This is a genomic window from Mesonia maritima (assembly GCF_042433895.1).
Classification (GTDB): Bacteria; Bacteroidota; Bacteroidia; order Flavobacteriales; family Flavobacteriaceae; genus Mesonia; species Mesonia maritima.
On the sequence record NZ_JBHLUA010000007.1, the window covers coordinates 57,672 to 115,342 of the forward strand.

Annotated in this window: 55 protein-coding genes, 1 tRNA gene and 1 pseudogene (2 of these 57 cut by a window edge); 32 read left to right on the forward strand and 25 right to left on the reverse strand. The window is 32.9% G+C overall.

From position 1 onward, the window contains the following. Positions 1 to 76: the 3' portion of a PhnA domain-containing protein gene (locus ACFFGL_RS05770; RefSeq protein WP_309727468.1), read on the forward strand. The gene continues 503 nt to the left of window position 1, outside the view; the window shows 76 of its 579 coding nt (coding positions 504–579); the start codon falls outside the window, past its left edge; its stop codon occupies positions 74 to 76. 233 nt (positions 77 to 309) lie between these two features. On the opposite strand, the gene ACFFGL_RS05775 is transcribed toward ACFFGL_RS05770, so the two are convergent. Then, a complete protein-coding gene (locus ACFFGL_RS05775) occupies positions 310 to 1,704 on the reverse strand; it encodes a dipeptidase (protein WP_309727467.1) in 1,395 nt (464 codons plus the stop codon). Between the two features lie 144 nt (positions 1,705 to 1,848). Here ACFFGL_RS05775 and ACFFGL_RS05780 point away from each other — a divergent pair. Next, a tRNA-Leu gene (locus ACFFGL_RS05780) sits at positions 1,849 to 1,930 on the forward strand. A 150-nt stretch (positions 1,931 to 2,080) separates the two neighbouring features. Here the strand turns inward: ACFFGL_RS05780 and ACFFGL_RS05785 are convergent. The 7 genes from ACFFGL_RS05785 to ACFFGL_RS05815 all read right to left on the reverse strand — a co-directional run bounded on the left by ACFFGL_RS05785 (position 2,081) and on the right by ACFFGL_RS05815 (position 12,302). Then, entirely contained in the window at positions 2,081 to 2,986 is a 906-nt protein-coding gene (locus tag ACFFGL_RS05785; RefSeq protein ID WP_309727466.1) for a leucine-rich repeat domain-containing protein, read from the reverse strand. A 66-nt stretch (positions 2,987 to 3,052) separates the two neighbouring features. Further along, positions 3,053 to 6,055: an alkaline phosphatase PhoX gene (locus ACFFGL_RS05790; protein WP_309727465.1), complete on the reverse strand. Its 3,003-nt coding sequence runs from the start codon at positions 6,053 to 6,055 to the stop codon at positions 3,053 to 3,055. Between the two features lie 186 nt (positions 6,056 to 6,241). Next, entirely contained in the window at positions 6,242 to 8,101 is a 1,860-nt protein-coding gene (locus ACFFGL_RS05795; RefSeq protein ID WP_309727464.1) for a cytochrome-c peroxidase, read from the reverse strand. 425 nt (positions 8,102 to 8,526) lie between these two features. Continuing rightward, on the reverse strand, positions 8,527 to 9,609 hold the full coding sequence (locus tag ACFFGL_RS05800) for a T9SS type A sorting domain-containing protein (protein WP_309727463.1): 1,083 nt from the start codon (positions 9,607 to 9,609) through the stop codon (positions 8,527 to 8,529). A 19-nt stretch (positions 9,610 to 9,628) separates the two neighbouring features. Further along, positions 9,629 to 10,354, reverse strand: a complete 726-nt coding sequence (locus ACFFGL_RS05805; RefSeq protein WP_309727462.1) for a lipocalin family protein — start codon at positions 10,352 to 10,354, stop codon at positions 9,629 to 9,631. 150 nt (positions 10,355 to 10,504) lie between these two features. Further along, on the reverse strand, positions 10,505 to 11,713 hold the full coding sequence (locus ACFFGL_RS05810; protein ID WP_309727461.1) for a hypothetical protein: 1,209 nt from the start codon (positions 11,711 to 11,713) through the stop codon (positions 10,505 to 10,507). Between the two features lie 61 nt (positions 11,714 to 11,774). Beyond that, positions 11,775 to 12,302, reverse strand: coding sequence for an outer membrane beta-barrel protein (locus ACFFGL_RS05815; RefSeq protein ID WP_309727460.1), 528 nt, complete (start codon positions 12,300 to 12,302; stop codon positions 11,775 to 11,777). An 839-nt stretch (positions 12,303 to 13,141) separates the two neighbouring features. Between ACFFGL_RS05815 and ACFFGL_RS05820 the strand changes: the two genes are divergently transcribed. The 5 genes and pseudogenes from ACFFGL_RS05820 (at position 13,142) to ACFFGL_RS05840 (ending at position 18,952) form a co-directional block, all read left to right on the forward strand. Next, on the forward strand, positions 13,142 to 13,864 hold the full coding sequence (locus ACFFGL_RS05820; RefSeq protein WP_309727459.1) for a LytR/AlgR family response regulator transcription factor: 723 nt from the start codon (positions 13,142 to 13,144) through the stop codon (positions 13,862 to 13,864). Between the two features lie 2 nt (positions 13,865 to 13,866). Next, a pseudogene (locus ACFFGL_RS05825) lies at positions 13,867 to 14,505 on the forward strand (7TM diverse intracellular signaling domain-containing protein); the annotation flags it as partial. Positions 14,506 to 14,541: 36 nt separating this feature from the next. After that, complete coding sequence (locus tag ACFFGL_RS05830) at positions 14,542 to 15,336, forward strand: sensor histidine kinase (RefSeq protein WP_378928119.1); 795 nt, start codon at positions 14,542 to 14,544, stop codon at positions 15,334 to 15,336. After that, a complete protein-coding gene (locus tag ACFFGL_RS05835) occupies positions 15,278 to 17,407 on the forward strand; it encodes a tetratricopeptide repeat-containing sensor histidine kinase (protein ID WP_309727457.1) in 2,130 nt (709 codons plus the stop codon). Before ACFFGL_RS05830 ends, ACFFGL_RS05835 begins: the two co-directional genes overlap by 59 nt. Before the next feature lie 330 nt (positions 17,408 to 17,737). After that, complete coding sequence (locus ACFFGL_RS05840; protein ID WP_309727456.1) at positions 17,738 to 18,952, forward strand: BaiN/RdsA family NAD(P)/FAD-dependent oxidoreductase; 1,215 nt, start codon at positions 17,738 to 17,740, stop codon at positions 18,950 to 18,952. A 23-nt stretch (positions 18,953 to 18,975) separates the two neighbouring features. On the opposite strand, the gene ACFFGL_RS05845 is transcribed toward ACFFGL_RS05840, so the two are convergent. Further along, complete coding sequence (locus tag ACFFGL_RS05845) at positions 18,976 to 19,497, reverse strand: DUF421 domain-containing protein (RefSeq protein ID WP_309727455.1); 522 nt, start codon at positions 19,495 to 19,497, stop codon at positions 18,976 to 18,978. 55 nt (positions 19,498 to 19,552) lie between these two features. Then, a complete protein-coding gene (locus tag ACFFGL_RS05850) occupies positions 19,553 to 20,032 on the reverse strand; it encodes a TspO/MBR family protein (RefSeq protein WP_309727454.1) in 480 nt (159 codons plus the stop codon). Positions 20,033 to 20,128: 96 nt separating this feature from the next. Between ACFFGL_RS05850 and ACFFGL_RS05855 the strand changes: the two genes are divergently transcribed. From ACFFGL_RS05855 to ACFFGL_RS05885, 7 genes are all read left to right on the forward strand, one after another. Next, the gene (locus tag ACFFGL_RS05855; RefSeq protein ID WP_309727453.1) at positions 20,129 to 21,217 is read left to right on the forward strand and encodes a diphosphomevalonate/mevalonate 3,5-bisphosphate decarboxylase family protein; all 1,089 of its coding nucleotides are present in this window, start codon (positions 20,129 to 20,131) and stop codon (positions 21,215 to 21,217) included. Positions 21,218 to 21,227: 10 nt separating this feature from the next. Beyond that, positions 21,228 to 22,166 carry a mevalonate kinase family protein gene (locus tag ACFFGL_RS05860; RefSeq protein WP_309727452.1) on the forward strand — a complete coding sequence of 313 codons (939 nt, stop codon included), beginning with the start codon at positions 21,228 to 21,230 and terminating at the stop codon, positions 22,164 to 22,166. Positions 22,167 to 22,190: 24 nt separating this feature from the next. Beyond that, complete coding sequence (locus ACFFGL_RS05865) at positions 22,191 to 23,099, forward strand: geranylgeranylglycerol-phosphate geranylgeranyltransferase (protein ID WP_309727451.1); 909 nt, start codon at positions 22,191 to 22,193, stop codon at positions 23,097 to 23,099. A gap of 78 nt (positions 23,100 to 23,177) precedes the next feature. Then, positions 23,178 to 24,008, forward strand: coding sequence for a pseudouridine synthase (locus tag ACFFGL_RS05870; RefSeq protein ID WP_309727450.1), 831 nt, complete (start codon positions 23,178 to 23,180; stop codon positions 24,006 to 24,008). A 453-nt stretch (positions 24,009 to 24,461) separates the two neighbouring features. Further along, positions 24,462 to 25,862 (forward strand): arginine decarboxylase, encoded by a 1,401-nt coding sequence (locus ACFFGL_RS05875; protein WP_309727449.1) that lies wholly within the window; start codon positions 24,462 to 24,464, stop codon positions 25,860 to 25,862. Further along, a complete protein-coding gene (gene speB, locus ACFFGL_RS05880; protein ID WP_309727448.1) occupies positions 25,852 to 26,730 on the forward strand; it encodes an agmatinase in 879 nt (292 codons plus the stop codon). The genes ACFFGL_RS05875 and speB overlap by 11 nt, the downstream gene beginning before the upstream one ends. A 43-nt stretch (positions 26,731 to 26,773) precedes the next feature. Then, positions 26,774 to 27,745, forward strand: a complete 972-nt coding sequence (locus ACFFGL_RS05885) for a deoxyhypusine synthase family protein (protein ID WP_309727447.1) — start codon at positions 26,774 to 26,776, stop codon at positions 27,743 to 27,745. Between the two features lie 74 nt (positions 27,746 to 27,819). Here the strand turns inward: ACFFGL_RS05885 and ACFFGL_RS05890 are convergent, their stop codons facing one another. Then, positions 27,820 to 29,202 (reverse strand): Ig-like domain-containing protein, encoded by a 1,383-nt coding sequence (locus ACFFGL_RS05890; RefSeq protein WP_378928101.1) that lies wholly within the window; start codon positions 29,200 to 29,202, stop codon positions 27,820 to 27,822. 189 nt (positions 29,203 to 29,391) lie between these two features. On the opposite strand from ACFFGL_RS05890, the gene ACFFGL_RS05895 reads away from it, so the two are divergent. Beyond that, entirely contained in the window at positions 29,392 to 30,921 is a 1,530-nt protein-coding gene (locus ACFFGL_RS05895) for a carbon-nitrogen hydrolase family protein (protein WP_309727445.1), read from the forward strand. Between the two features lie 65 nt (positions 30,922 to 30,986). Next, complete coding sequence (locus ACFFGL_RS05900; RefSeq protein ID WP_309727444.1) at positions 30,987 to 31,622, forward strand: lipid-A-disaccharide synthase N-terminal domain-containing protein; 636 nt, start codon at positions 30,987 to 30,989, stop codon at positions 31,620 to 31,622. 99 nt (positions 31,623 to 31,721) lie between these two features. On the opposite strand, the gene mptB is transcribed toward ACFFGL_RS05900, so the two are convergent. Then, positions 31,722 to 32,888 carry a polyprenol phosphomannose-dependent alpha 1,6 mannosyltransferase MptB gene (gene mptB / locus ACFFGL_RS05905; RefSeq protein ID WP_309727443.1) on the reverse strand — a complete coding sequence of 389 codons (1,167 nt, stop codon included), beginning with the start codon at positions 32,886 to 32,888 and terminating at the stop codon, positions 31,722 to 31,724. A gap of 264 nt (positions 32,889 to 33,152) precedes the next feature. Between mptB and ACFFGL_RS05910 the strand changes: the two genes are divergently transcribed. Then, positions 33,153 to 34,163 (forward strand): GLPGLI family protein, encoded by a 1,011-nt coding sequence (locus ACFFGL_RS05910; RefSeq protein WP_309727442.1) that lies wholly within the window; start codon positions 33,153 to 33,155, stop codon positions 34,161 to 34,163. A gap of 1 nt (position 34,164) precedes the next feature. Here the strand turns inward: ACFFGL_RS05910 and ACFFGL_RS05915 are convergent, their stop codons facing one another. The 7 genes from ACFFGL_RS05915 to ACFFGL_RS05945 are packed head-to-tail and all read right to left on the reverse strand — an operon-like array spanning position 34,165 to position 39,166. Further along, positions 34,165 to 35,940, reverse strand: a complete 1,776-nt coding sequence (locus ACFFGL_RS05915) for a MutS-related protein (protein WP_309727441.1) — start codon at positions 35,938 to 35,940, stop codon at positions 34,165 to 34,167. 30 nt (positions 35,941 to 35,970) lie between these two features. Next, entirely contained in the window at positions 35,971 to 36,342 is a 372-nt protein-coding gene (locus tag ACFFGL_RS05920; RefSeq protein ID WP_309727440.1) for an MmcQ/YjbR family DNA-binding protein, read from the reverse strand. A 4-nt stretch (positions 36,343 to 36,346) separates the two neighbouring features. Continuing rightward, entirely contained in the window at positions 36,347 to 37,216 is an 870-nt protein-coding gene (locus tag ACFFGL_RS05925; RefSeq protein ID WP_309727439.1) for a pirin family protein, read from the reverse strand. Further along, complete coding sequence (locus ACFFGL_RS05930; protein WP_309727438.1) at positions 37,203 to 37,841, reverse strand: DUF4230 domain-containing protein; 639 nt, start codon at positions 37,839 to 37,841, stop codon at positions 37,203 to 37,205. Before ACFFGL_RS05930 ends, ACFFGL_RS05925 begins: the two co-directional genes overlap by 14 nt. A 2-nt stretch (positions 37,842 to 37,843) precedes the next feature. Then, positions 37,844 to 38,194, reverse strand: coding sequence for a DUF4260 domain-containing protein (locus ACFFGL_RS05935; protein ID WP_309727437.1), 351 nt, complete (start codon positions 38,192 to 38,194; stop codon positions 37,844 to 37,846). 1 nt (position 38,195) lies between these two features. Next, positions 38,196 to 38,942 carry a cyclase family protein gene (locus tag ACFFGL_RS05940; RefSeq protein WP_309727436.1) on the reverse strand — a complete coding sequence of 249 codons (747 nt, stop codon included), beginning with the start codon at positions 38,940 to 38,942 and terminating at the stop codon, positions 38,196 to 38,198. Positions 38,943 to 38,980: 38 nt separating this feature from the next. Next, positions 38,981 to 39,166, reverse strand: a complete 186-nt coding sequence (locus ACFFGL_RS05945) for a hypothetical protein (protein WP_309727435.1) — start codon at positions 39,164 to 39,166, stop codon at positions 38,981 to 38,983. Positions 39,167 to 39,201: 35 nt separating this feature from the next. Here ACFFGL_RS05945 and ACFFGL_RS05950 point away from each other — a divergent pair, with 35 nt between their 5' ends. Then, positions 39,202 to 39,588 carry a nucleoside triphosphate pyrophosphohydrolase family protein gene (locus ACFFGL_RS05950; protein WP_309727434.1) on the forward strand — a complete coding sequence of 129 codons (387 nt, stop codon included), beginning with the start codon at positions 39,202 to 39,204 and terminating at the stop codon, positions 39,586 to 39,588. 54 nt (positions 39,589 to 39,642) lie between these two features. Here the strand turns inward: ACFFGL_RS05950 and ACFFGL_RS05955 are convergent, their stop codons facing one another. Then, a complete protein-coding gene (locus ACFFGL_RS05955) occupies positions 39,643 to 40,713 on the reverse strand; it encodes a branched-chain amino acid aminotransferase (protein ID WP_309727433.1) in 1,071 nt (356 codons plus the stop codon). Positions 40,714 to 40,817: 104 nt separating this feature from the next. Here ACFFGL_RS05955 and ACFFGL_RS05960 point away from each other — a divergent pair, with 104 nt between their 5' ends. The 4 genes from ACFFGL_RS05960 to ACFFGL_RS05975 all read left to right on the forward strand — a co-directional run bounded on the left by ACFFGL_RS05960 (position 40,818) and on the right by ACFFGL_RS05975 (position 43,431). After that, positions 40,818 to 41,351, forward strand: coding sequence for a DUF4920 domain-containing protein (locus ACFFGL_RS05960; protein ID WP_309727432.1), 534 nt, complete (start codon positions 40,818 to 40,820; stop codon positions 41,349 to 41,351). Continuing rightward, positions 41,344 to 41,775 carry a hypothetical protein gene (locus ACFFGL_RS05965; protein ID WP_309727431.1) on the forward strand — a complete coding sequence of 144 codons (432 nt, stop codon included), beginning with the start codon at positions 41,344 to 41,346 and terminating at the stop codon, positions 41,773 to 41,775. The genes ACFFGL_RS05960 and ACFFGL_RS05965 overlap by 8 nt, the downstream gene beginning before the upstream one ends. After that, positions 41,772 to 42,449 carry a tRNA (5-methylaminomethyl-2-thiouridine)(34)-methyltransferase MnmD gene (gene mnmD, locus ACFFGL_RS05970; RefSeq protein ID WP_309727430.1) on the forward strand — a complete coding sequence of 226 codons (678 nt, stop codon included), beginning with the start codon at positions 41,772 to 41,774 and terminating at the stop codon, positions 42,447 to 42,449. The genes ACFFGL_RS05965 and mnmD overlap by 4 nt, the downstream gene beginning before the upstream one ends. A 79-nt stretch (positions 42,450 to 42,528) precedes the next feature. Then, a complete protein-coding gene (locus ACFFGL_RS05975) occupies positions 42,529 to 43,431 on the forward strand; it encodes a TIGR01777 family oxidoreductase (RefSeq protein WP_309727429.1) in 903 nt (300 codons plus the stop codon). 54 nt (positions 43,432 to 43,485) lie between these two features. Here the strand turns inward: ACFFGL_RS05975 and ACFFGL_RS05980 are convergent, their stop codons facing one another. Further along, positions 43,486 to 44,169, reverse strand: a complete 684-nt coding sequence (locus ACFFGL_RS05980; RefSeq protein ID WP_309727428.1) for a YceI family protein — start codon at positions 44,167 to 44,169, stop codon at positions 43,486 to 43,488. Between the two features lie 151 nt (positions 44,170 to 44,320). Between ACFFGL_RS05980 and ACFFGL_RS05985 the strand changes: the two genes are divergently transcribed. The 6 genes from ACFFGL_RS05985 to ACFFGL_RS06010 all read left to right on the forward strand — a co-directional run bounded on the left by ACFFGL_RS05985 (position 44,321) and on the right by ACFFGL_RS06010 (position 50,687). Continuing rightward, the gene (locus tag ACFFGL_RS05985; RefSeq protein WP_309727427.1) at positions 44,321 to 44,917 is read left to right on the forward strand and encodes a nucleotide exchange factor GrpE; all 597 of its coding nucleotides are present in this window, start codon (positions 44,321 to 44,323) and stop codon (positions 44,915 to 44,917) included. 38 nt (positions 44,918 to 44,955) lie between these two features. Next, positions 44,956 to 46,077, forward strand: a complete 1,122-nt coding sequence (dnaJ, locus tag ACFFGL_RS05990; protein ID WP_309727426.1) for a molecular chaperone DnaJ — start codon at positions 44,956 to 44,958, stop codon at positions 46,075 to 46,077. A gap of 184 nt (positions 46,078 to 46,261) precedes the next feature. Continuing rightward, the gene (locus ACFFGL_RS05995; RefSeq protein WP_309727425.1) at positions 46,262 to 47,191 is read left to right on the forward strand and encodes an ABC transporter ATP-binding protein; all 930 of its coding nucleotides are present in this window, start codon (positions 46,262 to 46,264) and stop codon (positions 47,189 to 47,191) included. Continuing rightward, on the forward strand, positions 47,184 to 48,479 hold the full coding sequence (locus ACFFGL_RS06000) for an ABC transporter permease (protein ID WP_309727424.1): 1,296 nt from the start codon (positions 47,184 to 47,186) through the stop codon (positions 48,477 to 48,479). The genes ACFFGL_RS05995 and ACFFGL_RS06000 overlap by 8 nt, the downstream gene beginning before the upstream one ends. 136 nt (positions 48,480 to 48,615) lie before the next feature. Beyond that, on the forward strand, positions 48,616 to 49,521 hold the full coding sequence (locus ACFFGL_RS06005) for a DUF6268 family outer membrane beta-barrel protein (RefSeq protein WP_309727423.1): 906 nt from the start codon (positions 48,616 to 48,618) through the stop codon (positions 49,519 to 49,521). A gap of 2 nt (positions 49,522 to 49,523) precedes the next feature. Beyond that, entirely contained in the window at positions 49,524 to 50,687 is a 1,164-nt protein-coding gene (locus tag ACFFGL_RS06010) for a sigma-54-dependent transcriptional regulator (RefSeq protein ID WP_309727422.1), read from the forward strand. A 4-nt stretch (positions 50,688 to 50,691) separates the two neighbouring features. Here ACFFGL_RS06010 and ACFFGL_RS06015 read toward each other — a convergent pair whose 3' ends face one another. After that, on the reverse strand, positions 50,692 to 51,150 hold the full coding sequence (locus tag ACFFGL_RS06015) for a DUF1648 domain-containing protein (RefSeq protein ID WP_309727421.1): 459 nt from the start codon (positions 51,148 to 51,150) through the stop codon (positions 50,692 to 50,694). A gap of 27 nt (positions 51,151 to 51,177) precedes the next feature. After that, on the reverse strand, positions 51,178 to 51,774 hold the full coding sequence (locus ACFFGL_RS06020; RefSeq protein WP_309727420.1) for a hypothetical protein: 597 nt from the start codon (positions 51,772 to 51,774) through the stop codon (positions 51,178 to 51,180). 177 nt (positions 51,775 to 51,951) lie between these two features. Between ACFFGL_RS06020 and ACFFGL_RS06025 the strand changes: the two genes are divergently transcribed. Further along, a complete protein-coding gene (locus tag ACFFGL_RS06025; RefSeq protein ID WP_309727604.1) occupies positions 51,952 to 53,490 on the forward strand; it encodes a GH3 family domain-containing protein in 1,539 nt (512 codons plus the stop codon). On the opposite strand, the gene ACFFGL_RS06030 is transcribed toward ACFFGL_RS06025, so the two are convergent. Next, positions 53,484 to 54,113: a hypothetical protein gene (locus tag ACFFGL_RS06030; RefSeq protein ID WP_309727419.1), complete on the reverse strand. Its 630-nt coding sequence runs from the start codon at positions 54,111 to 54,113 to the stop codon at positions 53,484 to 53,486. The genes ACFFGL_RS06025 and ACFFGL_RS06030 overlap by 7 nt on opposite strands. 140 nt (positions 54,114 to 54,253) lie before the next feature. Here ACFFGL_RS06030 and ACFFGL_RS06035 point away from each other — a divergent pair, with 140 nt between their 5' ends. From ACFFGL_RS06035 to ACFFGL_RS06045, 3 genes are read left to right on the forward strand one after another with little or no spacing between them, the layout of a single operon-like run. After that, positions 54,254 to 55,612 carry an MATE family efflux transporter gene (locus tag ACFFGL_RS06035; protein ID WP_309727418.1) on the forward strand — a complete coding sequence of 453 codons (1,359 nt, stop codon included), beginning with the start codon at positions 54,254 to 54,256 and terminating at the stop codon, positions 55,610 to 55,612. A 10-nt stretch (positions 55,613 to 55,622) separates the two neighbouring features. After that, positions 55,623 to 55,850: a hypothetical protein gene (locus ACFFGL_RS06040; protein ID WP_309727417.1), complete on the forward strand. Its 228-nt coding sequence runs from the start codon at positions 55,623 to 55,625 to the stop codon at positions 55,848 to 55,850. Between the two features lie 2 nt (positions 55,851 to 55,852). Then, positions 55,853 to 56,413 carry a phosphatase PAP2 family protein gene (locus tag ACFFGL_RS06045; RefSeq protein ID WP_309727416.1) on the forward strand — a complete coding sequence of 187 codons (561 nt, stop codon included), beginning with the start codon at positions 55,853 to 55,855 and terminating at the stop codon, positions 56,411 to 56,413. On the opposite strand, the gene ACFFGL_RS06050 is transcribed toward ACFFGL_RS06045, so the two are convergent. Beyond that, positions 56,410 to 57,671, reverse strand: the 3' portion of a protein-coding gene (locus ACFFGL_RS06050; protein WP_309727415.1) for an ArnT family glycosyltransferase. 367 nt of this gene lie beyond the right edge of the window; 1,262 of the gene's 1,629 nt are visible here — the last part of the coding sequence; the start codon falls outside the window, past its right edge; the stop codon is at positions 56,410 to 56,412. The two genes, ACFFGL_RS06045 and ACFFGL_RS06050, sit on opposite strands and share 4 nt — an antisense overlap.

Consider the following 57,671-nt stretch of genomic DNA (forward strand, 5'->3'; position numbering starts at 1 on the left):
TAATGAAGAACAAATTGAAGGAAAAGTTGAAGGCCAACAAATTGTAATTCTCACCAAATTTGTAAAGAAAACCTGATTTTTTTTGCGTTAGGGATTGCAGCGGAAATCCTTTTTTACTCAATTATCAAGCTTTTTTCTAGTTTGAAGTTTATTTCTAAAGAGAGATTTTTCTTACTAAAATAGGAATTGTTTAAGTAAAAAAGATTGAAACGGAAAGCCCGACCTAAATCCTTTTTTCAGGATTTAGGTAACGCCCTCATTATTTCATTCGATAATCGAGATTTAATTTCTGAATTTTTTCGAAGTAATTTACTTGTTTGTTTTTAAACGCGTAAAATGTTTGTAGAAAAACGGAATGGTCTCGATTCCTTTTAAGTAATTCCAAATTCCGAAATGTTCGTTGGGAGAATGGATTGCATCGGTATCTAGACCAAAGCCCATGAGAATGGTTTTACTTTTTAATTCTTCTTCAAAAAGTGAAACAATCGGGATACTTCCACCGCTTCGTTGTGGAATAGGTTCTTTTCCGAAAACTTCTTTGTAAGCTTCACTTGCCGCTTGGTATTCAATTCCGTCAATTGGAGTTACATAACCTTGTCCGCCGTGATGAGGTTTCACTTTTACCGTTACGCCACTAGGTGCAATACTTTCAAAATGTTTTTTAAATAATTCGGTGATTTCTTTCCAATCTTGATTAGGTACTAAACGCATGGAGATTTTAGCAAAAGCTTTACTGGCAATTACGGTTTTAGCGCCTTCGCCAATGTATCCGCCCCAAATTCCATTTACATCTAGCGTTGGCCGAATTGAATTTCGCTCGTTTGTCGTATAACCTTCTTCGCCGTAAACATCATTTATAGCTAATTTTTCTTTGTATTCTTCTAAATCGAATGGCGCTTCTCCCATTTTAGCACGCTCTTCTTTGGTAAGTTCTTCAACTTTATCGTAAAAACCAGGAATGGTAATGTGTTTATTTTCGTCATGAAGCGACGCGATCATTTTGGTAAGCACATTTATTGGATTTGCCACCGCGCCGCCATAAAGTCCGGAATGTAAATCACGATTTGGTCCGGTAACTTCAACTTCAACGTAACTTAAACCGCGTAAACCGGTTGTAATAGAAGGAACATCTTTAGCGATCATTCCCGTATCGGAAATTAAGATGACATCATTTTTGAGTTTTTCATGATTTCGCTCAATAAACCAACCTAAATTTTCACTGCCGACTTCTTCTTCGCCTTCAATCATAAATTTTACGTTACATGGTAAATCGTCATTTTCTACCATATACTCTAAGGCTTTTACGTGCATATACATTTGTCCCTTATCATCGCACGCACCACGAGCAAAAATAGCGCCTTCAGGATGAATTTCGGTTTTTTTGATGACCGGTTCAAATGGCGGACTGTCCCAAAGATTAATGGGGTCTGGCGGTTGTACATCGTAATGGCCGTAAATTAAAATAGTAGGAAGATTTTCATCGATTATTCGTTCGCCATAAACAACAGGATAACCCGGCGTTTCGCAAATTTCAGTATGCGTACAACCTGCGTGGTCGAGACTGTTTTTAACTGCTTCTGCTGTTTTTATAACATCATTTTTAAATGCCGGATCTGCACTTACTGAAGGAATTTTTAATAATTCTATAAGTTCTTGAATAAACCGATCTTGATGTTCTTTTACGTAATATTTACTGGATTTCATAGGCTTGTTTTTCTGTGGATAAGCAATATAGCGACAAGATTTTGAAAACTGAAATTTTTTTGAGAGTTGTTTGTTTGAAAATTGAATACTTTGTTTATATTTGCATCCGCTTAACAGATAGTCCTAAGTTCTGTTAAGTTTTATGCGGGCGTGGTGGAATTGGTAGACACGCTAGACTTAGGATCTAGTGCCGCGAGGTGTGAGAGTTCGAGTCTCTCCGCCCGCACAAAAAAAGCCTTCTCATTTTTGAGAAGGCTTTTTTATTGGTACCGCCAAAAGTTTTATTTTCCAAGGCTTGCCTTCAAATTAAAAATTTGTTTTTAGCGAACACCTTGTGGGCTTGTCCCGAGTTAGTTTATTGCATTTATTTCTTCTTTTAAAAGTAAACAGCGCAGTTACTAAAATCTTCTTTAATACTTACTTGGTCTTTTTTACTGAAATTATTACCGATTAAAATTAAGGTTTTTAATGATTTCATTTTTTTAATTTCCGGTGGTAAGTTTTGTAGTTTATTATGGGAGAGAATTAATAGTTCTAAATTATCAAGATGTTGTATGGAAGATGGGAGGAAAGTCAATTTGTTGTTATTTAAAATTAAGGTTTTTAAACTTTTTAATTCTCCAATGGAATTGGGTAAACTAGATAATTGATTATACGATAGGTTTAAAATTTCTAGCGATTTTATTTTTAACCAGCTATAATCGAATTCATTAAATTGGTTATGCGCTAATTGAAGTGTTTTTATTTTTTTAAGTTCTGTTATAGAAATTGGTAAATAAGTAAGTTGGTTATTATCGAGTTCTAAAACTTCTAATTGCTTGCAATCGCCAATATTTTCAGGAAGATGCGTAAGAATGTTCGATGATAAATAAAGAAATTTAAGGTGATTTAATTCGCCTATTTCTTCTGAAATTACGGTTATATTATTGGTTGCTAAATCTAGCGAAATTAGTTTGTCTAAAGCTGAAATTTTATTAGGAATATAACCGAGCGAATTCTGCTTTAAATTAAGACTTTCTAAGTTTTTTAAGCTGAAAATCACTTCGTCCCAGTTACTTAAATGATTCCGCATTAAGTTCAAAAAAGTCAGGTTTTTAAATTGTTTTAATTCTGTGGGGACGTGAAATAAATTTTGATCACGTAAATTTATTTGAATTACTTCGCTAGGTTTTTCTAGCCCTTCAGCAACTTTGTAATATACTTTTTCTGAAAGTGGGTTTGCATTCTGACTAAAGCAATAAATACCAAAACTGAAGAAAAAAAGAAAAAAAATATTTTTCATAAAAATGATTAATTAAAAAAAGGACCGGCAACTTAATACCGATCCTTTTTGAATTATAAGAACATTTTAGTTCGCTTTTAAAACTTTATAGCGTCCTAGTTGGTTTCCTACTTTTACTTGAACAATAAATAATTGTTCTCCTTGAGAAAATTCAGCAAGGTTTACATTTATTTGTTGTGCACTTCCGGTAGTTTGATTTTCAGAAATATGAGCAACTCTTCTTCCTAAAAGATCAAAGATTTCAACTTCAATTTCTTTTCCTGCAGTAGCATTTACTTGAATGGTTAAATTATCTTTAGTTGGGTTTGGATAAAGACTTACCATTTCAGCTAACGCATCTTTCACACCTAAGGTAGAAACGGTAATATATTCCGTTTTACTTTCAGTGCTATTTCCTGCAATGTTTGTGGTTTTTAAAGTTACTTCATACGTTCCTTCAGCATCATACGTTACTGTTGGAGATTGTGCAGTTGAAGTCGCCGGAGTTCCACCTTCAAAAGTCCATTCCCAAGAACTTGGGTTATTTGTACTTAAATCAGTAAAAGTTACAGTTTCTCCAATAGCCACGTTTATATTATCTGCTGTAAAATCGGTTTCAGGAGCTTGCATTCCTAAATTTTCGTCTAATGAGAATACTACTGTTGCCGATTGATCTAAAGTCACATTGTTAAATGTAGCGTCTACTTGAGATGCATTATTTCCGCTAGGATGTTGCACTGAGAAAAATCCGTATTTAAAATCTGGTGTAAAGGTTAATCCTGTTGGTTCAGAACCTGCTGGCATTGAAGCGAATAATTCAACATGCGGATTATTTTGTGTGTGATCTGGACGAACAACCCAAATGTAATTGTTACCGCCATCTTGTAAAACCCAAAGGTTTCCTTTATCGTCGAAAGTTAAATTGTCATTTCCACCGCCCCAAGGTTCGGTATAATTTCCTTGTGTAGATTGAATGTTATAACTCATTCCGCCAACAAAAGTTTCGAAATCAGAAACTGTAGTTCCATTATCTGTAAAACGATATGTTCTAGATTTTCCTTTTGCAGTAAAATAAATTTTACCATCAAGCGGACTGATCTCGCAATCTTCAACACCGTTAAAGTTAGTTCCGCCTAAAGCAGCTGCTGTATTTCTAATGTTGTTACGTTCTGCTTTGGTATCGTTAGGAACTTCAATCCATTCTGCTGAGCTAGAAGTAGGATCGTCTCCAGAAAGTGGTAAGTCTAATTTTAAAACATATACGGTTCCTGCTGAAAGATCTCCAGGCGTATCCATTACATATTTATAAACACAATCAGTTCCTCCATCTTCTCCGTAATAAGCTGTAGTTCCATCAGAAGAAATTACTACGTTTTCATGGTTCATTCTTCCCATTGCCCAAAGTTTTTCTTGTCCGTTTCCATAATCCATTACTTGTGCAGTTTCAGGATCAATTTCAACTAACCAACCTACATCTTCGTAACCATCGCCATTGTTATCACCTCCATTGGTAGATTCTTCAGCAGTTACGACAGTTCCCCAAGGAGTAATTCCACCAGAGCAGTTTCTTGTAGTAGTAACTAAAGCTTGATTGTATAAATCTACGGGTTGGCTAGCATCGATACTCCATAATTTTTGGGTTGTATCTAAATGTAAATCTACAATTGAAACTCCACCAGGTGTATTTTCATGATTTACAGATAAATGGCCTAATTCGCTACTTCCTGAAGTTGCAACGTAAGCTGTGAAATCATGATTTCCTGGCACTGTTCCACTACCATCAGTATATTGTTCACCTTGTTTAAATAATAATTGAAAACGGTGTTCTTGGGGGATAATTAAATGATCGGTTTGCGCTGTTGGAACAATTGAAGTGAAACACCCGATATGAGCATCATCACAATTAAAGTTTGAATTTACTACGTTATCGATATACATATCAAAACCAAGATCTGAACTTTGGCCGTCACGGTTATGAAGTTCTACAGCAATTCTATTCACACCTTGCTGAAAAGCAGTTTTTGGTACTTCGTGAATTTGATAGCTTGTTTCATCTGAACCACTAATAATAGTAGCCGAAGTAGTTAAATAATCTACAGGACCGCTAGGCATATTGTCTCTAAAAACTTCTACGCCATTTACATATACAATTGCTCCGTCATCTCTTTTGATTCCGAATTCAATCATATCTTCAAGATCAGCTAAATTTACATTGACATCTCTTGTAAAATAAGTAGTGATGAATTTATTTCCGCTATCCGGTCCGTAAGAAATTTCAGTATTTACAGGATCTCCGTAACCAAAACTTCCGTAATTTCTTGACCAAGAATCGTAGTTATAACCGCTTTGATTCCAATTAGTATTTCCTAAATCTGAACCATCATCTAAATAATTCCAAGCAGATTCTTTCTCTAAAGGAAAATCAGCAGGAGTTAAAGGCGCTAATTCAAAACTTAATTCCATATCAAAACGAAGGTCAGAACTCCCAGCGTCTCCTTGGTGAATTTCAACAGCAACTACATTCGTTCCGTTTTGTAAGGTATTCGCTGTTGGAATTTGGTGAAAAGTTTCTTCGCTAGATCCGCCAATTGCTGAAGAAGCGTAAGTATTGTAAGTTACCGCTCCAGAAGGCATATTTAAACGGGCAACTTCAGTTCCGTTTAAGTAAACAATTGCACCATCGTCTTTCATTACTTTAAAAAGTAAATCTCCTAAAGAAGAAGCATTCGTTACTTGAATTTCTTTTCTGAAATAATAAGTTGGGTATTTATTATTTCCATCGCTACCATAATCGAGGGTAGTAGTTTCAATTCCGTCGCCATAACCAAAAATAGCATTTCCAGTTGACCAAGACGCGTCGTTATAACTTACATCTTTCCAAGATGTTCCCAAATCTGTTCCGTTGTCATTGTATTTCCAAGAACTTCCGGTAGCAATTAAAATATTTTGCTGACTAAAAGTAAATGAACTACAATTAGTTTCGGTTTCACAATCATCTTCGATTGTGTAATCAGTATCATTAGCGTAACTGTTAAGTCCTAATGCAATACTGAAAAAAACTAACCATAAAGAGTAATAATTTTTTTTCATTTTTAAGATAATTAAGAGGTTTATTTTTGATGTCCCAAAAGTATCTTTAAAGCAAACTGAAACGAAAAATTTGGGTTTAAGCTTTTTTTATGAAAAGGTTACTCACGTTAGTAAATTCTAACGAGAATGTTAGGTTTGTAAAGAAGAGGTTAAGCGGTTTAAGGATAAGTTTTGAAAATTAAACACTTAGCTTTTTTTCTGAATTTTACTTGTATCGGTTAATGATTTTATAAAAGCAATTAAATCTTTTTTCTCTTCTGCTGAAAGATTTAATTCATCTGGAGCCAAGGTTTGGTTAGTTACTTTTAAACCTTGCCCCGCACCGCCGCCTTTGTTGTAAAACTCAATTACTTCTTCTAAGGTTTTATAAGCGCCATTATGAAAATAGGGAGCGGTAACTTCAGCATTTCTAACCGATGTAGTTTTAAACGATTTTTCATAAATCCACGCTTTTTCATTTTGTACAAGACTTTCAATTCTGCCTTGATCAGGATCCAATTTTACCTTTTCAGCATTCGGATCTTCCAACACCCCTAAAATTTCACTTTCAGAATCGCTATAAAAAGGCGGAACTAAACCGGCAAATGTAGGAGCGAAGTGGCAGGTTGCGCAAGCCGCTTTTCCCGTAAATAAATTGAAACCGCGTTTTATTGATGGATCAGGATTTTGAGATCTATCTCTAATATACTTATCAAATTTGCTATTCCAGGAAGTAAGCGAAGCAACATAAGAAGTAAGCGCTTTTGAAAATTGTTGACGCGAAATTTCTTCAGTATTAAAAATTTCTTTAAAACCGTTTTTGTAGGTTTTATCTTTTTCTAATTTTTTTAAAATTGAACTATAAGCTGTATTAAATTCATCTGAATTAAAAATCACATGTTCGGCTTGTTGTTCTAATGTAAAAGCTCGTAAATCGTAAAAATACCGATCTGCATAAACCGAATTCAGCAAACTTGGTGAATTACGTAAAACGGTTTTTCCTTGTACATTACTTTCAGATTTTGTTTTTCCGTCAGAAAAAGCCAAGTTAGGATTGTGGCATGACGCACAACTAATTTGCTTGTTATTACTTAAATTTTGATCGTAAAATAATTTTTCTCCTAATTTTTGAAGTTGTGGACTATCTTCATTTTCTTGTAAAGCGGTAAAGAAATAGGGATTTAAAAATTCTGAAGAAAACATGGAAGAACTTTCTGGATTCCACGCCGAAGAATAGGCTAAAAATTCAGGTGTGTTTTCAGCTTGAAAAATTTTCATCTCCTCATAAAGCGGCTCAATGTGTTGAATTAAAAACGTATAGCGATCAAAAGTATTAAAGTCATTATTTTCCTCTAAATAGTCAATCGCATTTTTTAAATCGATTAAGATTTTTTTATGTTCTTTCTGATGATGTTGAGGTGAGAACTCTGTAAAAAAATCTTTGATACTTTCAAGTGAAACACTAGCTTCTTCTAGCGCGTTTAACGATCCAGGCGTGTCAAAACCGCTCATACCAAGAGTAAAAATTCTAATGAGTTGCATTCGCATCGCCACAATTTCCTCTTCCGGGTTTATGTTTTTTTGTTGAATTCCGTTTTCTAATAATTTATAATGATTCAGAAGCTTTTTCGCAACTGAAGCCACCAAGGTTTTTTCTTCAGCTAAATTATCCGTGTAAACCAATTCATCTAAAACTTGTAAACCTTCTGGTGGAATAACATCTGGCAAAGCTCCGGATTTTTCAATATGCAAAAGAGGCGCGCCGTTTATATGCGAATTCACAAATTCGTGATAATGAAAATCGAGGTAAAATTCTATTTTTTTATAATCTAAACGAGTTGCTTTTACTGCTTTTTGAAGCGAATCGCTAGAGATTTTATCCAATTTAAATGCTTCCGCTGTTTGATCTAAATTCTCAAGAGAAGTTTTGAATTCTTTCGCATATTTCGCAAATAAAGTAGATGTTTTTTGATAAGAATCTTTTACTGTGGTAAATGAAAAAATACAAGAAAAAAAAGTAATGATGATGCTTATGATAAAAAAGCGAAAGCGGTATAGATGACGCATAAAATTAGGTTTTATTGAACTTCCAAACCTAAATCTTACTGAAAAAAAAAAGGTTAATAAATAATTATATTAGCGTTAAATTGCCCATAGCGCAAATTTGAAAGAGAGAGAAGAAACAAGATCGCTTCGCTTTTAGAAACAAGAACTAAGGTTCGAATTTATATAGGAGTACATATAGCAATAATACATGTTTATTTCAACCAAAAGATCAATCAATACCTGAAACAGACTCCCAAAATATTGTGCATAAGAAAGAAGTTAACTTTTCATATAGCCCGACACTTTCGTAACCTCGATCCCCTTTCAAACGGAGTGCCAATAGAAACGGTTTCAAATTTTTTAGGCCTAAAAAGTTTCTACTATTCTAATTTAAAAACCTGCGTCAACTCCATACGTTGTTGACACAGGCTAAAAATTACACCAAATTATTGTTTGATTAGTTTTATAGATTTAACTGCTTTTCCAGCTTGAATTTTTGCAATATAGTTGCCTGCTGAAAGTTCAGATATATCTATAGTTAGGCTGTTGCTGTTGTTTCCTGCGATTTGTTTTACTTCTTGCCCCAATAAATTATAAATATTGATATTAGAGATTAACTCTTTTGAAGTTAAGGTAACTTCTCCCGTTGTTGGGTTTGGGTATGACGTTATTTCAGCTATGCTTTCGTTTTCAATACCTAAAGTTTCATCGGAAACATAGATATTAAACATGACACCTTCTGGCATTGCCGACATGTCTTCAGTGTATATATTCCAATTACTACCATCGTACCATACTCCAAGAGTTTTATCCAGTTCAATATTTGAGGCATCACCGCCCGACCCCCAATTGTGGGTAATAACGGGATAGGCTTCCGGCTTTCCGTTTAGGCTTGGATGGTCTATTACGGTATAGTTGGAAGATATGTTCCCAGCTGTAGCTGTATGTTTAAAAGCCGTGGCCCCTCCAGTGCCTTCACCAATTAATACATCGAAAGCAGCTTGAGCAGGAATATCTTCTTGGGTGTCTTCATTAAATACATACCAATACTCGTCGCCAGTATCGTAATACACCCCGCAATTATTATCGTTGCGTATTCCAAAAGTATTGTAATAGTTGGCATATAGAATTATGGCATCTGGGTTACCATTAATGCTCGGGTTATTCACTCTAACTCTATAGTCAGTTCCAGATGCCACTACGCCGTCACTTTCACCACCATCAATGATATAAATATTATAAGAGGAGCCTTCTACCATAGGGTCAGTGTTTTGATTGTAAACCATCCATCTAGATGTACCGGTGTGATAAAAGGTACCCGTTACATTGTTGTTGTACTGTACTCCACCATAGTTTAGGTTATGAGTAACCATAATCATAGCACTGGGATTGCTGTTGAGGTCGGGATGGTCCAATTCGGTGCCGTCAAGACTAATATTGCCTGTTGTTGCCGTGTGCACAAAAACTTTGTCCTGTGCCATTGCTACTGTAAAGAGTAGCATACTTAAAAATGTAAATATTGTTTTCATAATAAATAACCTTTGTAATTTATGCTTTTTTAAAGGTATAAATGGTTCCGTTATTATCGAAAACAAGTATGTTATTCGTAATAGTTATGATTTGATAAGTCTCATTTTGACCGTTTGAAGAAGTATCTATTTGATTGGGGGTATTCATTTCATACGTTCCAGTACGGGTACTAGATACAACGCAGTTACCATTATTATCTTCATGGTATCCTTTAGATAGGATAGCTCCATTTTCTAAAAACTGAAAAAATCCTTTTTTTGTACATGCTGTTAATGGGGCTTCGCCACCTATACTATCAATGAACCATTTCCCGATTAAGAGCTCTTCGTTGGTTTGTTTATGTGTTTTAAAAGATGCTATATTACTTTCTGTGCTATTGCTCTGATTGTCCTTGGCGGTGACCTTCCAATAATATAGGGTGTTAAAATCTAAACTATCTTCAATGATATAATACTTGGTCGTTAACCCTGAAGCCATTTTGGTCGTTGGAGGATTTTCTGTGCCAATATAAAAATCATAACTAACTGGGTCTCCATCTGGGTCTGTTGCTTCTTCCCAAGTTAGTCGCGGTTGCGGATCTACATTGCTTGCGCCATCTCCTACTTCTAACAGATTAAAGCTGTTGGGAGCTTGGTTTTCAGGTGTAGGTATGTCACTATTATCATCACTACTGCAACTGTTAAAAACACAGCCCATCAGAAGTAAGATTAATAGAGTTTTGAATTTAATTTGTAAAGTTTTCATCTGAATTGATTTTAATATTAAGCTTAAGTAGAAAGGATAATTTGATGTGTTTTAATTAAAAAAAATCGGTCTTTTACGCCTAAGTCTTTCTTGAAAAAGTTGATAAAAGACCGAATATGGATTGGTTATTTTTTTAAAATAATAGTTGTTTTACTCGCCACATAAGTAACCACCGCTTACATTTTCCAGCGTATTATCACCTTCAGTAAGGTTTGGATTTTCTGGGTCATATTTGTTAAATAATGCACAAGCATCAATATCTTTAAAAGTGGTATTCGTAACCGTTAAAACAGGGTCTACCCACATTTCAATAGCACCACCAGCTCCTGCACCGCCAGCATACTCAATTAAAACGTTATCTATTTTATTTTGAACAGAGGTAGTGCGGCGAACCGAAATTGTGCTCCAAGCACCAGCTACTTTTGTTACTCCGGTAAAAGTTATCGGTTTTGCTTCTGTTCCAACGGCAATAATGGCACTTCCTTCATCAAACAGTTTATCAATTTCGATACCTTTTGTATCTTCAAATTCAATAATAACCCCTGGTTCGATGGTGAATTTTGCGCCATCTATAATTACTAGATCGCTTGCCATTCTATAGGGTACTCCTAAATTATTCCAGGTTTGAGATTCGTTAATAGATGTTACACCATTACTAGTTAATCTTATGACATCAGTATTATTCCCTGTAAAATCGCCTCCGGAAATATTGCTGGCTACAAGAGGAATGGTATAAATTGGTATATCTGTATTTGTGATCGTACAATTATTAATTTCGACATTATAATTATAAGCTGTGGCCGCTATTCCGTAATTCAAGCTGTTTTTAATGCTTACATTATTCAACCTAAAATAAGAATCAGAACTTATTATTAAACTTGCAGGTTCGCTATTGCTAGTTAATCCATCGTCTCCAGCATATTCTATAGTTACGTAATCGAAGCGGTTTTTAATTTTCTCACTATCGGTAATAATCCCTTTCCAAGCTCCTTTTGTTTCCGATGCAGAAGTAAAAGTAATAGGTTTGCTTTGGGTTCCCACAGCATTTAACGACCCTTGCTCTTTAACTTTCATTCCTGCTCCATTTGTAAATTGAACAACAACTCCCGGTTCAATAACTAAATCGACTTCGACGGAAACCACACAATCTATTAGATAATCTACCCCTTCGCCTATATCTTCTAGTACGAATAAAGCGTCCGAATTATTGCTTTGGAAAGAATCGCAATCCAAAAGCACTGTTTCTGCAGGCGCTGGTGGTTCTACACTAGTGTCATCATCACTGCTACAACTAGCAATGGTAGCACCTACAAAAAGTAATAATAATAAAATTTTGAATTTGTTCTGAATTGTTTTCATTTTTGATTTTTTAGAGTTTTACTTTTATAAATTGTATTTTCTTAATTTTTTTAGAAATTTATTATATTTTAAATTTCACACCAGCTGCCAACACTAGCTGACCTCCATCAATAATTACATATTTGAGTTCTGCAAAAGGGGTAATGTTACCATCTAATTTGAGGTTGGCACCACCTCCAATATTGAGACCTATTCTACCATCGCTACCGCTGACGCTACTACCAAATCCACCCAAAATATCATTGTCATATTTTACGTTGACGTTGGTATAGTTAAGACCTCCAATTCCATAGAAATCAAAGTCTTCATCTTGAATAAAATAATAATTAGCATTAGTATTGAACTCAAACCATGTTATCTTAATAGGTCCATTTTCTTTGGGCAGGTAATAGATGAAACTCGGGGTAATGCTGAGTTTGTCGATAATACCAAATTCGACATTGGCACCAATTCCAATATTTTCTATTTCAGTACCGTACGCCAACATGCCGCCAATGCGCGTATCTATTTTCTGGGCGTTTGCCGTTAAGGAAACAAAACAAAAGACAAAAAAGCTTAGGCTTGTAATGATTAGTTTTTGTGTGTTCATGATAGATTTTATTTAGTTTAAAAATTAAGTTAGAGTTTCTGTGTTAAAAGCTTAGCTACTTTAATAGATTGAGCTTTGTTAGAATCTTCATTAGCAGAAGTTTCTCCCTTAACATGGATTAAGTTTCTTTTTTAAATAGCAAATAAGAATGTTGTTTTTTTATGATTTCAGTTTTCTAGAGGATTATTCATTGCTTGGGTTTGTTTAATTATTTTTGATAATCTGTTTCACAATCCTGTGATCATCGCCTGTAGTTAGCTTTATAAAAATTCCAGAAGCATATCGATTAATATGGATGTCGGTTTGCTCTTCCCAACTTTTTATGCATTGATCTGAAACGGAAAACAGCTTGGATGATATTTGGTTTATTTTTGTCTCCATGACTTTTTTGTTTACTCAAATGTCAATATAAATACCTTGCATTCAGCGGGGGAATGTATAAGAGGAGGGAAACACTTTATAACTGGTATATTTTTGATGATAACGGGTATTTGCCGTTTTATAGCAAGAAAATATTGGGTTTACCAATAATCATAGAAATAGCTCCAAAAACAAGGTCTTTTATACCAGTTATACAATTTTTTCTGTAAAGACTTATATTTTTAGTAATTTTAAAACATTGTTGTCCAATAAGGAACCAAGAAATACTACTTGATTGTAGTTAATTGATAAAAGCAATACAATGAATTAGCATTAGTCTCTTTTATATTTTTGTAAAAAGAAAGGTCTCCTATTTTAAAAGTGGTTGAAACTCAATTTTAATAGTTTATTGCGTTAATTCAAGAAATTTCATTCGGATACTAAATGATTTTAAAATACTTCCCATTAAAATTATTATTATGATAAGATTAGTCCTGATTGATGATGAACCCAAAGCTATAAAAAGTATAGAATGGGAAATTGAAAATTTTTGTGAAGATGTAGAGGTTATGGCAACTTTTACCAAACCCAAGAAAGCTATTGATTATTTACAGCTGCATAATCCAGATTGTGTTTTTTTAGATGTAGAAATGTCAGAAATGGATGGATTTCAATTTTTAGATCATTTTAAAAAACGCCAGTTTTGTGTAGTTTTTGTGACTGCTTACAACCAATATGCCATTAAGGCTATTAAGGAAAATGCTATGGATTATTTGTTGAAGCCCATCGACACTGATGATTTAATCTTGACAATTGAAAAACTGAAAGTTGAAAAAAAAAATGGACGTACGTACGATGCCTTGGAAGAACGCTTGCGCTCCCATACTAATAAGCGAATTGTAATTCCGGTGGAAGGTAAATTGATATTTATCAACACAGAAAATATTTTCTATTGTGAAAGTGATGGCAACTACTGCAAAATCCATTTAGCAGAGAAAAAGTCTTTGTTTATTTCAAAAAAGTTAAAAGAGATACAAGCTATTTTGCCTACAGATGATTTTTTTAGAATACATAATAGTTATGTTATCAACCTAAAAAGAGTGAGTGCATACTTAAAAACAGAAGGTTATGTAATTCTTGATAACGAAAAAAAAATTCCTGTCTCTAGAAATAAAAAGTCCGCTTTTTTAGATAAAATATAATAATGGAATTTGTACCTGAACTTTTCTTTTGGCAGTTGATGGTAACTGCTTTGTCAATTCTTGGTATAATCAGTCTTGTTATTGGGTATAACTCTAAAGAGAAGAGTTTTTTGTTTTATTTTGTCTATACATTTTTTTTATTATTTTATTTTATCTTGATGACTCCTTATGATGTTGAGTGGCGCGATCAACTTTATACTACCTCTTTTAAATCGCTTCGTTGGTATTCACAGGTAATCTATAATTGTTCTTATTTTTTGTTCTTTCTTTATTTTTTAGATGTTAGAACACATCTTTATAAATTTTACAAATTTATTATAAAGGTTGTTGCTATTATGTTTAGCATAGCAAGCCTTGTTTTTTTATATAGTATTTTAAGTGTGAAACCTGAAGTTTTCGACTTTTTTTACATTTATATTTTTGTACCTGTTTTATTTTGTTTTGCAATTTATACGCTTATCAAATCTTTTTTTCTTCCTGGAAGATTAAAATATTTCTTTATTACAGGAGGAGGAATTTTTATCGTTTTTGCGATGATTGCACTTTTTTTCCCCATTATGAGATGGCGTATTTTTAATATAAAACCTTTTTTTATTTTTTATATCGGGATCTATATCGAGCAATTTGTATTTGCTTTTGGTTTAGCATACAAAGTGAAATTAATTAACCTTTCTTTGTTGGAAAAATCATTAGAAAATCAACAGATTAAAGAGAAGCAAAATCAGTTTTTAGAAGAAAAATTAAAGGAAAAGGAAAATGAGATTTTGTTTATAACAGCTAAAGCTGAAGAAGAACGAATTTCACGTCTTAAATCTAAATTTGAAGATGAAATTCATCATCTACATTTAGTATCATTACAAAATCAGATGAACCCACATTTTATATTTAATGCCCTTAATTCTATCAAGTTCTTTTTGATTGAAAATGATAAAGAAGAAGCAATTTACTATCTAAATAAATTTTCAAAACTCATCCGTATTATTTTGGAAAGTGTTCAGGTAGAAAGCATTACATTAGAGAAAGAATTATCAATTTTAGAATTATATGTAAATATTGAAAACATTCGTTTTGAAGATAAAATAGAATTGAAAATTAACAAACCAAAAAATAGTAACCTAAAGAATATAATGGTTCCGCCAATGATTTTTCAACCCTTTATAGAAAATTCTATTTGGCATGGGCTTATGTTGAGAAAAGGTAAAAAGAAAATAACACTGAATTTTTCTAAAGTTGAAAATACGCTTGTCCTTAAAATTAATGACAATGGGATTGGTCGAAAAAAATCAATGCAAAATCTTGAACGGAAATTTTACAGAAAAAAATCAATTGGATTAAAAATCAATAAGGAACGGCTTAAGCATTTTAATCAAAAAAGAGGATTGAACTATTCTTTTAAAATTAATGATTTAAAAAATGAAGAAGGAAAGTCTAGCGGAACTGAAATTGAATTTTTATTTACAAACCCCGCCTGAAAATCTCTTTTTTACAATGTGCGATTCAATAAAATATTTCTATAGGTTTTTGCAAAAAATAATGCTTGTTTTTATTTTACTACATTCTTTTCTTGCTCAATCACAATCAACGACTCGTTTAGATAGTTTAAAACATAAACTCAATCAAGCCACATGCGATTCCTTAAAAATCATTTATGAGCTTAAAATTTCTAGAGAAATTCACCGGCAACCTCATGAGAAGGAGGAAGGATATGCTTATGCTAAAAAAGCCATGGAACGTGCACTTTTTTTAAAAGATACAATTTTATATGCAAGAACTTTAGATAACTTTGGTTTGCTAAACCGTTTTCATCAGGATTATGAAGAAGCTTTGGATTTTCATATAAAAGGTTTTAAGCTTGTAGAGAATAGAAAAGATGTAAAACCTCTCTATAAAATGATTTTTGCGAATAATGCTGGGGTTGCCGCTCGTTACAATCAACAATATGCAACTGCTGTTTATTATTATATGAAAGCGTTAAAAATAGCTGAGAAGCATAATGATCTTCGGAATATAGCAATAGCAAGCAACGGAATCGGAAACGCTTTTAGTAATATACCTGGTCGAGAAAAAGCAGCATTACAGTATTTTAAACGTGCTCTTGAGGTTTCAAAAAAAACAGAAAATAGTTTAGGGGAGGCTATGAATTATCTTTCTATAAGTAATTATTATATATATGAAAAAGAATACGAAAAGGCCCGGAATTATTTAGATAAATTATTGCAATTGAATATAAAAAGAGACGATTTATATGGCTTGGCTATTACATATGAATTTTTTGGGATCTCTTATTTAAAAGAAGGTAAAAACCTGACCAAGGCAGTTGCTTATTTTGAAAATTCTCTAGAACGATTTAAAGCTTTGGATGATAATCATAAACAGGCAGAAATTCTTATGAATTTAGGTAATAGTCAAGTGAAACTAAATAATCTGAGACGTGGCGAAGAATATTTCCGAAAGTCTCTCAAGTTAGCAGAGGAATTGAAGCAGTTTGAATTAGTAAGCTTGAACTCAAAGAAACTGTCTCAAGTGTTAGCTAAAAGAGGTAACTATCAACAAGCTTTACGTTACTATAAGCAGGCTGATGTCTATAAAGACAGTCTTAAAATTACCGAACAAAATGTGCAGATAGAAATGCTCACTAAGAAGTATAATTTGGAAAAGAAGGAGAGTCAAATTCAATTACTCCAAAAAGATAGAGCTTTACAACAAACACTCGTAGAAAACCAAAAACAGCAATTAAAACGGCGCAGGCTAATTACGGTTTTTCTGGCTATTGGTTTTACATTATTACTGGTAATTTTTTTAATGCAATACAGAAATTACCGTACCAAGAAAAAGACGAGTGCACGTATTCAAAAAGAAGAGAAAGAAAAAATGAATGCTATTTATGAGCGTAATTTGGCTCAGTCTGAGATATTAGTGACCCGGCTGAGGATTAATCCTCATTTTTTATTTAATAGCCTTAACGCTATTACTTATCTTATACAGAGTGAACAAAATTTTAAAGCCATAAAATATCTCAAAATATTTAGTCGGTATACCAGAATGGTGTTAGAGACTTCTAAACAACATATTATTCCTTTGCAACAAGAACTTAAATTGGCCAATTATTATTTAATGTTAGAAGAAAACCGTTTTGAAGATGGTTTTAGGTTTCGCATTAGTGGTGATAATTTACCGGAAATACAGGAAGTTGAGATTCCTCCATTGTTACTGCAACCTTTTATAGAAAATGCGATTTGGCATGGATTATTGCCAAGTAATCGGGATGAGAAAGTACTACGTATAGTTATTCTTTCCAAGTTGGGTTCTATAGAGATAATTATAGAGGATAATGGGATAGGGCGTAAAATCGAAAAAAAACAAAGTTTTAAAAAAACACACAAGAGTATGGGGATGCAAATCATAAAAGAACGTATTGATTTATACAATAAAAGCTACGCTGAAAAGATTGACTTTAAAATTATAGATAAAAAAAATAAAGATGGTCAACCTGAAGGAACTAAGGTTTTGTTGACACTTTTACAAAAAGATGCTTTGGGTTAAATAAGTGTTTGGTTTTTAATTAATTTTATATTTTACATACTTTGTAAGTTAAGTCATTAATTATGATTACTGAAAAGTTTTAGCAGTCTATCAAGCGGAAGAAATTTCGTGATTTGTTGTAAAACAACACCAAAAAGTATAATAATAGAAAGACTTACGATAGAAATTTTTACGATTGAACGCTGCATTATGATTTAAATTAAGTTCAACCTCAAACCTACTTTTAAATTCAAAAGCTCGTGTTAAGAAATAATTATAAAAGGATTAAAATAAGGGGTGAGAATTTGCTGAATTAATTAAATAATAATTTTGTTTCCATATTTTCGCATTATGAAATATGACGTAATTATTATTGGTGGTGGTGCAGCGGGATTTTTTACGGCTATTAATTTAGCTGAACAAAACAACCAATTGAAGATCGCTATTTTGGAACGTGGTAAAGAAGTGCTTTCGAAAGTACGAATTTCGGGTGGAGGGCGTTGTAATGTTACGCACGCTGAGTTTCTTCCGCAGGAATTAATTAAAAATTATCCCCGCGGTGAGAAAGAACTTCGCGGTCCATTTCATCAATTTATGACTGGTGATACCATCGAATGGTTTCAGCAACGCGGCATTGAATTAAAAACTGAAGAAGATGGCAGAATGTTTCCGGTGAGCGATTCTTCAGAAACTATTATTGATTGTTTTTTAGCTGAAGCAAATCGTTTAGGAATTGAAATTTTAAAAAAACATTCCGTTCAAGATATAATTAAAAATGATAAGGAGTGGGAAGTTTCTACTAATCAAGAAAAATTTTCAGCTAAAAAAATTGTGTTGGCTACAGGGAGTAATCCTAAAATATGGGGAATTTTAGAAAAATTGAATCATTCTGTAGTTTCACCCGTTCCATCACTTTTTACTTTCAATACAAAAGATGAGCGTTTAAAAGATTTAGCGGGAATTTCAACTTTTGCTACGCTTAAAATAAAGGGAAAAAAACTAGAAAGTGAAGGTCCACTTTTAATAACGCATTGGGGTTTAAGCGGTCCCGGAATTTTAAAATTATCGGCTTGGGGAGCTCGAATTTTAAATGAATGCAACTACAATTTTGAATTGCAAGTCAATTTTTTGGGGTTTAAAACCGAAGAAGAAGTATTGGAAGAATTAATTCAGTTGAAAAATAATTTTCCTAAACAACAACTCACTACATATGCGCAATTGGAATTACCGAAAAGACTTTGGCGACGACTCATTTTAAAAGCGGGAATTGCCGAAAACCAGATTTGGGCAGAACTTTCTAAAAAACAAATGCAAAAAATTTCTGAAGCATTGACAAAAGCGATTTTTTCAATAAACGGAAAAAGTACGTTCAAAGAAGAATTTGTAACTGCTGGCGGAATTAAACTGAAGGAAGTAAACTTTAAAACTTTTGAAAGTAAACTCCATGAAAATCTTTATTTCGCCGGAGAAATCTTAAATATAGATGCAATTACTGGCGGATTCAATTTTCAAAATGCTTGGACAGGCGGTTTTTTAGCTGCATCAGCTATTGCTGAAAAATATTAATTGGAAGAATTTTATTTTCTTAATTAACGTTTTACTTCTTCAATAAGCCACGATTCTAATTCATCTGAAGGTTTTGAAGCGTGCAAAACTGAAATATCTCCGGTAGCTTCAAAAACTACGGCTCGCACTTGCTGAACGTTCAATACGTTTGCTTCTCTCAATTTCGCTTTTAAATCACATTCGGTTACGTTTGCTTTTTTTAAATTTTCAGTTAAAATTGTGGGGCCGTCCATGAGTAATAAGGCATCGTTATCCATCATTTTTTGAAAAAAGCTAAATCGACGTAATTTTGATGCGAAATACTGAATTGCATACACAATAAATAAACCGGTAAAACCTTGTAGCAGACTCACATTTTTCAGAATAATAGTAGAAGCTATTATCGAACCGATGGCAATAGTAATCGCAAAATCTAAACTAGACATTTTAGAAAAACTTCGTTTGCCAACAATTTTTGTAAAGAGAATTATAATAATATAAGTTGCAATGGCACTAATAACAATTGCAAGTAAGGAAGTTCCTGAAGCTTCAAACCACTTTTCCATAATTTTTTTTTCGTAAGGTATATAAATGAAGCGATAAAACTTACTAAAACGGACATTAATTTATTCGCCAAATTTCGAAATTCAAAAGAGCATTATAGGCAATCCAAAGCGTGTAAGGAATCAGTAACATAGCACTCCATTTACTCACCACGTTAAACCATTTTATGGTAAATAATAAAAAAATGAAAAGAACACTCAAAAGTATAAACCCAATTATGAGTTGTTTCATTTCAAAAAATAAAATAAACCAAAGCGCTGTTAGAAGTAATTGAAAACCAAAATGATAAAGTGCGGTTTTTACCCAACTATGATGAAAACCTTTGCTCCAAACAATCCCTGCTGAAAGTCCTAAAATACCAAAATTAATTCCCCACACGATGTAATAAAAAACCGTAGGCATAAAATAAGAAGGCTTGTTAATAATTTTTAGCCAATTGTTAGCGTTTCCTTGAATGGTAAGCGTGCAGAGAAAACCGATAATTAAACAAATTATTAACGATGAAAATATTTTATATAAACCTGTGTTTCTGCTCATAAGTCTTGCCGTTACAAAAGTCTAATTTAATTTATTTTATTAATTTCTACAACTACCGCTTTATATGATTGCATTATATTTGCACAAATTTTTGAAATGACGCTAGCTGATTTTATTCCGAAGCAACCTATAAAAACACCTTCTAAAGGAAAAGTAACTTGGCAATCGCCTAGCAATATTGCGTTAGTAAAATATTGGGGAAAATATGGCGAGCAACTTCCAAAAAACACCTCGTTAAGTTTTACACTGAATAATTGCGTAACGACTACAACTTTAATTTATAAAGAGAAAAAGGAAAAAAATAAATTCGATTTTAAAGTTTTTTTAGACGGAAAACGTGCCGAAAATTTCGAACCGAAAATCAAGACTTTTTTTCAACGTATAGAAAAATATGTCCCGTTTCTAAAAGAATTTGAATTTGAAATTCATACTGAAAATTCTTTTCCCCACAGTAGTGGAATTGCATCTTCAGCAAGTGGAATGAGCGCTTTAGCTTTATGCTTGTTATCTATCGAAAAAGAAGCGACAGATTTAGATGAAGAATTTTTCCGAAGAAAAGCCTCATTTTTAGCCCGATTAGGTTCAGGAAGTGCAGCGAGAAGTATCGAAGGTCCGTTGGTACTTTGGGGCGAACACAAGAAAATTCAGAATAGTAGTAATTTATTCGGAAGCGTTTTAGATTCAGAAATTCACGAAAAGTTTGCAACTTATCAAGACACCATTCTTTTAGTCGATAAAGGCGAAAAGAAAGTCAGTAGTTCGGTTGGTCATAATTTAATGCATAATCATCCGTTTGCCGAACAGCGTTTTAAACAAGCGCAAGAAAATATTTCAACCTTAATTAAAATTTTAAAAGAAGGAAATCTCGAGAAATTTATTAAACTTGTAGAAAGTGAATCGCTAACCTTGCACGCGATGATGATGTCCAGCAATCCTTATTTCATTTTAATGAAACCTAATACCTTAGAAATTATCAATAAAATTTGGAATTATCGCGCAGACACGAATTCTAAACTTTGTTTTACCTTAGACGCTGGTGCAAACGTACATTTATTATATCCTGAAAATGAGAAAACTAAAGTTTTAGATTTCATTAAGAGTCAGTTGGTTGCACATTGTCAAAATGAACAGTATATTTGTGATAAGGTTGGTTCAGGAGCTAAACAAATTTTTGACCGATCTTAAACCTAAGCTTATGAAAGGACCACTTTTTTATTCTAAAATCTTATTATTCGGTGAATACGGAATTATTAAAGATTCTAAAGGTTTATCAATCCCTTATAATTTTTACAACGGCGCTTTAAAAGTAGATAAAGCGCATACCGAAAAGCAACACCAATCGAATGTGAATTTGCAACGTTTTGCTGAATATTTAGCTGAACTTGAAAAGCAACAACCTAAACTTGTTTCGTTTGATTTAAAGAGTTTGCAAGAAGATATTGATGCCGGAATGTATTTTGATAGTAGCATTCCGCAAGGTTATGGCGTAGGAAGTAGCGGTGCTTTAGTTGCAGCTATTTACGATAAATATGCGACCAATAAAATAACGGTTTTAGAAAATTTAAGTCGTGAAAAACTTTTAAAATTGAAAGCGATTTTTGGTGAAATGGAATCTTTTTTTCACGGAAAATCTTCTGGTTTAGATCCGCTAAACAGTTATTTAAGCTTACCAATTCTTATTAATTCTAAAGATAATATTGAAGCTGCAGGAATTCCTTCGCAAACTAAAAGTGGGAAAGGAGCCGTTTTTTTACTAGACAGCGGAACGGTTGGCGAAACTGCGCCAATGGTAAATATCTTTATGGAAAATATGAAGCAAGAAGGCTTCAGAAAAATGCTAAAAGATAAGTTTGTAAAACGTACCGATGCTTGCGTAGAAGATTTCTTAAAAGGTGATGTAAAATCTTTATTCAGCAATATAAAAGAACTTTCGCACGTTGTACTCGATAATTTTAAACCGATGATTCCAAAGCAATTTCATAAACTTTGGAAAGAAGGAATCGAGTCAAACGCTTATTATTTAAAACTTTGCGGTTCTGGCGGAGGCGGTTATATTTTAGGATTTACTGAAGATTTAGCCAAAGCGCAAAAAGCACTCAAAAATTATAAATTAGAAGTAGTTTACAACTTTTAGTGAATACGTAAGTTTAGAAATACCATGCTTTCACGAAAGAACAAACTTTTGTTGTATAAACTCGCGAGTTTGTTCTCTGTTATTCGAGGTTATAATATTCTGGTTATTGCCATCGCGCAATATTTGACAGCGATTTTTATTCTCGCACCAGAAAAATCACTTCCGCAGGTTTTATTCGATCCTAATTTATTTGTAATTGTGTTGGCTTCCGCATTAGCTATTGCTTCCGGATATTTAATTAATAATTTTTACGATGCTGAAAAAGATTTAATTAACCGCCCGCGAAAAACCTTAATCGATAATTACGTTAGCCAAAAAACAAAATTGGTTTGCTATTTTATACTCAATTTTTTGGCAGTAATTTTGGCAAGTTATATTTCGTTTAAAGCCGTGGTTTTCTTTTCGGTTTTCGTTTTTTTTCTTTGGTTTTATTCGCATAAACTAAAAAAATATCCATTTATTGGGAATTTAACGGCTTCAATTCTGGCGGTTACACCTTTTTTTGCGGTATTTATTTATTACCATAATTTTAATGCGGTCATTTTTATTCACGCTACATTTTTGTTCCTTATTATCTCTATTCGCGAATTGGTGAAAGATTTAGAAAATTTAAAAGGCGATTTTACCCAAAATTATCATACCATTCCGGTAGTGTACGGGGTGAAGTTTACCAAAAAAATAGCTTCACTATTAGTATTACTTACGCTTATTCCGACAATAATTTTACTGCTGAATGATTTCAATTTAGGATATATGTATTATTATTTTATCCTCAGTTTTTTATTGCTTATCGCTTTTCTATTTTTTCTGTGGAAATCACAATCGAAACTTCAGTACACTTTATTACATAATTTGCTGAAATTGGTAATTGTGTTAGGCGTTTTCAGTATTTTGCTTATCGATATTAATGTGGTTATCAACCGAATCTTTTAAATTCAATCTTATAAATATTCCTTATTCATACTTCATAATTGATTTATTAAAACTGTACCTTTGCAAAAAATATACGTTATGGCAAATCCACGGAATAAAGGAAAAGGAAATATGAAGAATAAAGGAAAATCTTCCGCGAAGCGAAATACCGACGCTCCAAAAAAAGCTGCTGTAGATAAGCAAGTGAAAGATCCGGAAGCTGGAATGCGCCTTAATAAATATATTGCGAATTCAGGAATTTGCTCTAGACGTGATGCTGATATTTACATTACCGCTGGAAATGTTCGCGTAAATGGCGAAGTAATTACCGAAATGGGATATAAAGTAAAACTTACTGATGAGGTGAAATTTGATGGTCGTAGAATTACACCAGAAAAGAAAGAATATGTTTTATTGAATAAACCTAGCGGATTTTTTGTAACCGGAAGTTTAGAAAAAAACAATAGAACCGTGATGGATTTAATTGCCAACGCGTCGAATGCAAAATTAGATCCAATCGGGAAATTAGATACTAGCACAACAGGTTTGTTGTTGTTTACTAACGATGGAACCTTAGCCAAAAATTTAGGAAATTCAAAAAAGTTAATCCGTCAAATTTATCACGTAGAACTGAATAAAAATCTCGCTCAGGAAGATTTAGAAAAAATTCGTGAAAGCGCTATTCTATTAGAAGACGGGAAAGTTCTGGTAGATGATATTAGTTATGTAGAAAATCAGCCGAAGCGTCAAGTTGGTTTAGAATTGAAAAGCACAAAACCGCACGTGGTGCAACGTTTGTTTAAAAAATTAGGCTACGATATTGTAAAATTAGATCGTGTAGTTTATGGCGGTTTAACCAAAAAAGATTTACCAAAAGGCAGATTTAGACATTTAACTAAGCAAGAAGTTATTAATTTAGGAATGATTTAATTGGCACCGCCAAATGGTAAATGATTCGAGGCTTGCCTCAAATGGTAAATCTTTTCAGTAGAATGATTTATAGGATTTACCCGAGGTAATTAATCCCTTTTTAATTGAGAAAATAAAGAAAAACCCGGTCAAAAATGGCTGGGTTTTTTTATGCAGAAATTTAACAGTTTTGCTCTTCCACAAGAACATGAAATAGTATTTATTTGTTCAAAATTTCATTAGTTAAATTGAAAACTATTTTTCTTTCAGAATTTTTTAAAAGTAAAAGCTTCAACGCTTCATTTAAAGTGGTGACCGCTATCTTCGGGTTTGTCTCGACCGAACATTTTGCTAATTATATCTTTTCAGCCTATTATCAAAAAACAGATTTTGCGTTAATTTAAGATACTTTTATTCATCTTTTTATATCTTACAAAAGATTAACTTAACAGTAATTTATTTTAAGAAACTTTCATGAACACAAAATATATAGATCTAATCGATCAAACCTATTATTTTCCACAAGAAGAATTTAAACTAGACGGTGAAAATTTAAAATTTCATGATATTGATTTAATGGAACTCGTAGAAAAATATGGAGCTCCGTTAAAATTCACCTATTTACCTAAAATTTCTTCGAACATTCAAAAAGCAAAAAAATGGTTTGCTGAAGCGATTGAAAAACATGATTATAAAGGAAATTACAATTATTGTTATTGCACAAAAAGTTCGCATTTTCAGCATGTTTTAGAAGAAGCACTTTCTAACGATATTCATATTGAAACTTCCTCTGCATTCGATATTGATATTGTAGAGCGAATGAAGAAAAAAGGCAAAATAAATAAAGACACTTATGTTATTTGCAACGGTTTTAAACGCGAGCAATATATTACCAATATTGGAAGATTAATTAATAACGGACACCAAAATTGTATTCCGATTATTGATAATTACGAAGAAATCGATTTACTTACCGAAGAAATAAAAGACGATTTTAAAATCGGAATCAGAATTGCTTCTGAAGAAGAACCTAAATTTGAATTTTATACCTCAAGGTTAGGTATTGGTTACAAAAATATTGTTCCGTTTTACGAAGAACAAATTAAAAATAATGATAAAGTTGAACTAAAAATGCTTCACTTTTTCATTAATACCGGAATTCGTGATAATGCTTATTATTGGAACGAATTATTAAAATGTTTAAAAGTTTATATTCGGTTAAAGAAAATCTGCCCAAGTTTAGATAGCTTGAATATCGGCGGCGGTTTCCCAATAAAAAACTCGCTTCAATTCGATTATGATTACCAATATATGGTCGATGAAATTATCAATCAAATTAATATCGCTTGCGCGGAAGCCGAAGTTCCCGTTCCACATATTTTTACGGAATTCGGAAGTTTTACCGTAGGCGAAAGTGGCGGTGCGATTTATGAAGTTTTATACCAAAAACAACAAAACGATCGCGAAAAATGGAATATGATTAATTCTTCATTTATCACTACTTTACCAGACACTTGGGCAATCAATAAACGCTTTATTATGTTGGCGGTAAACCGTTGGAATGATGAATACGAACGCGTTTTGCTCGGCGGTTTAACCTGTGATAGTGACGATTATTACAATAGCGAACAAAATATGAACGCTATTTATTTACCGAAATTTAAAAAGGAAAAACCGCTTTACATAGGGTTTTTCAATACAGGAGCATATCAAGAAACCATTGGCGGTTTTGGAGGTTTGCAACATTGCTTAATTCCATCGCCTAAACATATCTTAATTCAAAAAGATAAAGACGGAAATCTTTCCACAACATTATTTAGTGAACAACAAAAAAGTGAAGACTTACTTAAAATTCTAGGTTACAATGACAACTAAAAAAAACTACGCGGGTATTCCAGATAAATACGCGCGTTTAGACGAAGCAAAAGTGGTGTTAATTCCTGTTCCTTACGATGGAACAAGCACGTGGCAAAAAGGAGCCGATAAAGGCCCTGAAGCTTTTTTAGAAGCTTCAGAAAACATGGAACTTTATGATATTGAAACGCGTTCTGAAGTTTATAAAAAAGGAATTTATCTAGCACCGCCGGTAACAGAAAATTCTTCGCCTGAAAAAATGGTAGAAACCGTTCATAAAACCACCAAAAATTACATTAAACAAGAAAAATTCGTTACAATTTTTGGAGGAGAACATTCTATTTCTATCGGAACTATTCGCGCTTTTCAAGAATCTTTTGAAGATTTAACCGTGGTGCAAATCGATGCCCACGCCGATTTAAGAAAAGAATATGAAAGTTCCAGTTGTAATCACGCTTGCGCCGTTCATGAAGCCAGTAAAACTACCAACTTGTTACAAGTAGGAATTCGTTCTATGGATGCTGAAGAATTAGAATATATGGATGAAAATCAAGTATATTTTGCTCACGATTTATATGAAGATTGGATGGACGATGCAATTGGCCAAATGACGCCAAACGTTTTTTTAACCATCGATTTAGATGCTTTCGATCCTTCTATTTTGCCTTCAACCGGAACCCCGGAACCAGGCGGATTATTTTGGTACGAAACCCTAGATTTCTTGAAAATGATCTTCAAGAAAAAAAATGTTGTTGGTTTTGACATCGTAGAATTATGCCCGAATAAAAATGAAAAATCTTCAGATTTTTTAGCGGCAAAATTATACTACAAAATGTTGAGCTATAAATTTAAATACGAAAATTATAATGAAGAAGATGACGAAGAATAATTTTCGTTAACATTTTTCATTTACCATAAAAATTAAAATAATCATGAATAAAGGAGCAATTTCATCATTCATAGAAAAATATTATTTACACTTTAATGCTGCATCTGTAGTGGATGCTGCAAAAGCTTACGAAAAACAACTCGAAGGTGGTTCAAAAATGCTTGTTTCTTTAGCTGGCGCAATGAGTACAGCAGAACTCGGTAAGATTTTCGCTGAAATGATTCGTCAAGATAAAGTCCATATTGTTTCGTGTACAGGAGCGAATTTAGAAGAAGATATTATGAATTTGGTAGCACATTCACATTACAAACGTGTACCGAATTACCGAGATTTAACGCCAAAAGAAGAATGGGAATTATTAGAGAAAGGGCTAAATCGAGTAACTGATACGTGCATTCCTGAAGAAGAAGCATTTAGAAGATTGCAAAAACATATCGTAAAAATTTGGAAAGACGCTGAAGCAAATGGCGAACGTTATTTTCCACACGAATTTATGTATAAATTGCTATTAAGTTGTGTTTTAGAAGAATATTATGAGATTGATTTAAAAGATTCTTGGATGTACGCTGCCGCAGAAAAAAACTTACCGATTGTCGTTCCCGGTTGGGAAGACAGTACGATGGGAAATATTTTTGCCAGTTACGTAATGAAAGGCGAATTAAAAGCCAGCACTATGAAATCGGGTATTGAATACATGACTTTTCTAGCCGATTGGTACACCGATAATTCTAAAAACGGAATTGGTTTCTTCCAAATCGGGGGTGGAATTGCAGGAGATTTCCCTATTTGTGTGGTACCTATGTTATACCAAGATATGGAACGTACCGATACGCCATTCTGGAACTATTTCTGTCAGATTTCAGATTCTACCACGAGTTATGGTTCGTATTCTGGAGCAGTTCCCAACGAGAAAATTACTTGGGGAAAACTAGATATAGATACGCCAAAATTTATTATTGAAAGTGACGCTACAATTGTAGCTCCACTAATTTTCGCTTATTTATTAGGTATGTAAATTAATTTAAAACTAATTAAATTAAAAAAAAGGCTTATGAAATATTTCATAAGCCTTTTTATGTAACAGAAAATCTAATTTTTTATCACTTTAAATACTTTGGAGTTTTGGTTCAAATATATTTTCATAAAATAAATTCCAGATGTTAAACCTGAAATATCTATTCTAGAATTTTTTATTAAATTATTTTTAGATATTACTTCTTTTCCTTCAAAATTTAATATAACTGCATTATAATTATTCCCATTATTAATTTCTATATTCAAACTATTTTGTACTGGGTTTGGATAAAAAGAAATTTGAATATCTTTTTTATCATTTAATGATAATGTTTCCTCTACGGTTATAGCAAGTGCTTTACTCTCGCAACCAGAATTAGATCCGGTTTGTGTGACATAATAAGTTTTCCCATCGACTAGATTGGTATAAACAGGAATTTTATTAGTTAATTCATCATCATTATACCAAGTTAAATTATCTCCTGTAACCTCTAAGTCTGAAATTTTTTCACCAGGTTCAAAATCTTGATTTTCTTCCCCAACGGGTAAATCTTCTTCAATTACATTAATAGCTACTTCAGTTCTGGCTGGACTACAAGTTAAACCAGTACCAGTAGTATTTCTAGATTCAATCCAAAAACTAGTTGGTTGATTTAATGGTGGAGTAGTAAATGTCATTCCCGAACCTATTATGGTCCCTCCAGTTGGTTGATCATACCAATTAATTTCTTCTCCATTTGTTGCTACTGAAAGTACAACAGAATTACCTGGACAGATTTCGGGAGGAGTGCTTACACCGGATATTGTAGGTTCAATACAAGTCTCGTAAAACTCAAAATCATCAATATAAAATTTTGTATTTGCATCAGATGAATAAAAATCGACTCCTCCTACCTGAAAAGATGTATTACCATTATTGTCTTGATAGGGAGCTGCGTTTAGCATCATATTATTATCTATTGTTGCAGTTATTTCTTGATTATCTAAGTCAACCGTTAGTATTATCTCAAACCAGGTGTCGTGGGGAAAGCTTGCGGTTCCTGATAAATTATTATGACTAACCACACCTGCGCTTCCACCAGAAGTTGTGGATCCCACATAAAATTCACCGTTCCATTGTGAAGTAGGGTCTATACTTTCGTATTCTTGAATATTAAAATATCCATTATGTCCTGTCGGAACATACATCATAAATTTAATTTCCCAAACCCCGAGATTTTTATTTCCTAGATTAATAAGAATGTCATCTTCAATTCCACCTGTTTGTGGACGTATTAATAAAGAATTTGGAGCTGAGTTTGAATAATCATCAGAAACTTGGGCGTCGGTCGGATTAGCTGTAGGATCCGGCCATTTTTCAATTATTGAAGATTGAGGACTAACATCACCCAAAGTAAACGAATCAAAATCAATAGAAGTTTGTGATTGAATTAAAATGCTATAAAGAAAGAATAGCATTAAAAATGCGTAGTTTTTTTTCATAATTTTTCATTTTAAATCTTAAAAATCAATTAAATATAAAAAAATAAGCTAATTACTTATTCATAAAACGTTATTTGTTTAAACATTCTTCATATATCTGTTAATTTTTATATTCAAAAAAAATATTCTACTACATTTGATGAATAATAATGTACTCAAATAGTAATGGACAAAATTGAAAATATTGAACTCAAATATCTAACTATTGAAGATTTTGAAGAATTGAAAGAAGCTACGGTTTCTGCTTATGGTGGTTTTCCTAATTCATATTGGAAATTAGATGAAATCGGTAAATTAATTGCGCTGTTTCCTGAAGGACAAATTGTAATAAAAGTGAACGGTGATATTGCCGGTTGTGCTTTATCCATGATCGTAAATTTTGATGAAATTGATGATAATCACACTTATCAAGATATTGTGGGTGATGATAATTTTAAAGTCCATAACGAAAATGGCGATACGTTGTACGGAATTGATGTTTTTATAAAACCCGATTATCGCGGTTTACGATTAGGGAGAAGACTTTACGATTACCGAAAAGAGGTTTGTGAAAACCTAAATTTAAAAGGGATTGTGTTTGGTGGAAGAATTCCGAATTATCATAAATTCTCAAAAGAATTAACCCCAAAACAATACATCGATAAAGTAAAAACCAAAGAAATACACGATCCGGTGTTGAATTTTCAACTTTCAAACGATTTTCATCCGGTACGAATTTTAAGCGGTTACCTAGAAGGTGATGAAGCTTCACGCGAATATGCGGTTTTAATGGAATGGGATAATGTGTATTATACCAAACCCACCAAAAAACCTTCAGCAAATAAAAGTGTAGTACGTTTAGGTTTAATTCAATGGCAAATGCGTCCGTATAACGGCATGGAAGATCTTATGCAGCAAGCCGAATATTTTGTAGATACGGTTGCGGGTTATCGTTCAGATTTTGCACTTTTTCCAGAGTTTTTCAATGCTCCGTTAATGGCAGAATTCAATCATTTATCAGAACCAGATGCCATTCGTGAATTAGCGAAATTTACAGCACCCGTTATTGAACGATTAAAAGAGCTTTCAATTTCGTATAACATCAATATTATTTCTGGAAGCATGCCGGAAATGATTGATGGGAAATTGTATAATGTCGGTTACCTCTGCAAACGTGACGGAAGTTTAGAACGTTATGAAAAAGTTCACGTCACGCCAGATGAAGCCAGAATTTGGGGAATGCAAACCGGTCACGAAATTAAAACCTTCGATACCGATTGCGGAAAAATAGGAATTCTTATCTGTTACGATGTAGAATTCCCTGAGCTTTCCAGATTATTAGCCGAAGAAGGAATGGATATTTTATTTGTTCCATTTTTAACCGATACGCAAAATGGCTATTCTCGTGTTCGCCTTTGTGCGCAAGCCAGAGCGGTAGAAAACGAATGTTATGTTGCCATTGCGGGAAGTGTTGGGAATATTCCTAAGGTTCATAATATGGATATTCAATATGCGCAATCTGCAGTTTTTACGCCTTGCGATTTTGCGTTTCCTTCTAACGGAATAAAAGCTGAAGCTACACCAAATACCGAAATGATTTTAGTAACCGATGTAGATATCGATTTATTACGAGAATTACATTCATTTGGTAGTGTAAGAAATTTAAAAGATCGACGAAAAGACGTTTATAGCCTTAAAAAAGTTCGTAAATCATAAGCTTTTGTAAAAAGAAAGCTTACCGACAAAAGTTTTGCTTTATTGCGGTTTATTAAGAAATATGTATGAGTGAGTGGACGATTTACGCCATCGGTTTTATAGCCCAATTTATTTTCGCTTCCCGAATAATTATTCAATGGTTTAAGTCAGAAAAAGCACACGAACTTAAAACGCCCGTGATTTTTTGGAAACTCAGCCTCATTGCGGCAATTATTTTCTTTATTTACGGGTATTTGCGCGAAGATTTTTCAATAATGCTTGGGCAAGCTATCATTTATTATGTTTTTATTCGGAATTTACAATTGCAAAACGAATGGAAACCCACGTCATTCATTTTTAAACTCATTGTTATTGGTTTTCCAATTTTTGCCGCTATTTATGCGTGGCAATGGTCAACTATAGATTTTGGATTACTTTTTTCACAACATGATGGAAATGGCGTTGCAACCTGGTTAATGCTTATTGGCGTTTTCGGGCAGATTTTGTACACCGGACGCTTTATTTATCAGTGGGTTTATGCCGAAAAAAAGCATAAATCTGAACTTCCTGTAACTTTTTGGAATATCAGTTTAGCCGGTTCAGCAATTTTAATTTATTATGCTGTAATGCGCGAAGATCCGGTTTTATTTGCTTCTCACGCCGGCGGTTCAATTATTTATATCCGTAATATTTACATCGGTATTAAAGAAAATAAAAATTAATTTGGGCACAACCCTTTCGGGTCGGGCTATCCGCTATATCTTTTTAAAATTCTTATCAGAAATTTTAAAAAGGATGCCGCTGCTATCCCTTGTGCAAGATCAATCGATCAAATTACGCTTTTTGTAGAATAATTCATAACAGAAAAAACTAGCAACCAATATATATTCTAAAGCTACTAAATAAAGATTCTCTTCAAAATGTAAATTAGCGTAAGCCGAATAGCTCAATACAACTACAAAAGACCAAATCAGTAGAAACCTAAATTTCGTAAATATAGAAATCAATAGAGGAGTGGCTAAATACCACGGATGAACAGTTGTTGAAAGTAAAAAGTACAGACAAAAAGCAAAAAGCATATTTTGCAACAAATTTTTTTCAGGATAGTTTTTTCTAAAAAACGTAAGTCCTAAGATTCCGAAGAAAATTAAATTAGGTAAAATTTTTCCGACAGTTCCAATAATATTCCATCCGACGGTTTGAAAGCCAATCCACCGAATGATATAATAAATACTTGCATTGAATTCAAATTTAGAAAACCATAAACCCACAGAATCACTATAATTTTGAATAAGGTTTTCAGATAAAAAAGGAATAAAAGTGAGAAATACAGTTAAGAAAATTACTGTATAAAAGCCAAGTAACTTTAAAAACCCGAATTTAAATTTCTTTCTAAAATAATTGAAAAAAAGCGGCAATAGTAAAAGCGGTAGCAATTTAACCGAAATTGAAAAACCAATGAGAATAGCCGATAATATCCACTTTTTTTGCATCAAAAAATAAATTCCAGATACTGAAAAAAATAAAAGCAAACCTTCAAAATGAAGATTTCCCGTGAGTTCTAAAATGATAAATGGATTCAGAATAAACCAAAAAATTTGATAGGAGGGAAGTTGTAATTTTTCAAGTAGTTTTTTTCCGAAGTAAAAGGTTCCGAAATTTGCTGCTATTAAAATTAATCGCATAATAACGACACTTCCAAGTATTGATTTTTCAGCTAAAAGTCCAGCAATTCCATACACAAATTGACTAACAGGCGGATAATTTGAAAAATTGCTCGCGTTTAAATTTCCCATTCCATCAACTAAAATTTGTGTTTGAGCAATTGCTGAAAAATTTTGCTTCAGTAAATTTTTAGGTGTCGATAAAAACGGATTTATTCCTTCGGCTACTAATCTGCCATCCCAAATAAATCGGTAAAAATCTTGTGATAAATTTGGAATAGCTCCTATAAAAATCAATCGAAAAATAAGCGCTAAACTTGCCAAAAACCAAAACCGGTTTTTATTTTTTTTAATTAATAAAAAGCTTCCTAAAAATAACCCGGAATAGAGAAAAATAAGTTTTAAAAAATTGCTTCGCTCTAGATCATAAGCGAATAAAGTATAAAATAAAACCGTTATAAAAATAAAAATGAAATTAAATAGCGTAGAGTTCTTAATAGTAAAATATCTCAGGCTGGCAACAACAGACTTATTGTGCTTTAAATTCAAATTAATTATATTTAAACGTTGTTAATTATTTTCAATGTTATGCATCATTCAAAAATACTTCTTTTCTTCGGACTTTTTTTCATTACATTTTGCAACGCTCAACAGGATACAATCCGCGGAATAATAGAATATAAAGCCTATGTTTCGATCTATCTTGTAGAGACAAATACCTCTTCTAAATTCAATAAAGTTTCAGTAAGTAAATATGGAAACGAAGTTGAGAAAAAAACCTCAGAGATTTCTAAAAATCCTTATCATTTATATTTTAATAGTTATGAAAGTCTCTATAATTTAGGTTCAAAATTGCCCGAAAATATTTCAGAAAAAGCAATGAATATGCAAAAAGGAGTTCATAAAAGTTCTGGTTTTTCTGCTAATGCCACCGATAAATATGGAAGGTTATTTTATAGAAATTTTAAAACTAAAGAGGTTTATTTTAAAATGCCAAAAGCCATTACCGATGCTTATGTGGTAAAAGATAATTGGTTGGAAATTAACTGGAAAATTTATGAAGAACACAAAGAGATTTTAGGCTATAAAGTTCAAAAAGCTGAAGGTTATTTTCGAGGGAGAAAGTATATTGTTTGGTTCACTAAAGAAATCTCTTATCCTTATGGTCCTTGGAAATTATTCGGTTTGCCGGGAGTGATTTTAGAAAGTTATGATTCTAAATTAAATAAAGGATTAATTGCTGAAAGAATATGTTATCCTTGTGAGAAGAATAATTTTAAACAAGAAATAAAAAAACCGGAAGAAAAAATTATCAGAACGATTAAAGAACATGTTTATTTAATGGATCATGGTTCTTTGGCGATTGGTAAAAAAATGAGTGATACTTTTAAAGAAATCGGTTCTAAGGGAGATTTTGTAATACTCAAAAATGATACTCTTAGTCTATCAGATATAAAGAAACTTAGAAATTTTTCTCCTGAAGTTCAGTATGAATGGGAGTCTTTTCCTGGCGATACTCCAGTCCCCAATGAATTTAAAAAAACAGATTTTTTGAAAAACTCTTTAAATGAAGTTGAATTAAATAATACTGAAAAATAAATTAATTATCCACAATTTCCATTTTTCGGAGTAAGAAAGAAGCATTCATATTTTGGCAAATTCCGTCTTTAAATTTATAGTCAAAATGGAGTTCGTCGTTAATTATTTCGGCATCAAAATAATGGTTTTTTACTTCCGAGAAATCTTCGGCAACTTCACATAAACTTAAATCGTGTGTCGCAATAATTCCGGTAGAATGCGAGCGAACTAATTTTTCGATAAATTTTCGAGAGCCAATGGCTTTATCGGTGCTGTTGGTTCCTTTTAATATTTCATCTAAAATGATAAAATAACGATCGGTTTTAATTTTTTCAACAATAAATTTTAAACGACTTAATTCAGAATAAAAATACGAAGCTTCATCGGCTAGCGAATCTACTGTTCGCATGCTGGTAATTAATTTTATAGGCGAATATTCAGCAGCTTTTGCACAAATCGGAAGTCCAACATTGCTCATCATGATTTGAAGTGACACGGTTCGTAAAAACGTGCTTTTTCCAGCCATATTTGCGCCGGTAATGATAAAAAATTCTTCATTATTTATAGTGAACGAATTGTGTACCGCATCTTTTGGATTAATAAGCGGATGAACAGCATCTTCAGCTTTAATTACATTTTTATTGGAAGTGATTTTTGGAAAACTGTAGTGTTGATGATTAAAAGCAAAATTTCCCAGCGAATTATAAGCGTCTATAAATTCAATCACGGCAAACCAATTTTCAACTTTAGTTTTGTGTTGCGCGATCCATTGTTCCAATTTATAACTTTGTTGCAAATCCCAGAGTAAAAATCCGTTGCCAAAAATGCCGAAAATCATATTATTCCGCTGGTCGAGTGCATCGATTATTTTAGCAAATTTTTGAAGCAATTGAGAAGCTTTTTCGCCTTCTTTTAAAATTTTTTCTTGCTGAATTTTTAATAATTCCGTTTCAAATTTTTCTTTTTCCAATAAATGAAGCAATTGATGATATTGCTGAAAAGTTTCTTGAGTTTGACTTACGTGAATAGAAAGTTGATTCATTTTTTTAACTTTTGAACCGCTAATTGCCAAGCCTACAAAAAACCAGCCCATCACAAAATACCCAGAAAGATCAACTAAAAAATAAGCCGAGATGAGTGCAATAGAAATTATAGAAAAAATTATGGGAAACCAGCGAAAAATCTTAGGTACAAAATTTTTATAATCGCGTAACCAATTAATAATAACGTTTGAAGAAGTTTCGGTTTTTACGATACTCGCGATTGCTGAAAATTCTTGACGAAAATCGATTTTTTGCACCAATTCTTTTACTGCTTTTTGTTTGGCTTCAATTTCCTGGATACTATTTTCCGTAAGAAGGTTGGCGAGTTTTTGTTTTCCGCTTTTTAAAGCTGTTCGGTTGAGGTATTGAAAAAAGGAACGTTCGCCAAATAAGTCAATATCTTGACTGAATTCGTGTTGCGGATTTTTAAATTCTTCGCCATTATCTAAATGATAGAAATTACGATCTAAAACCGCTAATTCGGTTTTGTTTATTTCTAAAAGCGCTTCAATTTTTTTCTTTTTCAGTTGAAGTTGACTATGTCTGGAAACCAGAAAAATAAAAAGTGTAATTCCGCCTAAAATAACACCAACTACCAATTTTGTATTCGAAAAAAAGAAATATACCAAAAACGCCAACAGCAGGAATAAGGCTAAGCGCACCATGCTAGAAGCAAATAATTTTTTCTTTACTCGTGAAAGTTGTTGTTGATATTCGGTAAGTTTTTGTTGATAGGTTTGATGGGGTGAATTCATAAAATATATTTCCAGAAAATAATTAAATTTTTAATTGATATTTTTCAATTCTTCTTTTTGCTTTTTAGTCAATTTTGCGACAACCAATTCGTAACTGTGATTTATAAAATGCTGAATTTTTTTATCAGATAAAACAGTATTTACTTTTACCGTATTCCAATGTTTTTTATTCATATACGGTCCTACATAAATATCGTCGGGAAATTCTTCGCGAAGTTGTATGGCTTTTTCAGGATCGCATTTCACATTAATTGCTTGTTGGCCGGTTTCCCATTTATCAAGCGCAACGAGCAAGAACATTTTTCCCATAACTTTAAAAACTAAAGTAGTTTCGTTGAAGGGAAATTCTTCAGTTATTCCTTTTTTCTGAAGGCAAAATTCGCGTAATTCTTCAATATTCATATTTTTAATTTGGCAGGGGTACAAAATCAGTTTCTCCGGGAACTTTAGGAAATTCTTGTTTTTTCCAACGTTCGCGTGCTTCAGTAATTATTTCTTTAGAAGAGGCTACAAAATTCCAATGAATAATACGCTCTTCGGGAAATTTTTCACCTCCAAAAATATAAATTGTCGTATTTTCTTCCATTTCAAATTCACATAAAGTAGCATCTTTGGCAACAAGAATTTGTTTAGGGTCGTAGCTGTGATTTTCATTATAAATTTTTCCTTCTAAAATATAAAGTGCGCTTTCCCCATATAAATGTTTTCCTATAGAAATTTTTTGGCGCTTTGTGCTTTTTAATTCTATAAAGTATAAATCGCTATGAACAGGAACGGGCGATTTTTTATTGAAAGCTTTACCGGCGATGAGTTTATAAGATACGCCATCATTTTCCCATTGGGGAATTTCATCTTTTTCAATATGAGAAAATGTAGGATCCATTTTTTCTAAGTCTTTGGGAAGGGCTACCCAAATTTGTAAGCCGTGTAAAGTTTTTTCTTTTTCTCGAAGGTAATTTGGGGTTCGTTCTGAATGTACAATTCCTTTACCCGCGGTCATCCAATTTACCGCGCCGGGTTTAATTTCAATTTCTGTTCCTAAACTATCTTTATGAATGATGCTTCCTTCAAACAAAAAAGTGAGTGTTGATAAACCAATATGAGGGTGCGGCGGAACATCTAGGTTTTCTCCAGCTTTTAAATTTGCCGGTCCCATATGGTCGATAAAGGCAAAAGGTCCTACCATTCTTTTTTGGCGAAATGGCAATAATCTTCCGACCATAAAATTACCAATATCGGCCGCGCGTTCTTCAATAATTAGGCTAAGGTTTGACATCTTTTTTAGGATTTTTTTCTTGTAATGGCGTATTGTTTTCCGGCAGTTTTAAAGCTGAATAATCTAATTTCCAATTAATGGTTTCTACTAATTTTTCAATTAAATGAATGGTTTCCATCGCTTGGTTAGAAGCTTCATTTAGTAAGCCGCTGTTTGGGATTTTTTCAACTATATATTGTTTTGCTTCCCGGTTAATATTGGTTAAGTCTGAAGTGGTAAACGGGTTTGCCCAACCTTCTTTTTTATCGTAATATTTAAAATCTGTTTCGATAGTTAATAATTCGGGTTGCGGAAAATTGCTGAGGTAAATGGTTTTTTGGTCAACTTCAGCATTCATTTTTAATTTTGTTAAATCGAAACCTACGTGCGCTTTTGCTTCAATTAAAATGAGCGCTTTTTTGCTTCCGAGGAAAAGATTTATCCATTTATCTTTTACGTTTTGGTAGTGATAAATTTCAGAAAAGTCACCTTCAACTGTTATGAATTTACAAACGGCTCTAATTTTTTCCATTAAAACGACCGATTGGTGTTGTTCTTTTTCTTTTTTTCGGTTTTTATTTAACCAAGAAAAAATAAAATAAGCAACGATTGCACCGGCAGCTAATCCTAAAAAAAGTAATTCCATAGTTAATTTCCTATTTCGCCAAGATGTGTAAATTTAAATCCTTTCTCATATTTTAGTCCATAACCTAGCATTCTATCAAAACTTGAATGTGCAAAAAGTATAATTCCTATCAACTGAAAAATTTCAGAAGTGAAAATAATTCCTACAAGATATAAGATAATGGCTAAAAATTTATGATGAAAAATATTGTACGTTATTGCACCTATTTTTTTATTTATTACATAGCCTAACATGCCAATGTCTGGCGAAAAAAACAAAGCTGCAAACCACCACCAAGAAATATCTAAAAGTGAAAATAGATAAATGCCTAAAATAAGCATTGCTAGTTCTTCTAGTTGAAGCGCTTTTTTCATCTTAAATTATTTTATAAAGTACCGGTTTACTTGGACTCGCATCATTTTTAAAGGAAGCTATTTGTAAATTTAATAAATACAATCCATCTTTAACTTTATTTGGAACGTAAATTAATTCAGTAATTGTGGCGTCTTTTCGTGGTTTTTCTGGGTAATTCCAAAATGCTCGGTGCGCTAATAATTCGCCTTCGTCTTTTTCTTTATCGACCGATGGTAAATCGATTAATAAATGTTTTATGCCGCATTCACGAATATATGTTGCGGTTTCCTCTAATAAATAAGGCCAATTGCTATGGCTGTATTTTCTTTTTTTCTTTGCTTTTGTGTTGGGTAACGATCTGATAATTAACGATTCAACTTCATTTTTTGCTAAATAATGTTGAAGTTGTTTTTTAGAGAATACAAAATCATCTTCTAATGTTTCTGGTACTAGCGAAACTACTTTTGCTTTAAAAAAGAACGTTTTTAAGGCTTTGTTTACGCTGTAAAATTCCTCAGAAATATGGCCGTAACTTTCTGTATGTGTTCCGTGCGCATGCGGATTGAATTGAATATTATTGAAATTCACCGATGAACCTTCACTTACTTTTGCAATCCATTCTCCTTCTTTTACAGGCTGAATTTTCGGAGATTCTAAATACCAAGCAATTGGGTTTTTTTCATTTCCGCGTAAAGTTATCGAGATGTCTAGAGGTTTAGAAAGATCTACTTCCAATTTTTCAGTGGGAAGTTCTATGGTAGTTTTCATGAAATAACGTTAAGATTTTTCTTTTAAAATAATAAATTTTAATGAAGATAGGTTTTAATGAGAAAAAGTATTGCAACAAAAAGTAGAAAGCCTGCAAGTATAAATAAACTTCCGCGGTAATATTTTTTATGAAGTTTAAGATCTTTTCGGTAGCTGAAAATCATAATTGCAATGAACAGTACTACAAAAAAACCTGCAAATATATATTGTCCGTCAGTAAACATTTTTCTTATTTTTAGGCAAAATTAATCTATTTATTATGAAGAAAAGAATTGAAGCCGTAAAACAATTTCACGATGCATTTGGTTTGGGAAGTAAAGACGAACCTATAGCAGATTTGGGAGAAGCAAAAAATTTATTGCGTTATAATTTAATGAAAGAAGAAAATGAAGAATACTTAGAAGCAGCAAATACAAATGATAAAGTTGAAGTTGCTGATGCGTTAGGCGATATGCTTTACATTCTCTGCGGAACAATTATAGAACACGGAATGCAATATAAAATAGAAGAAGTTTTTGAAGAAATACAACGTAGTAATATGAGTAAACTCGGTGCCGATGGTAAACCAATCTACCGTGAAGACGGTAAAGTTTTAAAAGGACCAAATTATTTTAAACCAGATATTAAAAAGATATTGGAGAAATAAAAAAAGCTTCGCAAAACTGCGAGGCTTTTTTGTTATTTGTTATCATTTGAAAAATTACACTTCAACAGCATAACGCCATCCAAATGGATCTTCAGCTCTGTTATACTGAATATCTTGCAGCATTTTTTTAAATTTCATGCTATAAGGATTTTCAACTTCTGGTAATTCATGATAATTATCTTGAAATTCAAATCCTGAAACTTGTGCTACCGTAGCCGCTGTTCCAGTTCCAAATATTTCTTTTAACGAGCCATTTTCAGCAGCTTCAACAATTTCTTTTACTGTTACGCGTCTTACTTCAACTTCAATATTTTCTCTTTCCGCAAGTGCAATAATACTTTTACGAGTAACACCGTCTAAAATTCTATCGTTGGTTGGTGCGGTTACTAATTTATCTCCTATTCTAAAGAAAATATTCATCGTTCCTGCTTCCTCTAAATACTCGTGTGTATTAGCATCTGTCCAAATTATTTGTTGGTAACCTTTGTCTTTTGCCAGATTGGTTGGGTAAAATTGTGCACCATAATTTCCAGCAGCTTTTGCAAAACCCACTCCGCCATCGGCAGAACGGCTATATTCTTGTGCAATAGTTACTTTTACCGGAGAAGAATAATATGCTTTTGCCGGGCAACAAATAATTACGAAACGATAACGATTTGATGGTGAAGCAGAAACACCAGCTTCCGTAGCGATTGCAAATGGACGAATGTAAAGTGAATTTCCATCGCCGCTTTTTATCCATTCTTTATCAAGTTTTAAAAGTGTTTTTAAGGCACTAAAAAAATATTCCTCAGGAAACTCAGGAATCGCCATTCGTTTAGACGATTTATTAATCCTTTTAAAATTTTCTTCAGGTCTAAAAAGCCAAACTTTTCCGTCTTTATCTTTAAAGGCTTTCATTCCTTCAAAAACCGCCTGTCCGTAATGAAAAACTTTAGCAGAAGGTTCCATTTGCATCGGTCCGTACGGTAGAATTTTAGGAGTTTCCCATTTTCCATCTATAAAATCACAAATCATCATGTGATCTGCATAATATTTTCCAAAAGTCAAATTATCAAAATCTACTTTTCCAATAGTAGAAGAAGTAGCTTTGGTAATTTCCAGGCTAGTATTTTCAGGCTTCATTCGATATTTTTTAAATTTCTACAAAAGTATTAAATTAATCATAGTTCAAAGATTAATGTATTTTTTAATTTTGTTATCTTCAAGATTAATTTAATAAAGAGATTATGAAAAAGATTTTAATCGTGTTGAGTGCGATAACAATTATAGCTTGTAAAAATAGTGAAAATTCAGAGAAAAAACCTGCTGAAGAGCAAACTAATCAGGAATTAGCTCAAAATGAGAGTGAGGAATACTTAAAAAGAGGTGAAGAATTCTCTACAGAAAATGTACTTAGCGCTGAAGAAATGAAAGCTGAATTTGACGCTATGAAACCGGGCGACACTATTTCAGTAAAATTTAAATCTGAAGTTGAAAAAGTTTGTAAGAAAAAAGGATGTTGGATGACCTTAAAACTAGACGATTCGCTAACTTCATTCGTGAAATTTAAAGATTACGCTTTTTTCGTTCCTTTAAATGCTGAAAACAGCGAAACAATTGTAAAAGGAAAAGCTTATATAACAGAAACTCCGGTAGAAGAATTACGCCATTTCGCGAAAGATGCCGGGAAAAGTGAAGCCGAAATCGCAGCGATTACAACTCCAAAACGTGAATATGCTTTTATGGCAAATGGTGTATTGATGAAAAATAAAAATGAATAAAAAACTATTATTCATCTTCGGCTTTATCTTGCTAACAAGTTGCAAGAATAAGTCGGGAGAAAAAATTATAAATACAGAGAAGAGTTTCCAAATGTACGAGCTTTCAGAAATGGCAGCTTATATGGAAAATCTCTATAAGCAACATGCTATTTTAAAAGACAAGATTGAAAAAGGTAACGCGATAGATTCGTTACCTTTTTCATTTCAACCTTTTTATGAAGCTGAATTTACCGATCCGCGAGATAATGATGAAGAATTTAAACGATTTGCACTTTTGTTTGAAAGTACAGCGAAACAAATTACGAAAGATTCGCTAGCTGTAAGAAAAAATTACAACAATACGATTGATGTTTGTATAAGCTGCCATCAACAAAAATGTCGCGGACCAATTTCTCGGATAAAAAAATTATATATAAACCAATGAAACGAGAAATAATAATTACCGCCGATGGTTCTTCAACCATTCATATTCCCGATTGGAATGAGCAATATCATTCTAAACACGGCGCAATTCAAGAAGCACAACATGTTTTTATTTCAAAAGGATTGCATTTTCTTTCTGAAAAATATCAGCCAAAGAAAATAAATATTTTAGAAATTGGTTTCGGGACTGGTTTAAATGCCTTATTAACAGCTATGGAAGCAAACCAAAAAAAAATCAATATAAATTATAAAGGAATTGAAGCTTACCCGATAGCAGAAAAGGAAATAGAAAATTTAAACTATGGAAAGCAATTATCTACGGAAGCCATTCATTTATTTGAAAAAATTCACAAAGCAGATTGGGAAAAGCAAGTTGAAATTACACCCGTGTTTTCTTTAAAAAAAGAAAAATTATTCTTTGAAGAAATTACAGAAACACAAAATTTCAACCTTATTTATTTTGATGCTTTTGGAGCTCGCGTTCAACCGGAATTATGGGAAAAACCAATTTTTCAGAAAATGTATAATGCCTTAACTGAAAACGGCGTTTTAGTAACTTATTCAGCAAAAGGAAGTGCAAAAAGAGCGATGCAAGAAGTTGGTTTTACTGTTGAAAAAATTCCGGGTCCGCCGGGAAAACGAGAAATGCTCCGCGCTGAAAAAAATAACTCTTAACACTTTATTTCGGCTTTGCTGTTAAAGTCTATTAAACCTTATTTTCAATTTGAAGTGATTACGTAATTTAAACAAAAAAATGAAAGTTCTAATTACAGGAGCTACCGGTTTAGTCGGAACCGAAATTGCTAAACAATGTCAAGAAGAAGGAATTTCGGTACATTATCTTACAACCAGTAAAGATAAAATTGAACATAAAAATAACTATAAAGGTTTTTATTGGAATCCTAAAAAAGGTGAAGTTGATAAAAATTGTTTAAAGGGAGTTTCTAAAATTATAAACCTAGCTGGATCTTCAATAGCTAAACGCTGGACGAAAGAGAATAAAAAAGTAATTTTAGAAAGCCGAATTCAATCGCTTCAAACGTTACATAAATTACTTTCCGAAAATAATCACACTATCGATCAGCTTGTTTCTGCAAGTGCGATTGGGGTTTATCCAAGTTCGCTTCAACGATTATATGATGAAGAAAGTCCCGAAATAGCAAATAATTTTCTCGGAGAAGTGGTTACAAAATGGGAAAATGAAGCTGATAAATTTTCTGACTTAGGAATTGAAGTTGCAAAAATTAGAATAGGTATTGTTTTATCTGAACAAGGCGGCGCATTACCCAAAATATCGAAACCTGTAAAATATTATGTTGGTGCTCCTTTAGGAAGTGGCAAGCAATGGCAATCGTGGATTCATTTAGAAGATTTAGCCGGAATTTTTATGCACGCGATTCAAAAGAATTTAGAAGGTGTTTATAATGCAGTAGCTCCAAATCCTGTTTCTAATAAAAAACTTACGAGCTGTATCGCATCAAAAATGGAAAAACCTCTAATTCTTCCTAAAGTTCCGGGATTTATTTTGAAAGTTCTTTTAGGAGATATGGCTGCTATAGTTTTAGACAGTCAAATGGTTAGCAATAAAAAAATCGAAGCTTCCGGCTACCGCTATAAATTCACTCATATCGATTTAGCCCTTGAAAATTTGGTATAAAAAAAGCGGAAAATAGTACTATTTTCCGCTTTTGATAATTTATTCAATATGAAATTATGCCTTTTTAGCTAAAATATTTACTTCAAGTTCTATATCATCATTAATTACATTGTCACCTACTAGGTTATCAAATACAGATTTAGACCCGTAATTTACATCCCATTTAGTACGATCAATTGTAAAAGGTTCGCTCTTGATTTTTACCATTTCATTATCATCTCCTTTTGTTATCGTAACAGGAACATCAATATTATTGGTCTTCTCTTTTAAGGTAAGGTTTCCACTCATCATCATTTTACCCTCTTTTTCACTAACGCCGGTAATTTCAAATTTAGCAGTATTGTATTTTTCTACATTAAAGAAATCACCCTCTTTTCCTTCTACAGTTCCTTTTAAATGTGCTTCAAGATTTTCTTTTTTCTCACCTTCAAGATCTCTAACATTTATAGAAGACATATCTATTACAAGTGTTCCGCCTTCCAACATTTCGTTATTCATTAAAAACTCTCCCGATTCAAACTGGATAGTTCCTTCATGTCCGCCACCGGTTAATTTAGCTCCTCTCCAATAAACAATAGATTCATTAGAATCTAATTTATATTCAGATGCTTCAGCACTTGCTTCTGCAACTTCTTCAGCTTCTTTTGCTTCAGTTTTATTTTTTGCTTCTTCCTTACAAGAGATTGCCATTATTCCAATAGTTGCAAGTAAGAAAAGATTTAAAATTCCTTTTTTCATTTTTATGATTATTTAGTTATTATTAAACTTCAAATTTAAATCATTCGCTAGATGAGTTTCTTAAATAAATATTAAAAAATTAAAGTGACATTTTGACAATTTTACCTTATTGGCAGTACATTTGCCATTTCAAAATAAAAATATGTTTCGCATGAGTAAGAATAAAGATACCAATCATAAAGAAAATGATAAAGAAGCTTTGAAAGATCAAGTTGAACAAACTATTGATGATGCTATAGATGAAGTTGAATCTAAGGAGCAGCAGGAAAACGATAAGGGAGAAAAAAAGGAAGAACTTTCTGAAGTTGATCAATTAAAAAATGAGGTAGAAAAAGAGAAAGATAAGTTTTTACGCTTATTTGCAGAATTTGAAAATTATAAAAGAAGAACAAGCAAAGAACGTGTAGAACTTTTTAAAACCGCGGGTCAAGAAGTAATGCAAGCTATGCTGCCGGTTTTAGATGATTTCGATCGAGCCTTAGTTGAAATTGAAAAATCTGAAGACAAAGAGTTACTTAAAGGAGTAGAGCTTATCAACAATAAACTTCGTGAGACATTAAAAAGCAAAGGTTTAACACCAATGAACGTTAAAGAAGGTGATAAGTTTGATGCAGATCTTCACGAAGCAATTACTCAAATTCCTGCCCCAAATAAGAAATTAAAAGGAAAGATTGTTGATGTAGTAGAACGTGGATATACCTTAGGTGAAAAAATTATCCGATATCCAAAAGTAGTTACCGGAAAATAATTCTGGCAATTTAGACACGAAAGAAAAGAAGATTTTTGATGAAAGAAGATTATTACGAAGTATTAGGTTTAAGTAAAGATGCAAGTGCAGCCGAGATAAAGAAAGCTTATCGGAAAATGGCTATAAAATACCATCCCGATAAAAATCCCGACGATCCGAAAGCAGAAGAAATGTTTAAAAAATCTGCTGAAGCTTACGAAGTCCTAAGTAATCCTGACAAAAAAGCACGTTATGACCAAATGGGTCACGCAGCTTTCGATGGTTCTGGTGGCTTCGGAGGTGGCGGAATGAATATGGATGACATATTCAGTCAATTCGGTGATATTTTTGGTGGAGCTTTTGGTGGCGGAGGTTTTTCCGGTTTCGGTGGCGGCTTTGGCGGCGGTCAACGACGTGCTAAAGGAAGTAACTTGAGAATTCGCGTAAAACTTAGTTTAGAAGAAATCGCTAATGGCGTTGAAAAGAAAATAAAAGTTAAGCGAAAAATTCAAGCGCCGGGAACTACCTATAAAACTTGTTCCACCTGTAAAGGAACAGGGCAAGTTACACGGGTTACCAACACCATTTTAGGTAGAATGCAAACTGCTTCACCTTGTAATGTTTGTGGTGGTTCCGGGCAAATGATTGATAAAAAGCCAAGCGATGCAGATGCGCAAGGTTTAAAAATTCAAGAAGAAACCGTTTCTATTAAAATTCCACCGGGCGTTGTAGATGGAATGCAATTAAAAGTAGGTGGGAAAGGAAATGAAGCTCCGGGAAATGGGATTCCGGGAGATTTATTAGTAGCAATTGAAGAAAAACCACACACAGATTTACAGCGAGAAGGCGATAATTTACATTACGATTTATACGTAAGTTTTTCTGAAGCAGCTTTAGGAGCTTCCAAAGAAATTCAAACGGTAAGTGGTAAAGTGAGAATTAAAATTGATGCTGGCGTACAAAGCGGTAAAATTCTTCGCTTACGCGGAAAAGGGATTCCGAGCATAAATGGCTATGGAAGCGGAGATTTATTAGTTCACGTAAATGTTTGGACGCCAAAAACACTTTCAAAAGAACAAAAAGAATTTTTTGAAAGAATGCAAGATGATGATAATTTTAGACCAAATCCGGAGAAAAGCGATAAATCATTCTTCGAAAAAGTTAAAGATATGTTTTCATAATTCATTTTGTTAACAAAATTTTATATATATTTGAATATCACTACGACATTTAGTAGTGATATTTTTCTTTTTCATAGCAATTTTTTTCCCATCCTTAATTTTTCAAATTTTAAGGGTGGGTTTTATTTTTAAGTCAATTGATAAGCTTGAATCCTTATATTTGGCTTCGTAAACGATAAATAATATGAATGATCTCTTGGTCGCAGAAGGAGTTTCAAAATCATTTGGCGATTTTACAGCGCTAAATAACTTCTCTCTTAGCATTCCGCAGCAAAGTATTTTTGGTTTATTAGGACCAAATGGAGCTGGAAAAACCACTTTTATTAGAATTATAAATCAGATTACAATGCCCGATACTGGTCGTGTAATTTTAGATGGCGAACCGCTTCAACCCCATCATATTGAATATATTGGTTATTTGCCTGAAGAACGCGGTTTATACAAGTCTATGAAAGTGGGAGAGCAGGTTTTGTATCTCGCACAATTAAAGGGTTTATCGAAACAAGAAGCAAAAAAACGTCTTCAATATTGGTTTGATAGATTAGAAATTGGCGATTGGTGGAACAAAAAAATTCAGGAGCTTTCGAAAGGAATGGCGCAAAAAATTCAGTTTATCGTTACGGTTTTACATCGACCTAAATTGTTAATTTTTGATGAGCCTTTTAGTGGGTTCGATCCTGTAAATGCCAATTTGATTAAAGATGAGATTTTACAGTTGCGAGAAGACGGTGCCACTATATTATTTTCTACTCACCGGATGGAAAGTGTTGAAGAATTGTGCGATTCTATGGCGTTAATTCATAAATCAAACAAGATTTTAGACGGTAAAGTTTCTCAGTTGAAACAACAATTTAAAACGAACGAATATCAAGTTGCTATAAAAACGAATCAAGAAGATTATTTTTTACAAGAAGTAAAGCAAAAGTTTGATGTTTTGCCGCCTAATTTTCATTCGATTCACGATGATTTACGATTAAATGTAAAAATTTCAGAAAAACATCAATCTAATGAATTGTTGTCTTTTTTAATGAATCACGGTGAAGTAAACCATTTTGTTGAAGTTATTCCTTCCGTTAACGATATTTTTATAAAAACCATTAAAGATCATGCGTAACCTAAAATTAATCATCAGAAGAGAATATCTGGCAAGAGTAAGAAATAAAACTTTTGTGGTCATGACATTTCTTAGTCCGATTATTATGGTCGGTATGATCGCGTTAATTGCCTATTTAAGCAGTTTAAATAACGATGAAAAAAGAATTGTAGGTATTCACGATCAAGCTAATTTATTTGCTGATGAATTTACCGATGATGATGAGGTAACTTATTTAAATTTTTCTGAACTTCCGTTAGAACAAGCTATCGATTCCGTAGATAAAAAAGAATATTACGGATTGCTTTTCATTCCTGAAAATTCTGATAGAACTTACCTTGCTAATCATATAGAGTTTTTTTCGAAAGATGCACCAAGCAATTCCTATATCTCGGGAATTGAACAAAAAATAGCCAATAAACTTACGAATCGTAATTTAGTTGAAAACGGCGTAGATCTAACAAAATTAGCCGATTCAAAAACAAAAGTTGCTTTACAAATTGAAACATTTTCCGGAGAACAAACTTCGAAAATGGCAACTTACATAAAAATGTTTTTTGGTGGCGCTGCCGGTTATTTATTAATGATGTTTATCATTATTTACGGAAATATGGTAATGCGCAGTGTTATTGAAGAAAAAACCAACCGAATTATTGAGATTATTATTTCTTCAGTTAAACCTATGCATTTAATGCTCGGGAAAATTTTAGGAACCAGTTTTGCCGGAATCACTCAATTTTTAATTTGGATATTTTTAGGCGGAATTCTACTAGTTGGCGTAAGTGCATTTTTGGGATTAGAAGTACAACCGCCAGAAGTTTCACAACAAGCAATGGAACAAGCTTCAAATGGGGAAATTCAGAAAATAATTACTGATATTGTAAGCCTTCCGCTTTTAAAATTGATTATCTGTTTCTTATTTTATTTTATTGGGGGTTACTTTTTATACAGTTCAATTTACGCTGCAATTGGTGCGGCGGTAGATAGCGAAACCGATACGCAACAATTCATGTTTCCTATAATTATTCCGCTTATGTTGGGAATTTATGTCGGGTTCTTTTCTGTGATCGAAAATCCTCACGGAATTGTCTCTACTATTTTTTCTTTCATTCCATTAACTTCACCGGTGGTGATGCTTATGAGAATTCCGTTTGGCGTTCCATTATGGGAAATTTTACTTTCAATGTTAACCTTGGTAATTTCAATATTTTTAGTAACGCTAATCGCAGCTAAAATTTACCGCGTAGGAATTTTAATGTACGGTAAAAAACCAACGTATAAGGAAATGTATAAATGGTTGAAATATTAAGATGGTTTAACAGTTTTAACGAAAATTTATCTTATATTTTTACTGAAACCCAAAGAAAAGTTAATTGTAAAGGTAGTCTATTCCAAAATAGTATCTTTCTATTTTAAAGCTAACTTAACCAATTAGAAGTTTTTATATGAATAATGCCTTAAAACTCTTTTTCAGTTTCTTTTCAATTCTCTTTTTTGTAGGTTTTTCTCAAGCACAAACAACCGATTTGGCGCGAGTGGAATATTTGCATATTCCTTTCAGTAAAGGAAATCAATCTTTAAATCGTTTTAGAGTTTTAGCGCAATTACCAATTCCTTTAAACGATGAAGATTATTTAGTTATTGGTGGTGAATATCGAAAACTAGATTTAGATTTCGAAGATCGTTTCCCATTTAAAACCAGTACTATAGAATCTACACAACGAATCGAGTCTACCGTTGGTTATATTAAAAAAATAAGAAATTCAAATTGGCGAATAGCCGCAAAAACCGGGGTGAGAATTTCTTCAAACTTTCAAACTACTTTAGGTAGTGACGATTATATTTTTTTAAGCGCTATTTACGCAATTAATGATGTAAAAAATAAAGACGAAAATGGTGTCGCTTTAGGGAAACCTTACCGAATTATTTTAGGTTTAATTTACACCACAACACCGGGAAGAAATTATCCTATTCCTTTAATAAATTATTTTAGAGAAATTAACGATACGTGGTCATATACCGCCGGAGTTCCAAAATCTTTAATTCGCTATTCTTTCAATGAAAAAAATCACTTGCAAGCTTTTGCTACGTTAGACGGTTTTTTTGCCAATATTCAAAAAGATATTGTAGTTGAAGGAAAAGATAGAGTCGGTCAAAATATTTCGATGACCAATGTAACTTTAGGTTTAGGTTACGAACATTATTTTACAGAACACATCTTGTATTATCTTTACGCAGGTCATACCGTTTATAACGAATACAGAATTAGAAATAATGAGCGTGATGATGTTTTTGTAATTGAAAACAACAATACTTTTTACGTAAGAACCGGAATTAAATTAAAAATATAAAAATGTCTAGAATACTTGTTATTGAAGACGAAGCTTCAATTCGAAGAGTCTTGATAAAAATTTTAACTGAAGAAAATAAAAATTATACAGTTGAAGAAGCCGAAGACGGACTCTCCGGAATGGAAAAAATAAAAAACGAAGATTACGATTTAGTGCTTTGCGACATTAAAATGCCGAAAATGGATGGTGTTGAAGTCTTAGAAGCCACAAAAAAAGTAAAACCAGAAATTCCGTTTGTCATGATTTCCGGTCACGGCGATATCGAAACCGCTGTAAATACCATGAAGATTGGCGCATTCGATTATATTTCAAAACCGCCAGATTTAAATCGACTTTTAAATACTGTTCGCATTGCGCTCGATAGAAAAGAATTGGTTACCGAAAATAAACGCCTCAAGAAAAAAGTAGGTAAAAACTATAAAATGGTGGGCGAATCTGAAGAAATTAAACAAATTAAAAATATCATAGAAAAAGTTGCTCCAACCGACGCGCGCGTTTTAATAACCGGTGATAACGGAACCGGAAAAGAACTTGTCGCACATTGGATTCACCAAAAAAGTGAACGCTCTAAAGGACCGATGATAGAAGTAAATTGTGCAGCAATTCCTTCAGAATTAATTGAAAGTGAATTATTTGGTCACGTAAAAGGCGCGTTTACTTCAGCAAATAAAGATCGTGCAGGAAAGTTTGAAGCTGCTAACGGCGGAACCATTTTCTTAGATGAAATTGGCGATATGAGTCTTTCAGCGCAAGCTAAAGTTTTAAGAGCTTTGCAAGAAAAGAAAATTTCACGCGTAGGAAGCGATAAAGACATTAAAGTTGATGTGCGTGTAATTGCCGCTACTAATAAAAATCTTTCCGAAGAAATTAAGGGGAAAAAATTTAGAGAAGATCTTTACCATCGTTTGGCTGTAATTTTAATCGATGTACCCGAATTAAATGAACGTCGTAATGATATTCCGTTATTGGTGAAACATTTTGCTGAAAAAATAGCCGAAGAGCAAGGAACTCCTGCAAAAGAATTTTCAGAAAAAGCGCTCACATTATTACAAGAATACGATTGGACAGGAAATATTCGCGAATTAAGAAATGTGGTAGAACGTTTAATTATTCTAGGTGGCAAGAAAATTGAAGAGCAAGACGTAAAATTATTTGCGAGTAAATAGTTTGCTAGATTTTTTTATTCCGATTAATCAAAGGTGATAAGGGGAAAATAATTACTGAAAAAAGGAACAGGTAAATAAACCAAGAACCTAACCCTTCAGATATTTTCAATGCAACTAAAATCATTTGAATAGTTAAGTACAAAAAGCCTACTACTATAATTAGAATTAAAATTTTTAGATTTTTAACCATAAAGATAAGTTGATGGTTCACCTTTTTTGAAAGTTCTGATAAGAATATCTTTTCTAATTTTAAAGATCCAACATAAAAAAGTAAACCTAAAATAGGAAGTAGCCAAATATTATTTTTAGACGAATAATTATCGGGAGAACCGTGAAACCCAAAGTGAAGTGGAATTTCGTTCGGTAATTGTGAGAAAAAAATAACAGGAATAATAAATAAACAGAAAACAATAATTAAAGTAATATTTCCAATTATTTTATATTTTCTATTCTTTATTTTCACATGAAATAAATATTTTTTAAGGAAGAATTAATTGAATTTATCCTCGTGTTTTGTAGGGTCGTATTTTAAAAAGTACATTGTTTTCCCGTCAGACCGATTCCAGGTGTGAAATAATTCAAACCCAAATTTTTGATACACAATCGTATTTCTTTTTGTTTGTGTTTCAGCAAATAAAGGCAAATTATATTTGTGTGCGCGACGCAAAAATTCATCTTTCATTTCCTTAGCTACTTGCGTTTGTGCACCTCTACCTTCTTTAGAAATTCCCCAAAACCAGCAGTATAAGTAGTCTTGATCTTTAGGTCGCTGACTTTTAACGTACTTTTGGTTTTTTAAAATTGTAGATACATTTTTAAATCCGGTTACGTTAAAAACCAGTTTTAGATTCTCAACCGTATCTTTTATAAAATTAGGCGTGTTTTCGCTATTTTTAAATACTATCGCGATACCCATTTGGTTTTCGGAAAGTACCAATGCATCTTTTTCAATCGCTTTTTCAACCATATGCGTAGCTAAATAATGAAAACGAGCATCACGATCGCCACCTTTTTTTACGATTTCCATAGAAGTTGGCGTTTCTTTTAAAATTTCCGCAACTCGATTTATAATAATTTCTTTATCCAAAAGGTATCTTGTTTAAGATGCGAAGATAAAAAAAGTAGCTGAATAATATATTTTTCTCCGCGCTAAATAAGTGATAAGCGATTTTTTGTAAACTGAATTAACAAAGATTTATAGTGCTATTTTTCTAATCAGCAGCATTTCAAATTATCTTTGAGTTATAAATTTCAATTTAATAAAATGGCGATAATCGGTTCTATTATAAAAAGCGTAATTGATGTTACCGGAAGCATCAAAGCAGAAGATAATCCTATAGAAAATCAGAAAAAAGTGCTGAATAATTTGCTGAAAAAAGCAAAAGATACAGCATTTGGAAAATATTATGGATTTTCAAAAATATTAGAAAGCGAAAATCCCCAAGAAGCCTTTCAAGAAAAAGTACCCTATTTCGATTACAATAAAATGAATGAAGAATGGTGGTACAAATTGCACGAAGGTTTAGAGGATATCACCTGGCCAGGATCGCCGTCTTATTATGCGATTAGTTCAGGAACTACCGGAAAAACCAGTAAAAGAATTCCGGTCACCGATGATATGCTCGATTCTATTCGTCAAGCCGGCGTAAAGCAAGTCACTGCATTATCAAATTTCGATTTGCCGTCAGATTTTTTTGAAAAAGAAATTATGATGCTTGGGAGCTCTACCAATTTACAACAAAAAGAAGATCATTTAGAAGGCGAAATTAGCGGAATTAGCGCCAGTAATATTCCTTTTTGGTTCAGAGGTTATTACAAACCCGGAGAAGAAATTGCCAAAATAGACGATTGGGATGAACGCGTAAAACATATTGCCGAAAATGCTAAAAATTGGGATATCGGTGCGTTAAGCGGAATTCCTTCTTGGATGGAACTTATGATGAAAGAAGTAATTAAGTATCATAACGTAAAAAATATTCATGAAATTTGGCCGAATTTAAAAGTTTATACTTCAGGCGGCGTCGCTTTTGAGCCTTATGAAAAAAGTTTCAATGCGTTGTTAGAAAAACCAATTATCGTGATCGATACGTATTTAGCTTCTGAAGGATTTTTAGCTTGCCAAATGCGTCCCGATACTTCAGCTATGCAACTTATTACCGATAATGGAATTTATTTTGAATTTGTTCCGTTTAAAGCTGAATATATTAATTCCGATGGTTCATTAACAGAAGATGCGCCGGTTGTGAATTTGGCAGATGTTGAAGAAGGAAAAGATTACGTTTTATTAATTAGTACCGTTTCGGGAACTTGGCGTTATTTAATTGGCGATACCATTGCTTTTACTAATGTTGAAAAAGCTGAAATTAGAATCACCGGAAGAACAAAATTCTTTTTAAATGTTGTCGGCTCTCAATTATCGGTCAATAAAATGAACGACGCGGTGCAAGAAGTAGAACAAAAATTTGATATTGAATTACCAGAATTTACCGTTTCCGCCGTAAAAATTGATAACGAATTTTACCACGTTTGGCATATTGGAAGCGATGAAAAAATTAGCGTTTCTGAAAATGAAATTGCTGAAGCATTAGATGAAAGTTTAAAAAACGCCAATAAAAATTATAAAGTCGCTCGTTCAAAAGCATTAAAAGGCGTAAAAGTAAATTTAATCCCGATGAGTGTTTTTTACGAATGGAGCGGCGCGAATAAGAAAAAAGGCGGACAAGTAAAAATGGAAAAAGTAATGAACGAAGAAAAATATGCAGATTTTGAAGCTTTTGTAAAAAAACAATTAGAAAATCAATAGCTAAACGTTTCGTTTTCTTCTTCGACTTCCTTTTTAACTTTTTTCTCGACTTCTTCAGTATCTCGAGTATTTACAAGTTCCATAATTTCTTCTGGCGACATGTATAATCGTTGAATACGCGCTTTGTATTTTGGGCTAATACTCGTGTTATTTAAAATGAAATTTTTGGTAGCTAAAATGAATTTATACATTCCGTGTTCTACTGCAAAAGTATCGGCAGCGCGTTCCACTTCTTTAATATGACGTTTAGAAAAAAGATATTTTATGCCGAAAATAAGCATTCCAAAAGTGCTTCGGTCTTTATAATCCATCACGTGGCCAAGCTCGTGACCAATCCAACCAATTAAAACTTCGTCTTCAACATCGGTAATATGAAATTCTTCTTCTTCAATATGAAATTTCTCACTGATTAAAATTATATAACTCCGGTTCTTTTTGCTTTTTAAAAAACTCTCATAACGCGGTTGCGCTTGCATGGTAGATTTTTTAATCTTGTCTTTAAATTTAAACGTAATAGGAGTTTCTTTTAATTCAGGATAATAACTCAACGCAATGTTGACTTGCTTTTTTATGCTTGAAGGAATTATTTTATTGGTGAATTTTAAATCGGTAGAATTTGTCATAACGTAATTTGGCTTCAACAGCTAACAAGTTTCAAGGTAGTAGAAACTTCGTATTCTTCCTATTAAATATCTCTTAAAACTTCACTTAAAAACAGATTTCATTCAACTGAAATAAAATATCTTTGCCGAAAATTTTCAGCGTGCGTTTTCAAGCTTACACCAAAGAATTCAGTAAAAACCTAAAAATCGCCTATCCGGTTATGTTAGGGCAATTAGGTCATGTGTTAGTTGGGTTAGCCGACAATATAATGGTTGGGCAATTAGGTGCCGCTCCGCTTGCGGCAGTTTCGTTAGGAAATAGTTTAATTTTTATTGCGCTTTCTATTGGAATCGGGTTTAGTTTTGCGATTACGCCACTTATTGCAGAAGCCGATGGCGCTTCAGATATAGAAAAAGGCCGTTCATTTTTTCAACACGGAATTATTATGTGTCTGCTGAATGGTTTTCTGCTCTTTGCGCTTGTTTGGGCGGTAAAACCCTTGTTGTATTATTTAGATCAACCGCCGGAAGTTGTTGATCTTTCACTTCCTTATATTGATATTGTTGCGTTTTCATTGGTTCCGCTTATGATTTTTCAAGCGTTTAAACAATTTGGCGACGGACTTTCACAAACAAAATATGCGATGTACGCGACAATCGCAGCAAATTTGGTGAATGTTTTATTCAATTATTTATTGATTTACGGTGTGTGGATTTTTCCGCGTTTAGAATTAGAAGGTGCTGCCATCGGAACCTTAATTTCTCGTTTTTTTATGTTGGGTTTTCTTTATTTTATTTTGAAAAAGAAGAAAAAATTCAGTACTTATTTTATCTGGGCAAAAAAATCATTACAAAAACATATTTTTAAACGTCTTTGGAATTTAGGTTTTCCCACCGCTTTACAAATGTTATTTGAAGTCGCTATTTTCACCGGTTCTATATTTTTGGCTGGAACGCTCGGTACAAATCCCCAAGCAGCAAATCAAGTTGCGTTAAATTTAGCTTCGATGACGTTTATGATCGCTGTAGGAATCGGTGTTACCGCAACCATTCGTGTAGGAAATCAAAAAGGAAGAAGTGATTTTGTTGAAATGCGCCGCATTGCGTTTTCTACTTTTTTACTAGTTTTTATTATTGAAGCCGTTTTTGCAATTGCTTTTATCTTGCTGAAAGATATTTTACCAACTTATTATATTGACAATGCTGAAGTAATTCAAATAGCCGCGCAATTGTTAGTTATTGCGGCACTTTTTCAATTAAGTGATGGTCTGCAAGTTGTAATTCTTGGCGCTCTACGTGGGTTGCAAGATGTAAAGATACCAACTGTTATTTGCTTTATTTCTTATTGGATTATTGGTTTTCCCGTTTCCTATTATACCGGAAAAGCTGATGTTTTAGGAAGTATGGGAATTTGGTTAGGTTTGCTCGCCGGCTTGTCTGCTTCAGCAATAATGTTGTATATTCGGTTCAATTATTTGAGTAAAAAATTAATTAATCAAGGTGTTGTAAAAACATCATAAAAAAATATAAATGGAATTCCCTAGATTTTTATTAGGTGATAATACCGATTATCCGGAAGCGATTTTTGTAATTCACACGCAATTTCCGCGTTTTATAATTAATCTTCAAGATGATGAAGTAGAATGGTTAGAAGATTTTGACAAAAGCGACGAAGAAGAATTGCAAAATGAAGCTGAAAATTTAATTAAAGAAGCTTCAGAATTTTACGATCGTGAAGTAGAACGCTACCAAGAATAAAGATGGAAGAATTATTAAAACTAGACCAAGAACTTTTTTTGTACCTGAATAATTTAGGTTCAGAAACTTGGGATTGGTTTTGGGTTTTTATTACACACAAATTTGCTGCCATTCCATTATACGCGGTGCTTTTGTATTTGTTGTACAAAAATTACGGTTGGAAACCTACGTTGGTGACCGTAGTGTTAGTCGCCGGAATGATTACGTGTACAGACCAATTAGCAAATGTTTTTAAAGATTATTTTCAGCGTCCAAGACCTTGTAAAGAACCGTTTATTGAACAAGGAAGATTGCTCTTAGATTACTGCGGAAGTTACGGGTATTTTTCTGCACACGCTGCAAGCTCTACAGCCTTAGCAATTTATTTAGGAAATATTTTAAAACGCTGGTATAAGTATGCTTTAGTCGGAATGATTTTTTGGGCGGTAATTGTGAGTTACAGTAGAATTTATGTAGGAAAACATTATCCTGGCGACGTAATTACAGGAATGATTATCGGCGGAATTATTGGCTTTGTTTTCTATAAATTACAGCAATTTATTCTACGTAAATATGTTGCTTAGTTAATTCTTTTCAGTAAATAAAAAGTACGAATTAACCGATTTTTATAACCTGATTTTTTAGGATTTACGTAATTTAAATCGTAACGTTCGGTTTCTAAGATTTTGTATTTGTCTTTAATTCGGTTTAAGAATTTTTGGTCGTTTTCATTTGTAATCACACCAAATTTTTCTTCAGTGGGAAAACTTTTTTTGCCATGAATTTGTGGAATAGGCGCTCCAAACTCCCAAATTAATTCTGGTGTTTCCACTCCAAATTCGTAAACCTTGATATTTCTTTTTTCAGCGAATGTTTGTAACTCAGCAATATTTTTAAATTTCGGGTTATCTAATAAAGCATTGGTTAATGGGAAACCAACCGCCATAACTACACAGATAAATGCGATGGTCAAATAAAATACTTTAGAATATTCATTTCGTTTTAAATAAAGAAGTTTAGCAAAACCGATTGCGACTAATAGAATGGAAGTTGCAATAAAATAAAACCAAAATCCTTCTAAATCTAAGACAAAATAAGCGGCGATGGGAAAAGCAATTCCAATAATTGCAATTAGCCCATGATTAAAATAAACAATCAATTTTTCTTTTAATGGAATTTCTGCAAACTTTCTACATAAATATTCCACATAAAATCCTGTATTAAAAGCCATCGGAATTAAAACCGGCAATAAATAACGTGACTTTTTTTCAGGAATAATAGAAAGTAGAATAACCGATAAAACCGTCCACAAAAAAGAGAATAAATAGGCTTTTTTATTACTGACTCTATTTTTTAAATATGGATATAATAATGCCACAAATGATGGAATCGTCCAAATTCCGCTTTGCGTAAAAAAGCTCCAATAATAATAAAATGGTCGTACATTATAACTTCCCCAACGTCCGGCTTCACGAGAAGTAATTTCCAAAAATGTATCGGGATCGGCTAAACGAACGTACACAAACCACCACGCGCTTATAATAGCTGAAATGACTAAAAAAACAAACAGCGGAAGCCATTTCTTTTTGAAATTCTTGTATTTGTAAACAATTCCGTAGGCAATTAAAAAAGGAAGCAAAAGCGCGTAAAGCGAAACAGGACCTTTACTCATAAACGAAAAACCGAAAAAAATCGCGGCTAAAATTGCATTTTTATAAAACGCATTTTCGGAACTGAAAAATTTCCATAAATAATAAATTGAAACCATCATAAATGCGTGCGTGAAAATATCCCACTGTCCGTTTCTTCCTGAAAAAATAATATAAAAAGACGAGGCTAAAA

Coding starts and splice junctions, on each gene's coding strand:
- ACFFGL_RS05835 (WP_309727457.1), top strand. CDS start 15,278: ATGAAGAAGGAAAGTCTAGCGGAACTGAAATTGAATTTTTATTTACAA.
- ACFFGL_RS05900 (WP_309727444.1), top strand. CDS start 30,987: ATGAGTGAGTGGACGATTTACGCCATCGGTTTTATAGCCCAATTTATT.
- ACFFGL_RS05870 (WP_309727450.1), top strand. CDS start 23,178: ATGGCAAATCCACGGAATAAAGGAAAAGGAAATATGAAGAATAAAGGA.
- ACFFGL_RS05930 (WP_309727438.1), bottom strand. CDS start 37,841: ATGGAATTACTTTTTTTAGGATTAGCTGCCGGTGCAATCGTTGCTTAT.
- ACFFGL_RS05810 (WP_309727461.1), bottom strand. CDS start 11,713: ATGAAAACAATTCAGAACAAATTCAAAATTTTATTATTATTACTTTTT.
- ACFFGL_RS05995 (WP_309727425.1), top strand. CDS start 46,262: ATGAATGATCTCTTGGTCGCAGAAGGAGTTTCAAAATCATTTGGCGAT.
- mnmD (WP_309727430.1), top strand. CDS start 41,772: ATGAAACGAGAAATAATAATTACCGCCGATGGTTCTTCAACCATTCAT.
- ACFFGL_RS05950 (WP_309727434.1), top strand. CDS start 39,202: ATGAAGAAAAGAATTGAAGCCGTAAAACAATTTCACGATGCATTTGGT.
- ACFFGL_RS05965 (WP_309727431.1), top strand. CDS start 41,344: ATGAATAAAAAACTATTATTCATCTTCGGCTTTATCTTGCTAACAAGT.
- ACFFGL_RS05915 (WP_309727441.1), bottom strand. CDS start 35,940: ATGAATTCACCCCATCAAACCTATCAACAAAAACTTACCGAATATCAA.
- ACFFGL_RS05855 (WP_309727453.1), top strand. CDS start 20,129: ATGACGCTAGCTGATTTTATTCCGAAGCAACCTATAAAAACACCTTCT.
- ACFFGL_RS05985 (WP_309727427.1), top strand. CDS start 44,321: ATGAGTAAGAATAAAGATACCAATCATAAAGAAAATGATAAAGAAGCT.
- ACFFGL_RS05935 (WP_309727437.1), bottom strand. CDS start 38,194: ATGAAAAAAGCGCTTCAACTAGAAGAACTAGCAATGCTTATTTTAGGC.
- ACFFGL_RS05945 (WP_309727435.1), bottom strand. CDS start 39,166: ATGTTTACTGACGGACAATATATATTTGCAGGTTTTTTTGTAGTACTG.
- ACFFGL_RS05790 (WP_309727465.1), bottom strand. CDS start 6,055: ATGAAAAAAAATTATTACTCTTTATGGTTAGTTTTTTTCAGTATTGCA.
- ACFFGL_RS06045 (WP_309727416.1), top strand. CDS start 55,853: ATGGAAGAATTATTAAAACTAGACCAAGAACTTTTTTTGTACCTGAAT.
- ACFFGL_RS05815 (WP_309727460.1), bottom strand. CDS start 12,302: ATGAACACACAAAAACTAATCATTACAAGCCTAAGCTTTTTTGTCTTT.
- ACFFGL_RS05775 (WP_309727467.1), bottom strand. CDS start 1,704: ATGAAATCCAGTAAATATTACGTAAAAGAACATCAAGATCGGTTTATT.
- ACFFGL_RS05860 (WP_309727452.1), top strand. CDS start 21,228: ATGAAAGGACCACTTTTTTATTCTAAAATCTTATTATTCGGTGAATAC.
- ACFFGL_RS05955 (WP_309727433.1), bottom strand. CDS start 40,713: ATGAAGCCTGAAAATACTAGCCTGGAAATTACCAAAGCTACTTCTTCT.
- ACFFGL_RS05940 (WP_309727436.1), bottom strand. CDS start 38,942: ATGAAAACTACCATAGAACTTCCCACTGAAAAATTGGAAGTAGATCTT.
- ACFFGL_RS06025 (WP_309727604.1), top strand. CDS start 51,952: ATGGCGATAATCGGTTCTATTATAAAAAGCGTAATTGATGTTACCGGA.
- ACFFGL_RS06000 (WP_309727424.1), top strand. CDS start 47,184: ATGCGTAACCTAAAATTAATCATCAGAAGAGAATATCTGGCAAGAGTA.
- ACFFGL_RS05850 (WP_309727454.1), bottom strand. CDS start 20,032: ATGAGCAGAAACACAGGTTTATATAAAATATTTTCATCGTTAATAATT.
- ACFFGL_RS05845 (WP_309727455.1), bottom strand. CDS start 19,497: ATGGAAAAGTGGTTTGAAGCTTCAGGAACTTCCTTACTTGCAATTGTT.
- speB (WP_309727448.1), top strand. CDS start 25,852: ATGACAACTAAAAAAAACTACGCGGGTATTCCAGATAAATACGCGCGT.
- ACFFGL_RS05890 (WP_378928101.1), bottom strand. CDS start 29,202: ATGCTATTCTTTCTTTATAGCATTTTAATTCAATCACAAACTTCTATT.
- ACFFGL_RS06040 (WP_309727417.1), top strand. CDS start 55,623: ATGGAATTCCCTAGATTTTTATTAGGTGATAATACCGATTATCCGGAA.
- ACFFGL_RS05805 (WP_309727462.1), bottom strand. CDS start 10,354: ATGAAAACTTTACAAATTAAATTCAAAACTCTATTAATCTTACTTCTG.
- ACFFGL_RS05960 (WP_309727432.1), top strand. CDS start 40,818: ATGAAAAAGATTTTAATCGTGTTGAGTGCGATAACAATTATAGCTTGT.
- ACFFGL_RS05865 (WP_309727451.1), top strand. CDS start 22,191: ATGCTTTCACGAAAGAACAAACTTTTGTTGTATAAACTCGCGAGTTTG.
- ACFFGL_RS05925 (WP_309727439.1), bottom strand. CDS start 37,216: ATGTCAAACCTTAGCCTAATTATTGAAGAACGCGCGGCCGATATTGGT.
- ACFFGL_RS05920 (WP_309727440.1), bottom strand. CDS start 36,342: ATGAATATTGAAGAATTACGCGAATTTTGCCTTCAGAAAAAAGGAATA.
- ACFFGL_RS05910 (WP_309727442.1), top strand. CDS start 33,153: ATGCATCATTCAAAAATACTTCTTTTCTTCGGACTTTTTTTCATTACA.
- ACFFGL_RS05885 (WP_309727447.1), top strand. CDS start 26,774: ATGAATAAAGGAGCAATTTCATCATTCATAGAAAAATATTATTTACAC.
- ACFFGL_RS05785 (WP_309727466.1), bottom strand. CDS start 2,986: ATGAAAAATATTTTTTTTCTTTTTTTCTTCAGTTTTGGTATTTATTGC.
- ACFFGL_RS05840 (WP_309727456.1), top strand. CDS start 17,738: ATGAAATATGACGTAATTATTATTGGTGGTGGTGCAGCGGGATTTTTT.
- dnaJ (WP_309727426.1), top strand. CDS start 44,956: ATGAAAGAAGATTATTACGAAGTATTAGGTTTAAGTAAAGATGCAAGT.
- ACFFGL_RS05800 (WP_309727463.1), bottom strand. CDS start 9,609: ATGAAAACAATATTTACATTTTTAAGTATGCTACTCTTTACAGTAGCA.
- ACFFGL_RS06010 (WP_309727422.1), top strand. CDS start 49,524: ATGTCTAGAATACTTGTTATTGAAGACGAAGCTTCAATTCGAAGAGTC.
- ACFFGL_RS06030 (WP_309727419.1), bottom strand. CDS start 54,113: ATGACAAATTCTACCGATTTAAAATTCACCAATAAAATAATTCCTTCA.
- ACFFGL_RS05975 (WP_309727429.1), top strand. CDS start 42,529: ATGAAAGTTCTAATTACAGGAGCTACCGGTTTAGTCGGAACCGAAATT.
- ACFFGL_RS05980 (WP_309727428.1), bottom strand. CDS start 44,169: ATGAAAAAAGGAATTTTAAATCTTTTCTTACTTGCAACTATTGGAATA.
- ACFFGL_RS05895 (WP_309727445.1), top strand. CDS start 29,392: ATGGACAAAATTGAAAATATTGAACTCAAATATCTAACTATTGAAGAT.
- ACFFGL_RS05875 (WP_309727449.1), top strand. CDS start 24,462: ATGAACACAAAATATATAGATCTAATCGATCAAACCTATTATTTTCCA.
- ACFFGL_RS06005 (WP_309727423.1), top strand. CDS start 48,616: ATGAATAATGCCTTAAAACTCTTTTTCAGTTTCTTTTCAATTCTCTTT.
- ACFFGL_RS05795 (WP_309727464.1), bottom strand. CDS start 8,101: ATGCGTCATCTATACCGCTTTCGCTTTTTTATCATAAGCATCATCATT.
- ACFFGL_RS05820 (WP_309727459.1), top strand. CDS start 13,142: ATGATAAGATTAGTCCTGATTGATGATGAACCCAAAGCTATAAAAAGT.